The organism is Spirochaeta lutea (genome assembly GCF_000758165.1).
GTDB lineage: Bacteria > Spirochaetota > Spirochaetia > DSM-27196 > Salinispiraceae > Spirochaeta_D > Spirochaeta_D lutea.
The window spans coordinates 81,235-138,905 of the sequence record NZ_JNUP01000066.1; the positions used below are offsets into that span (position 1 = coordinate 81,235).

The 57,671-nt window shown below is 56.4% G+C and carries 45 protein-coding genes and 1 pseudogene (1 of these 46 running past the window's edge); 20 read left to right on the plus strand and 26 right to left on the minus strand.

Going from position 1 to position 57,671, the window contains the following annotated elements; translation table 11 throughout:
- From DC28_RS10990 to DC28_RS11000, 3 genes and pseudogenes are all read left to right on the plus strand, one after another.
- Positions 1–858, plus strand: a pseudogene (locus DC28_RS10990) (DNA exonuclease SbcCD subunit SbcD); the annotation flags it as partial.
- Positions 855–4,283, plus strand: a complete 3,429-nt coding sequence (locus tag DC28_RS10995) for an AAA family ATPase (protein ID WP_037548588.1) — start codon at positions 855–857, stop codon at positions 4,281–4,283. The pseudogene DC28_RS10990 and the gene DC28_RS10995, both read left to right, overlap by 4 nt.
- Before the next feature lie 29 nt (positions 4,284–4,312).
- On the plus strand, positions 4,313–6,388 hold the full coding sequence (locus DC28_RS11000) for a GGDEF domain-containing protein (protein ID WP_037548590.1): 2,076 nt from the start codon (positions 4,313–4,315) through the stop codon (positions 6,386–6,388).
- On the opposite strand, the gene DC28_RS11005 is transcribed toward DC28_RS11000, so the two are convergent.
- The gene (locus tag DC28_RS11005; RefSeq protein WP_052078790.1) at positions 6,369–6,992 is read right to left on the minus strand and encodes a YqgE/AlgH family protein; all 624 of its coding nucleotides are present in this window, start codon (positions 6,990–6,992) and stop codon (positions 6,369–6,371) included. The genes DC28_RS11000 and DC28_RS11005 overlap by 20 nt on opposite strands.
- Here DC28_RS11005 and DC28_RS16450 point away from each other — a divergent pair.
- Entirely contained in the window at positions 6,991–7,284 is a 294-nt protein-coding gene (locus DC28_RS16450; RefSeq protein ID WP_156104663.1) for a hypothetical protein, read from the plus strand. The two genes, DC28_RS11005 and DC28_RS16450, sit on opposite strands and share 2 nt — an antisense overlap.
- Here the strand turns inward: DC28_RS16450 and acnA are convergent.
- From acnA to cysM, 3 genes are all read right to left on the minus strand, one after another.
- A complete protein-coding gene (acnA, locus tag DC28_RS11010) occupies positions 7,242–9,968 on the minus strand; it encodes an aconitate hydratase AcnA (protein WP_037548593.1) in 2,727 nt (908 codons plus the stop codon). The two genes, DC28_RS16450 and acnA, sit on opposite strands and share 43 nt — an antisense overlap.
- Positions 9,969–10,120: 152 nt before the next feature.
- Positions 10,121–12,748 carry a peptidase U32 family protein gene (locus DC28_RS15700; RefSeq protein ID WP_052078791.1) on the minus strand — a complete coding sequence of 876 codons (2,628 nt, stop codon included), beginning with the start codon at positions 12,746–12,748 and terminating at the stop codon, positions 10,121–10,123.
- 556 nt (positions 12,749–13,304) lie between these two features.
- Complete coding sequence (cysM, locus tag DC28_RS11025) at positions 13,305–14,210, minus strand: cysteine synthase CysM (RefSeq protein WP_037548596.1); 906 nt, start codon at positions 14,208–14,210, stop codon at positions 13,305–13,307.
- A gap of 49 nt (positions 14,211–14,259) precedes the next feature.
- Between cysM and DC28_RS11030 the strand changes: the two genes are divergently transcribed.
- The 3 genes from DC28_RS11030 to DC28_RS11040 are packed head-to-tail and all read left to right on the plus strand — an operon-like array spanning position 14,260 to position 16,784.
- Positions 14,260–14,676 (plus strand): OsmC family protein, encoded by a 417-nt coding sequence (locus DC28_RS11030; RefSeq protein ID WP_037548598.1) that lies wholly within the window; start codon positions 14,260–14,262, stop codon positions 14,674–14,676.
- Between the two features lie 3 nt (positions 14,677–14,679).
- Positions 14,680–15,852: a trans-sulfuration enzyme family protein gene (locus tag DC28_RS11035; RefSeq protein WP_037548600.1), complete on the plus strand. Its 1,173-nt coding sequence runs from the start codon at positions 14,680–14,682 to the stop codon at positions 15,850–15,852.
- On the plus strand, positions 15,849–16,784 hold the full coding sequence (locus DC28_RS11040; RefSeq protein WP_052078792.1) for an SDR family NAD(P)-dependent oxidoreductase: 936 nt from the start codon (positions 15,849–15,851) through the stop codon (positions 16,782–16,784). The genes DC28_RS11035 and DC28_RS11040 overlap by 4 nt, the downstream gene beginning before the upstream one ends.
- A gap of 187 nt (positions 16,785–16,971) precedes the next feature.
- Here the strand turns inward: DC28_RS11040 and DC28_RS11045 are convergent, their stop codons facing one another.
- The 4 genes from DC28_RS11045 to DC28_RS11060 all read right to left on the minus strand — a co-directional run bounded on the left by DC28_RS11045 (position 16,972) and on the right by DC28_RS11060 (position 20,420).
- The gene (locus tag DC28_RS11045) at positions 16,972–17,682 is read right to left on the minus strand and encodes a hypothetical protein (RefSeq protein ID WP_037548602.1); all 711 of its coding nucleotides are present in this window, start codon (positions 17,680–17,682) and stop codon (positions 16,972–16,974) included.
- A 4-nt stretch (positions 17,683–17,686) separates the two neighbouring features.
- Entirely contained in the window at positions 17,687–18,403 is a 717-nt protein-coding gene (locus DC28_RS15705) for a GIN domain-containing protein (protein WP_162180229.1), read from the minus strand.
- Between the two features lie 84 nt (positions 18,404–18,487).
- Complete coding sequence (locus tag DC28_RS11055; protein WP_037548604.1) at positions 18,488–19,282, minus strand: type III pantothenate kinase; 795 nt, start codon at positions 19,280–19,282, stop codon at positions 18,488–18,490.
- Between the two features lie 19 nt (positions 19,283–19,301).
- Entirely contained in the window at positions 19,302–20,420 is a 1,119-nt protein-coding gene (locus tag DC28_RS11060) for a metallophosphoesterase (RefSeq protein ID WP_052078794.1), read from the minus strand.
- 133 nt (positions 20,421–20,553) lie between these two features.
- Here DC28_RS11060 and DC28_RS11065 point away from each other — a divergent pair, with 133 nt between their 5' ends.
- From DC28_RS11065 to DC28_RS11075, 3 genes are read left to right on the plus strand one after another with little or no spacing between them, the layout of a single operon-like run.
- Complete coding sequence (locus DC28_RS11065; RefSeq protein ID WP_037548606.1) at positions 20,554–22,383, plus strand: hypothetical protein; 1,830 nt, start codon at positions 20,554–20,556, stop codon at positions 22,381–22,383.
- A gap of 1 nt (position 22,384) precedes the next feature.
- The gene (locus tag DC28_RS11070; protein WP_037548608.1) at positions 22,385–23,665 is read left to right on the plus strand and encodes an FAD-dependent oxidoreductase; all 1,281 of its coding nucleotides are present in this window, start codon (positions 22,385–22,387) and stop codon (positions 23,663–23,665) included.
- Entirely contained in the window at positions 23,655–24,263 is a 609-nt protein-coding gene (locus DC28_RS11075; RefSeq protein WP_037548610.1) for a 2'-5' RNA ligase family protein, read from the plus strand. The genes DC28_RS11070 and DC28_RS11075 overlap by 11 nt, the downstream gene beginning before the upstream one ends.
- A gap of 189 nt (positions 24,264–24,452) precedes the next feature.
- Here DC28_RS11075 and DC28_RS11080 read toward each other — a convergent pair whose 3' ends face one another.
- The 6 genes from DC28_RS11080 to DC28_RS11105 all read right to left on the minus strand — a co-directional run bounded on the left by DC28_RS11080 (position 24,453) and on the right by DC28_RS11105 (position 33,535).
- Positions 24,453–26,114: a MinD/ParA family ATP-binding protein gene (locus DC28_RS11080; RefSeq protein WP_162180230.1), complete on the minus strand. Its 1,662-nt coding sequence runs from the start codon at positions 26,112–26,114 to the stop codon at positions 24,453–24,455.
- A 28-nt stretch (positions 26,115–26,142) separates the two neighbouring features.
- Positions 26,143–27,960, minus strand: a complete 1,818-nt coding sequence (locus DC28_RS11085; protein WP_037548615.1) for an ABC transporter ATP-binding protein — start codon at positions 27,958–27,960, stop codon at positions 26,143–26,145.
- Between the two features lie 3 nt (positions 27,961–27,963).
- The gene (locus DC28_RS11090; RefSeq protein WP_037548617.1) at positions 27,964–29,748 is read right to left on the minus strand and encodes an ABC transporter ATP-binding protein; all 1,785 of its coding nucleotides are present in this window, start codon (positions 29,746–29,748) and stop codon (positions 27,964–27,966) included.
- A 572-nt stretch (positions 29,749–30,320) separates the two neighbouring features.
- Positions 30,321–31,010: an HAD family hydrolase gene (locus DC28_RS11095; protein WP_037548777.1), complete on the minus strand. Its 690-nt coding sequence runs from the start codon at positions 31,008–31,010 to the stop codon at positions 30,321–30,323.
- Between the two features lie 8 nt (positions 31,011–31,018).
- The gene (locus DC28_RS11100; protein ID WP_052078796.1) at positions 31,019–32,602 is read right to left on the minus strand and encodes a putative bifunctional diguanylate cyclase/phosphodiesterase; all 1,584 of its coding nucleotides are present in this window, start codon (positions 32,600–32,602) and stop codon (positions 31,019–31,021) included.
- A 255-nt stretch (positions 32,603–32,857) separates the two neighbouring features.
- On the minus strand, positions 32,858–33,535 hold the full coding sequence (locus tag DC28_RS11105) for a TrmH family RNA methyltransferase (protein WP_037548619.1): 678 nt from the start codon (positions 33,533–33,535) through the stop codon (positions 32,858–32,860).
- A gap of 46 nt (positions 33,536–33,581) precedes the next feature.
- Here DC28_RS11105 and rlmD point away from each other — a divergent pair, with 46 nt between their 5' ends.
- Positions 33,582–35,075 (plus strand): 23S rRNA (uracil(1939)-C(5))-methyltransferase RlmD, encoded by a 1,494-nt coding sequence (gene rlmD / locus DC28_RS11110; RefSeq protein ID WP_052078797.1) that lies wholly within the window; start codon positions 33,582–33,584, stop codon positions 35,073–35,075.
- Here rlmD and DC28_RS11115 read toward each other — a convergent pair.
- The 4 genes from DC28_RS11115 to DC28_RS11130 form a co-directional block, all read right to left on the minus strand.
- A complete protein-coding gene (locus DC28_RS11115; protein WP_037548621.1) occupies positions 35,044–35,373 on the minus strand; it encodes a FeoC-like transcriptional regulator in 330 nt (109 codons plus the stop codon). The two genes, rlmD and DC28_RS11115, sit on opposite strands and share 32 nt — an antisense overlap.
- A complete protein-coding gene (feoB, locus tag DC28_RS11120; protein ID WP_052078798.1) occupies positions 35,370–37,922 on the minus strand; it encodes a ferrous iron transport protein B in 2,553 nt (850 codons plus the stop codon). The genes DC28_RS11115 and feoB overlap by 4 nt, the downstream gene beginning before the upstream one ends.
- Before the next feature lie 6 nt (positions 37,923–37,928).
- On the minus strand, positions 37,929–38,219 hold the full coding sequence (locus DC28_RS11125) for a FeoA family protein (protein WP_052078799.1): 291 nt from the start codon (positions 38,217–38,219) through the stop codon (positions 37,929–37,931).
- Between the two features lie 93 nt (positions 38,220–38,312).
- Positions 38,313–39,302 carry a YhdH/YhfP family quinone oxidoreductase gene (locus DC28_RS11130; protein ID WP_037548623.1) on the minus strand — a complete coding sequence of 330 codons (990 nt, stop codon included), beginning with the start codon at positions 39,300–39,302 and terminating at the stop codon, positions 38,313–38,315.
- A gap of 30 nt (positions 39,303–39,332) precedes the next feature.
- Here DC28_RS11130 and DC28_RS11135 point away from each other — a divergent pair, with 30 nt between their 5' ends.
- The 3 genes from DC28_RS11135 to DC28_RS11145 all read left to right on the plus strand — a co-directional run bounded on the left by DC28_RS11135 (position 39,333) and on the right by DC28_RS11145 (position 40,924).
- Positions 39,333–40,136, plus strand: coding sequence for an AzlC family ABC transporter permease (locus tag DC28_RS11135; protein WP_037548625.1), 804 nt, complete (start codon positions 39,333–39,335; stop codon positions 40,134–40,136).
- Entirely contained in the window at positions 40,133–40,441 is a 309-nt protein-coding gene (locus tag DC28_RS11140) for an AzlD domain-containing protein (RefSeq protein ID WP_037548626.1), read from the plus strand. The genes DC28_RS11135 and DC28_RS11140 overlap by 4 nt, the downstream gene beginning before the upstream one ends.
- A gap of 147 nt (positions 40,442–40,588) precedes the next feature.
- Positions 40,589–40,924, plus strand: a complete 336-nt coding sequence (locus DC28_RS11145; RefSeq protein WP_037548628.1) for a PilZ domain-containing protein — start codon at positions 40,589–40,591, stop codon at positions 40,922–40,924.
- On the opposite strand, the gene DC28_RS11150 is transcribed toward DC28_RS11145, so the two are convergent.
- Positions 40,921–42,234 carry a peptidogalycan biosysnthesis protein gene (locus DC28_RS11150; RefSeq protein WP_037548630.1) on the minus strand — a complete coding sequence of 438 codons (1,314 nt, stop codon included), beginning with the start codon at positions 42,232–42,234 and terminating at the stop codon, positions 40,921–40,923. The two genes, DC28_RS11145 and DC28_RS11150, sit on opposite strands and share 4 nt — an antisense overlap.
- A 326-nt stretch (positions 42,235–42,560) precedes the next feature.
- Here DC28_RS11150 and DC28_RS11155 point away from each other — a divergent pair, with 326 nt between their 5' ends.
- From DC28_RS11155 to DC28_RS11165, 3 genes are read left to right on the plus strand one after another with little or no spacing between them, the layout of a single operon-like run.
- Positions 42,561–43,865 (plus strand): glycoside hydrolase family 18 protein, encoded by a 1,305-nt coding sequence (locus tag DC28_RS11155; protein WP_162180231.1) that lies wholly within the window; start codon positions 42,561–42,563, stop codon positions 43,863–43,865.
- A gap of 53 nt (positions 43,866–43,918) precedes the next feature.
- Positions 43,919–44,809, plus strand: a complete 891-nt coding sequence (locus DC28_RS11160; protein WP_037548786.1) for an ABC transporter ATP-binding protein — start codon at positions 43,919–43,921, stop codon at positions 44,807–44,809.
- A gap of 25 nt (positions 44,810–44,834) precedes the next feature.
- The gene (locus tag DC28_RS11165) at positions 44,835–45,884 is read left to right on the plus strand and encodes an ABC transporter permease (RefSeq protein WP_037548633.1); all 1,050 of its coding nucleotides are present in this window, start codon (positions 44,835–44,837) and stop codon (positions 45,882–45,884) included.
- A gap of 198 nt (positions 45,885–46,082) precedes the next feature.
- On the opposite strand, the gene DC28_RS11170 is transcribed toward DC28_RS11165, so the two are convergent.
- The 4 genes from DC28_RS11170 to accB form a co-directional block, all read right to left on the minus strand.
- Positions 46,083–47,048 carry an acetyl-CoA carboxylase carboxyltransferase subunit alpha gene (locus DC28_RS11170; RefSeq protein WP_037548635.1) on the minus strand — a complete coding sequence of 322 codons (966 nt, stop codon included), beginning with the start codon at positions 47,046–47,048 and terminating at the stop codon, positions 46,083–46,085.
- Positions 47,045–47,854: an acetyl-CoA carboxylase, carboxyltransferase subunit beta gene (gene accD / locus DC28_RS11175; RefSeq protein ID WP_052078815.1), complete on the minus strand. Its 810-nt coding sequence runs from the start codon at positions 47,852–47,854 to the stop codon at positions 47,045–47,047. The genes DC28_RS11170 and accD overlap by 4 nt, the downstream gene beginning before the upstream one ends.
- Before the next feature lie 75 nt (positions 47,855–47,929).
- A complete protein-coding gene (gene accC, locus DC28_RS11180) occupies positions 47,930–49,252 on the minus strand; it encodes an acetyl-CoA carboxylase biotin carboxylase subunit (protein WP_037548637.1) in 1,323 nt (440 codons plus the stop codon).
- A complete protein-coding gene (gene accB / locus DC28_RS11185; protein WP_037548639.1) occupies positions 49,249–49,752 on the minus strand; it encodes an acetyl-CoA carboxylase biotin carboxyl carrier protein in 504 nt (167 codons plus the stop codon). The genes accC and accB overlap by 4 nt, the downstream gene beginning before the upstream one ends.
- Positions 49,753–49,924: 172 nt before the next feature.
- Here accB and fabZ point away from each other — a divergent pair, with 172 nt between their 5' ends.
- Positions 49,925–50,347 carry a 3-hydroxyacyl-ACP dehydratase FabZ gene (gene fabZ / locus DC28_RS11190; RefSeq protein ID WP_037548641.1) on the plus strand — a complete coding sequence of 141 codons (423 nt, stop codon included), beginning with the start codon at positions 49,925–49,927 and terminating at the stop codon, positions 50,345–50,347.
- A 110-nt stretch (positions 50,348–50,457) separates the two neighbouring features.
- Positions 50,458–51,549 carry a DNA/RNA nuclease SfsA gene (locus DC28_RS15710; protein ID WP_052078800.1) on the plus strand — a complete coding sequence of 364 codons (1,092 nt, stop codon included), beginning with the start codon at positions 50,458–50,460 and terminating at the stop codon, positions 51,547–51,549.
- A 44-nt stretch (positions 51,550–51,593) separates the two neighbouring features.
- Here the strand turns inward: DC28_RS15710 and DC28_RS11200 are convergent, their stop codons facing one another.
- Genes DC28_RS11200 through DC28_RS11210 form a run of 3 tightly spaced genes read right to left on the minus strand, consistent with a single transcriptional unit; the run spans position 51,594 to position 57,200 of the window.
- Complete coding sequence (locus tag DC28_RS11200; protein WP_037548643.1) at positions 51,594–53,897, minus strand: NAD-dependent DNA ligase LigA; 2,304 nt, start codon at positions 53,895–53,897, stop codon at positions 51,594–51,596.
- 15 nt (positions 53,898–53,912) lie between these two features.
- Positions 53,913–56,660 (minus strand): SPOR domain-containing protein, encoded by a 2,748-nt coding sequence (locus tag DC28_RS11205; RefSeq protein ID WP_037548646.1) that lies wholly within the window; start codon positions 56,658–56,660, stop codon positions 53,913–53,915.
- 42 nt (positions 56,661–56,702) lie between these two features.
- Positions 56,703–57,200, minus strand: coding sequence for a hypothetical protein (locus DC28_RS11210; protein ID WP_156104664.1), 498 nt, complete (start codon positions 57,198–57,200; stop codon positions 56,703–56,705).
- Between the two features lie 104 nt (positions 57,201–57,304).
- Here DC28_RS11210 and DC28_RS11215 point away from each other — a divergent pair, with 104 nt between their 5' ends.
- A protein-coding gene (locus DC28_RS11215; protein WP_037548650.1) for a GNVR domain-containing protein crosses the window boundary here: on the plus strand, positions 57,305–57,671 show its beginning. The gene runs 986 nt beyond the window's last position; 367 of the gene's 1,353 nt are visible here — the first part of the coding sequence; the start codon lies at positions 57,305–57,307; its stop codon lies beyond the right edge, outside the window.

Genomic DNA, 57,671 nt, shown 5'->3' on the forward strand with positions numbered 1-57,671 from the left:
GAGAACCGGCCACAACCCGACGGCACCCCTGCCGCCCCGGAGAACCGGCCCCGGGGCACGACGAACCTCCAGCGGGGCACGACGAACCTCCAGGGGCTCCTGGCCCGGCGCTGGCAGGAAATCGCTGAGCGTCAGTTTCAAGAGCAGCGGCCGGAGATCCGTCTGTTCGTGGGGCATTTTTTCTTTGCAGCGCCGGGGACAGCGAGGGCGGGGCTGACCGAGGTCTTGCGCGGGGAGGAGGGCGAGGGAGAACGCTCGGTGCTGCATCCAGGAGGTATTGAATTGATTTCTACGGCGGCCATTCCCCAGGTGGACTACGCTGCCTTTGGCCACCTCCACCGGCCCCAGATTCTCCATGGCGAACAGCGCTTTCCGGCGGTGTATGCCGGCAGCCCCATCGCCTACTCCCAGGCGGAGGCGGACCAAGAGAAAACCGTAATGATACTGGAGTCCCAGGACCTCGGCATCATGGCCCTGCACACCCTAGCTATTTCATCGGGCCGCCGGATTCTTCGCCACCGCGCGTCCAGTCCGGATGAAGCCCTGTCCTGGCTGAAGGAACACCCCGATGATTTCATCGACCTGGAGATAGAGACACCCAGGTTTCTGGAAGGTGGGGTGTACCAGGAGATCAAACAATCTCATCCCCGGTTGCTGAGTATTGTCCCGGTATTAACCGCCTCCCGGGACGATGACCGGTTACCGGAATCCATGGATCCCCGGGAGCAGGGTCTGGAGGACCTCTTTGCCCGGTTCTTCCAAGAACGAAAGGGGGTTGCCCCCAGCGAGGAGATCCTCACCCTGTTCAGGGAACTCGCCAGCCTTGATCCCGATGAGGCCCAGGAGGAACAGCAATGATACCCCAACACCTCACCATTCAGGGCCTGTACAGCTATAAGCAGGCCCAGCACATTGATTTCAGCACCCTCACAAAGTCGGAGGTGTTCGGCATCTTCGGTCCCGTGGGCAGTGGTAAATCCACCATACTAGAGGCGGTGCTCTTCGCCCTCTACGGTAAGACCGAACGACTTTCGGGGAACGAAAAAATCGGTCCGAATATGATAAACCTATCCAGCCAGAAACTCTGGATTGATTTCCGATTCAAACACGGAACCCAGGAGTATCGATTCACCGTAGAGAACCGGCGCCGAAAATCGAAACCTGAAGAAACAGAGAGCATGACCCGCCATGCATACCGCCTGGTAGCCGGCAGTCCATCCCGCTCAGCTCAAACCTCCCGGGACCCTGAGAACAGCCAGAATCACCCCATCGAGGACCCCACCCCGGCTCAACACTCCCCGAATACCCCCCGGGCCGACCTATCAACCGACCTATCCACTGAGCACTCTGCCGGAGCTTCACCTAATCCGTCAGATTTCTGGGAACCCATGGATACCGGAGAAAAATCAGCGCCGGAGGTGGCTGAAGAGATTCTGGGCCTGAGTTACGACGCCTTTCGCCGGACAGTCATCATCCCCCAGGGAAAATTCCAGGAATTCCTGCAGCTCGGTCAGAGCGAACGCAGCAAGATGCTCCTGGAACTATTCAACCTTGACCGCTTCAATCTAAACCGCCGCGCCCAGGTCCTGCGCCAGCGCCTAGAAGCCCAGACAAAAACCCTGGAAAAGCAGCTGGAAGAAGTCGGCCCGGCAACCCCTCAAGAATTGGAGGCCATCACCCGAAGCCTGGCAGAAAAAACCCGTGAGGTTGCGGCACTGGAAGAACAACTGACCAACCTTCAAACCGAGCTGAACAAGGCCCGGCGCTTTCAGGAATTACACCGGGAGCTGGAGGAAAAACGCCGGATACAACGATCCCTGGATAATCAAGCCCCGGAGATGCAGACCATGGAACAGACCATAGCCCGGGCAGAGGTCTGGATCACCAAAATCCAGCCCCTTTGGGAACGCCGTGAATCCCTGGATGCCGAATTACAGGCTCAACACGATCAAATACGCAGCCTCCACACCACCCTTGAGACCCTGACGAAGGATATTCAGGAATTAGAAGGCCAGCTGTCTCCCCTAGCAGAGTTGCAAGGCCGCGGCGCAGAGATCCGCCGTGAACAAGAACATCTGCTCCGGGCCCTGGAAGCCCTGGACCTCCATCAACGCTCCACGGAACTGCATTCAAAAATCCACACTCTTCAAACCGAGATCGCGCCCCGGGCGGAATCCCTCTCTGAGTTGAATGTAAAACTCGCTGACCTGGGAACCAAGGTTGACCAGAATCTTCCCCGCCCAAGCCTGATCCAAACCATCCAAACTTGGCATACCCGAACCGCTGAGGCTACCCGGGCGCTCCAGGACCAACGCTCCCGCCGAGACCGCCTGGACCAGGAGGAATCGGAGCGCCATCGGGAGGATGAGATTCTGCGAAGTGATTTCAGCGCCCGGCTAACCGGGATCGCATCCCAGCTGGATCCGTCCACATCCCCCCAATCCCCGGTCCATCCGCCCTCCTGGGATACCCTGCTCCAGGGCTACCGGGATCTAGAAACCGCTCTTCGTACCCGGATCCAGGAAGAAACCGAAACCGCCATTAGAAACCAAGAACTTCAGCGCATCAAGGGCAGTCTGAAGGAGGGCGACCCATGTCCGGTTTGCGGCGTTCCCTACCATAGGGGCGGTCATGCCGATACCCCCGGTCCAGCCGGCACCCCGGAACGGGATATCCCAAACCTCACCTCCGGGTCTCCGGGGCAGGCTGCCTCACCGACTCCGCCTAGTCCGCAGCTCCAAGAACTGAAAGAAATCCTCACCACCTTTGGAGAAGACTGTTTCCAGGCAGCCCAGGCAAACAAGACCAGGGAAGACCATAGCCGCCAACAGCACCGTGAACTGGATTCTGCTATGACAGCCCTGGAGGGCCATTTGGAGGAGCTGCTCCGAACCCCGCCACCGGAACTCCCAGAACTCCCCCCGGATTGGCAGGGGCTCGCTGATCCCACCACATTTCCCGAATCCATGGCCCGGCTCGCGGTCCTCCAGGATCAACAGCAGGAGGCCCTGGGTCAACGTACTGCCTTGGATCGGGAGAAACAGCACCTCACCGCCGAGCTGCACCGCATGGAAATCACCCTGGAACAACATCGTAGTGCCCTGAATGAAACCGGGGAAACCTGCCGCCGGCTGATCAGCCAGCTGCCCCCGAGGATAACGGATCAGTTGCCCCAGGACCTGATCACCCCTCCCGGACCCGATGCATCCAAGACCCTGACCCACAGCAAAACCAGCGATGCAGCCCTGGAGGAGCTCCGGGAACATCTCCGGGCCGAGGCAGATAAAACCGCGGAACAGCTCCATACCCTGGAAACCCGGCTTCCCGAACTCTCCCGGAATCTGCAGGCAAAAAAGCAGGATCGCGCGGTACTCTCCGAGCGACAACAGCACCTCCAGACCCATGCCGGGAGCCTCGAATCCGAATCGGCCGATCTATCCTACCAAATCTCCCGGCTCAGCCAGGAACACCATCTCTCCGGCCATACCCTGGACGACCTCCGGGAAAATCCTCCGGATACCCAAACCCTCAAAGCCGCCCTGGAGCGCTACCATCAGGAATCCCGGCAGACAGACCACCGAATTGCGGAGCTTCTTGCGACCCTGAAGGGTCTGCCGGGGGAGCCCAGACCCCTGGAAGAGCTGGAAGCGCTTGCCGGTACCGCGGCGGCACGGCGGGATGAGCTGCTCTCCGACCTGGGCAGCCTGGAAACCACCCGGAAACTGACCGAGGATAGGTTGTCCCGGCGTACTGAACTCCAAAGTCAGCTGAACCACGCCCTATCCCGGCGCGACGCCGCCAAGGTGTTGGCGAACCTCCTCAAGGGGGATGCCTTCCTTGACTTTGTCGCTCAGACCTACCTCCAGGATCTGGTCTCCCGGGCAAACCGCCGCTTCATGGAATTGACCCGTCAGAGCCTGGAACTGGAGCTCGGACCGAAGAACGAGTTTCTTATCCGGGATCTGCTCCACGGCGGCCGGCTCCGGTCGGTGAAGACCCTTTCGGGGGGCCAGACCTTCCAGGCAGCCTTCTCCCTGGCCATTGCCCTGGCCGACTACCTTGATCACCAGGGAGGCGGATTCTTCTTCATGGACGAGGGATTCGGCAGTCTCGACCGGGACAGTCTGGATATCGTCTTTCAATCCCTCCGCCATCTCCGCCGGGAAAACCGCCTGGTGGGAATTATTAGCCATGTGGAGGATCTTAAGCAGGAAATTCAAACCTACCTCTCCATCGAAAATGATCCCAAGGAAGGGAGCATTGTCTCACCCAGTTGGGAATAACCGGGGACTTTCCGCTATACTATGGGTTGATGACCCAAGGCCGTCCAATATCCCCCAGTATTCTACCCCGGTCACTACCCCGTCCCCTGCTCCACAGGATCAGGAGGCTCGGGGCGTTCCCCGGCTTATTTCTGATTCTCGTTGCGTGGCTGGTTCCCGCTCCCGCCCAGGGCCAGAGTCTCTTGGTACTAGGCGATCTGTACAATTCCCACCCCCTTCAGATCCGCCCTGCTCTGGACCAGGCTCTACATAACCTGCCGCCGTCGGACCCCTTAACCATCCGGCTGCTGCAGGCCCGGGATCTTCGGTTCAGTGATCCCCAACGGGCCGTCCAGATCCTCCACGCGCTCCTGGAAGACACCCAGCATCTCCAAACCATGCATCCCGCGTCGGCTTTGCGGATATATGCGAGGGTGTTTCTTTCTCAAATCTTTTTTTTCCAGGGTGATTCGACAGCCTCCCTGGAGCAGATTGATCAGGCTTCCCGGGCTGCTTCCGGGGGAAACGATTCCCTGCGCCGAGGACTTGTGGCAATCGAAAAGATTTCCCTCTACACCACCCTGGGGATGCTGGAACAGGCCCTGCAGACCGGTTTGGAAGGATTGCAGCAGTTTACCGAGGTGCAATCCGTGTACCTGGAGATTCTCCTGGCCGTTGCCGGCGTGCAGCTCGCCTTGAACCGGACCCCCGAAGCCCTGGTTAGCCTACGATCCGTCCAGGAATTCGCAAGCTTGGGTAACCAACCCGTACTCACGGCCCTTTCCCAAGCCGCCCTAGGACTTTCTCACCACTTTGATAGAGACTTTTCCCGGGCAATACAGGCCGTTACCGCCGCCCGGGACAATTTTCTCGACCTTGATCTTCCCGGGGCTGCGGCCATTCAGGACAATAACCTGGCCCAGATCTACGAAGCCCAGGGAACCTATGCCCGGAGCATCACGACCCAGGAGCGGGCGATCGAACAACTACCCCGGGACCTTCCCCCCTCCCTCCACCAATACATGAGGATAAACCTTGCTAATCTCTTTATCCGGGCAGGTCAGTATTCCCGAGGCTATGACATGTTCGAGGTTGAAATACCGAAAATGCTAACTCAAAAAGACTTCAGGTGGGGATTCCGGGCCGCTGAGGTCTATATCACCGCCCGGTCTAACCAGGGGGATTTTCAGCAGGCCGTAAATATGGCTAACTCGGTATTGGCGATTAGTGCGGTCTCCCTTCCCGGCCTTACCTCCGACCCCCTCCAGGGACCGGCTCGCAGGAACCTGGCCCTTATCTACCATGCCCGCTCCCGGGCCTTCGAGGCCCAGGGAAGATATTTTGAAGCTCTGGACGATTTCCGGCGCTACCATTCCCTGTCCCAATCCAGCCGGGCTGCTACTACCAGTACCCAGCTGGGGATCATCCGGGAACAAATCGCAGCGACCCGGAACCTAACGGAACTTGAGCTCCTACAAAAGGACCTGGAAATCCAGCGCCTTCAGATCGACCGTCAGCAGAGCATCCGCAATCTGCTCCTGGTCAGTCTGCTCTTCCTCGGAATCTTGGCTCTGCTCATTACCCTGGTCTATCTCCGTTCCGTCCGGCAAAGCCTGGAATTCCGGCGGATGTCCCGGCACGATTTCCTTACCGGCCTGTACAACCGCCGGGCCTTTGTAGAGCAGGCAGTTTCCATGCTGGAACAGCTCAAGGCCGGCCCTGAAGAAACCTATGCGATTATTTTGGCCGATGTTGATCATTTCAAGCGGTTCAACGATACCTACGGCCACGAATGTGGTGATGAGGCCCTCAAATGGATTTCCGGTACCCTGAAGGAGGCATTACGGGAAAGCGATGTCCTGGCGCGCTGGGGGGGCGAGGAGTTCATCATGATGCTGCCGAATACAGGACTCTCTGCTGCGGAAGAGATTGCCCAACGGCTTCGAAAGCAGGTCAACCGGCAGATCTTCACCTTTCAAAGTCACCCCCTGGAGATAACCATGACCTTCGGGGTGAGTCAGCGTCTGCCAGGCCAGGGACTGGATCAAGTGATCGCCCATGCAGACCAGGCCCTCTACGCAGGCAAACAAAACGGCCGAAACCAGGTCAATTCATGGACGGCTTGAAGCCCATCTCCGCCAGCACCCAGTAGGCACCGCCCTTCTCCTTTAGGGCCTTCTTCCAGACCTGGGAGGCATCGGGTTCAAAAACCAGATCCGCCGAGGCAGGAATCACCGTCCAGGCAGCCTCAACCAGCTCATGCTCGAGTTGTCCGGCTCCCCATCCCGCATACCCCACGCAGAACCGTACATCCTTGGGTAGTCCCAGGGCATCTTCTGCCCGGAACACCCGGTCCATAATGGAGAAATCCGGCTCAAAAATAACCCCCGAAGCGGGATGAATAGCATGTTCACTCACCGCTCCGTCCGGCAGCCCGGAGTGAATAACAAAAACCCGGTTCTGCTCCACCGGTCCGCCCACGTACAAGCCGAGATTCCCCGAGGGCAGTCCGGCATACTCGGGCAACACATCCCGCACCACTGCATCCCCCGGCCGGTTCAGCACCAGCCCGAAGGCACCCTGCTCATCGTGGTGGATAACCAGAATGACGGTCTGTAAAAAATTTGGATCATGGAGTTCCGGCTCGGCTATCAACAGTTTTCCCGTAAGATCTATGCCGCTCTGAGATCCCGAGTTTTCATCTGCTCCTGGTTGAAGGGGTTCAGCCATGGTTTCAGTGTACACAAAAAAACCGGTCCCTGCCAGCCATGAACCTGGACAGACACCGGTGTTAGTAGACGATGATCCCCGGCGGTACGAAACCTTCCCGGTCAGCAGGGGGCTGCCGGACCGTCGAGCCCGGAACCCGGCAGCCCTTCACCAGGAAGGCGGACGCTTTCGGCTGTCCCTCCCCGGTGGCGCCGGGAAACTCAGCCCTGCGTCAGGAAGGCGGACGCGCCCAACAGTCCTTCCGGGCTGTTATGCCCTGGACTCAGCTACCATTCGCCGCAGAACGGTATGAAGGATTCCCCCGTTACGGTAGTAATCCACCTCAACCGAGCTATCGATGCGGCAAATCACCCCAAACTCCAGAGTGGAACCATCGGGACGCCGGACCGAAACCCGAATCTCCTGCTTGGGTTGAACCCCATCATCAACGGTTATGGTGTACTCCTCATCACCCTTCAATCCCAGAGATTCGGCACTCTCTCCCGGCTTAAACTGGAGGGGCAGAACCCCCATTCCTACCAGATTGCTCCGGTGAATCCGCTCGAAACTCTCAGCGATTACCGCCTGGACCCCAAGAAGCTGAACCCCCTTGGCTGCCCAGTCCCGGCTCGAGCCCATCCCGTAATCCTTACCGGCTAATACGATGGTCGGTACCTGCTGGGTTTTATACCGCTGGCTTGCTTCATAGATGCTGATCTGATCCCCCGAGGGCTGGTGGCGGGTCCAGCTTCCCTCGGTTCCCGGCGCCATCTGATTGCGCAGCCGGATGTTCGCAAAGGTTCCCCGGGTCATGATCCGGTCGTTACCCCTACGACTCCCGTAGGAATTAAAATCAGGCCGTGAAACCCCTTTTTCAGCCAGGTAGGTCCCAGCAGGGCTGTCATAGGCAATGGAACCTGCCGGGCTGATGTGGTCGGTGGTGATAGAATCGCCTACCTTTACCAGCACCCGGGCGTTCCCGATGGGGGAAATTGCCTGGGTCTCCAGTCCCATACCGACAAAGAAGGGCGGCTCCTGGATGTAGGTGGATTCCTCATTCCAGGGATAGACCTTGGTGGCTTGGAGGGGAATATCATTCCACCGGGGATTTGACTTCTCAATGCCCCCGTAACTCTTTTTAAACGCCTCCCGGTCCAGGGCCTTGCTGACATACCGGGCGAGTTCCTCTTCGCTGGGCCAGATATCCCGCATATAGACCGGCTTACCGTCCGTATCGGTTCCAATGGCGTCCTCATGCAGGTTTATGTGCATGGTTCCCGCAATAGCGTAGGCAACGCAGAGGGGCGGACTTGCCAGGAAGTTAATCTTGGTATGGGGATTCACACGTCCCTCAAAGTTCCGGTTCCCTGACAACACCGCACCGACTACCAGATCCTCCTTCTCCACTGCCTGAGCAATATGCTCCGGCAGGGGACCAGAGTTCCCGATACAGGTCATGCAGCCGTACCCGACCAAATTGAACCCCAACTGGTTCAGGTAGGGCATGAGCCCCGCCTTCTCAAGGTACTCCGTTACAACCACAGAGCCCGGAGCAAAGCTGGTCTTTACGTAGGGCTTAACCCGCAAGCCGCGTTCAGCCGCCTTTTTGGCGACCAGTCCCGCGCCGATGAGCACCGAGGGATTAGAGGTGTTCGTACAGCTGGTGATGGAGGCGATAACCACATCCCCCTGATGCAGCTCGTATTCCTTCCCCGAGGGATCCTTGATCAGGGCAGACTTCTGGAGATCCCCATCCTGGAGGGCGTATCCCCGCTCCTTAATGGGCGCCTTGTAGATCGTTTTCAGGGTTTTAGGCACATCCTGTAAGCTTATCCGGTCCTGGGGCCGTTTGGGTCCGGCAATACTTGCCTCTACGGTAGCCAGATCAAGATCCAACACAGCCTGGTATTCCGGCTCGGGATTCGACTCGTCCCCAAAGATCCCCTGGGCCCGGGTGTAGGTTTCCACCAACTCGAGCAAATCTTCATCCCGCCCGGTGGCGTACATATACTCCAAGGTCTTTTTGTCCGGAGGGAAGAACCCGGCGGTCGCACCGTATTCAGGAGCCATATTCGCCAGGGTAGCACGGTCGGGCACCGTCAGGGCCCCCATCCCCGGACCGAAGAACTCAACGATCTTTCCGACCACACCGTGTTCGCGGAGCATCTGGGTAACCCTCAGCACCAGGTCCGTGGCGGTAATCCCCGCCCGCAGACTGCCCCGCAGCCGAACACCCACTACCGGGGGAGCCAGCATGTAGATCGGCTGACCGAGCATCGCCGCCTCAGCCTCAATTCCTCCCACACCCCAGCCCAGGATCCCAAGACCGTTGATCATGGTGGTGTGGCTGTCGGTACCCACCAGGGTATCGAAGTACGCCACATCTCCCTCGGGAGTGGTAACAGTCTGAACCACCTTACCCAGATACTCCAGATTCACCTGGTGGCAGATACCGCTGGCAGGGGGGACAACGTGAAAATTCTCCAACGCAGCCTGACCCCACCGGAGAAACTCATACCGTTCCTTATTCCGATGGAACTCCAGGTCCATATTCTGTTTAAACGCCTCGGAGGTACCGAAAAAGTCGGTATTAACCGAATGATCGATCACCAGGTTCACCGGCAGCTTGGGATTAATCTTTTCGGGATCACCCCCCATCCGCTCCATAGCACTCCGCATGGCTGCAAGATCCACTACACAGGGAACACCCGTAAAATCTTGAAGTAGTACCCGTGCGGGGGTATAGGGGATTTCAATGTCCGCAGGGTCTGCAGGATTATAGGTTAAGAAGGATTCAACGTGGTCCTTGGTGACCTCTTGTTCGTTTACATTTCGCAGTACCGATTCCAGGAGAACCCGGATGCTATAGGGTAACCGGGTTATGTCCTTACCCAGCTTCTTCCCCAGCTCGGCAATACTAAAATACTGGTATTCCTTCCCACCGGCTTTCAGACTCGACCGGACACCGAAAAAATCCTCATAGGCAGATCTCTGCATACACGCTCCTTAATTGTATCTCCAGCTGAGGGATACCGCCCAGGGCGCACCCCTCCAAGGGTATTCGTTTCCTCATACTACCGGGTTTACCGGCAATTCTGCAAGGTAAGCCGGGGCTACCCGGCCCCCCCCCCTGCCCCGCCGGTCATCGGTCACTCTCCAAGACCCCGGCGCGCACTTCCTCGGGTAATCCGGAGTCCGTAGCGGTGCAGCAGCTGTTCGAGGCTCTGATAGGCTTTCGGACTGGCCGGATCTTTGAGCCACCGGAGTACCAGATCCGTCATCCCCAGCCCTTCCTCCGAGGCCGGATCGATTCCCAGCAGCCCGAGATTCCGCAGATCCGCAATCCCGGCAAAACCCCTGGCCTGCGTATCCCCATGGATCCCCCCATCCTCCAAAAGACCATCATTCAGGAGAATCCGGCTGTTATAGACCTCCGGCAGGTGCAGGGGCCGTTTTACCCACACCACCTGAACATCACCCTCCTGCTGATCCAGAACCGAGGTTTTCCGGCACCGGGCCACACACTCCGGAGAGAAGTTCTTCACGCCGCAGCCCCCCGCCTTGGTCATAAAACAATTTCTGAGCACCATCCCCCTCTGGGGCCCGAACAACGGAAGTCCCAGTCCCACGGTCCCGTTCCCGGCCTGAAGAACCTCCCTACTTTGCTGTACCGAGAGTTCCGGGCTCAACCACACCCCCCTGGCACCCCGATCGACCAACAGCTCCAGGGTTTGGGCATTGGTACAATTCCAACCCCACCCGGCAACCCACGGCCGGTTGGATAAAAACCCGGATTCAAATCCCCCTGCCCCCCCGACCACCACCGGCCTTCCGGGAGGTAGGTTCCGAAGCATATCATCCCCGGCCCCGTCCAAAAGCACAGAATCAAGGTAGCCCCAAACCTCTGGATGATCCCTCAGCCAGGCAAGCCCCCCCTCGTCCGCCGGATCCAATACCGCCGTCAGACCCGCCCGATCAGCGGCGAGAGCAACCGCCGGATCATCACAGAGGACCCAGGCCGTAACGCTTCCCGCATCCTGGGATTGATTCAACACCGATTCTACCCCTGATTTCCGACCCCCAATACCATCGCCCGCTCCCGGTGCCGTCCGGATAGCACCCACGGAAGACCAATATCCTTTTTGCAGTTCTTGGGAATCAGAACCTGAGGGTTCTTGGATGGAAAGCTGCTGGGCCAAAGCCTCGAAAAACGCTGAGACAGCCCGGCGGCGCAGGGCTTTGATAGCCTTGGGGGCCAGGAATAATCCCTCCTGCCAAACCCCAAACCGGGTATGCTGTAAGGTTAACCCCTGATCCAGGATTCCGACCTTTTCCAGGACCATGTGGGTACTCAACCCCTGACCCCGGGCCCTATCCACTCCGGCCTCGGAAACCTGGATACTACAGCTGGGAGGAGCATCCCGAAAGGCTGGTACATCCGGGACTCCCGGCCTCCCGAGGGTAGAAAGTTCCAGGGTAAGCCCCCGTTCCTCCCCCAGGGAGAGTACAATCGCCACCGGAATGGGCGGCCACCTCAGGTCCGGAATACCCGTATCCTCAACCTTGGTCCCTCTGGGTCGGTCCAGAACAAGGAAATCTCCGGGTTCGACCCGTTGGTCCGGGATGGTCCTGAACCACCGATACCCAACCCTGCTCTGTCCCGGATCGGCCCATACCTCACACCGCATCCGCAGCACCCCTTCGGGACCGAGGATCATCGCCTCCCGTCCTCGGAGCTCCCGGTCATCTAAAGCCCGAACATCCTCCAGGATAATCTGCTTCTTCCCCGGAATAAACTGTCTGATCGTCCCCAATATCACCAGGGAACGGTCTATTTGTCTGTAGGTAAACTGCTCGGGTCCGGGTCTTCCAGCCAGGTATGCGGAAGAAAATCCACGGTTAAAGACCCGGGTGGCCTGGGATTCCTCCTCGGGAATGATCCGTGCCTCATCTACCATGGTCCGCCATTCAGCCACCAGGGCCGATACGTAGTCCGGCCCCTTCATACGTCCCTCAATCTTCAGACTGCCGACCCCCGCATCCAGCAGTTCCGTTAAAAACCGCCGGGCGTCCAGATCCCGGAGATTCAGCAGGGGATTATATCCCTCGTGTTCCGGGAGCGTACCGCTCTCCCGGGGTAGGTTTGCCCGATTCCCCATGCTCCACCGGCGTCGGCAGGGCTGAACACACTGGCCGCGGTTTCCCGATAATCCGGCTATCTGGCTGCTGAGCATACACTGCCCGGACATACTCACACAGAAGGCTCCATGAACAAAAACCTCGGTCTGTACACCCCAATCCCGGGCACGGGCAGTAAGCTCGGAAATTTCCGGCATAGAAAGCTCGCGGCTCAGATTCACCCGGGTAAAACCAAGATCAGCCAGAAATCGAATCTGTGCGGCGGTATGGGTTGTGCATTGGGTAGAGGCATGCATCTCAAGCTCGGGGAATCGGGAGCGAATGAGGCGGGCCGCACCGAGGTCCTGGAGTATAATTCCGTCGATGTGGGGTAAGGCCTGTTCTTCCAAAACCCTCAAGGCGGGAGCGAGTTCGTGTTGGGTAAAGAGAATGTTGAAGGTCAGAAAAAGCCGTGCCCCCCGGCTCCGGGCATGGGCTGCTAACAGGGGCAGATCCCCCGCCTGAATATTGGACGCACGGCTCCGGGCATTGAACCGGGGTAGGCCCAGGTACACGGCATCCACCCCGGCATCCAAGGCAGCCATCACACTGGCGACATCCCCCCCCGGAGCGAGAACTTCGGGTTTTTGAAATTTCATAGGGATATGCTACATCATTCTCGGCCTGGTTGGGAAGCGAGGAACGATAGCGCGACCTCGGGCATCGGGCATCGGATTGTCAAGAAAACCTGAATCTCTCCCAGAGGCATGGAAATCACCCCCCCCCAAAAAAAACAGCCTCGGAGGGACAGGAGTTACCTGCGGCTTGAGAGCCCTCCGGGGCTGGGGGGTAAGGGGTCGGGGGCACGGGAAAAGGAGAAAAACCCGCGGCCACCCAAGCAGCACAATCTACACATCATACACGAAAAGGAGGAATTGCCTCTCCTTTTGAACTAAAAACCCCCGGGGCAAGTACTGGTAACAGTTTTTTTGCGGTTATTTTTTTTGGTGGAGACTCCTTGACCACTCTATGGCATTTAGCTCAGTGCTCAAAAAAATGTAATCGCCACCAGACACGGCGGAACCCGATTTGGTCCGGTGCCAGGGATACTGCCCGTGAGGGGATACCATAGAGCACGTTACATAAACCAAAGGCCTTGCCGCACCCAAGGCCGTTTTGGAATGATTCCCTATCCCGGGGAGAGGGAGGGCTGGGTTATTCCTCCCGAAACACCCCGGTACTCAGGTACCGGTCTCCCCGGTCGCAGATCACCGTTGCTACCAGGGCATCCTGAATCCCCCTGTCGTCCAGATCGCGGAGTACCTGCAGGGCGGCCCACACATTGCCGCCGCTGGATACCCCGGCGAAGATCCCCTCCTGAACGGCAAGCTGCCGGGTCATCTCCTCGGCATCAAGGCGGCTTACCTCCACGGTCCGATCCAGTCCCCGGGGATCATAGATTTTCGGCAAGTACTCCTGGGGCCAGGCCCGGATGCCCGGAATACCCCCCTGGCTGTCGGGCCGAACCCCGATAATCTGGATGTCTGGATTCTGTTCTTTGAGAAATCTTCCGGTCCCCATAATAGTGCCCGTGGTGCCTGTGGATGCGAGGAAGTGGGTGATTTCCCCATCAGTATCCCGCCAGATTTCCGGCCCGGTTCCCTCAAAGTGAGCCAGGGGATTATCCGGATTGGCGAACTGATCCAGGATTACCCCCCTGCCCTGGGCCTGCATCTCCCGGGCCAGATCGATGCATCCCTCCATCCCCCTGCTCCGGGGGGTCAGAATCACCTGAGCGCCGTAGGCTGTCATGGCCAGGCGCCGCTCCTGGCTCATATTGTCCGGCATAATCAGAACCATGCTGTACCCCTTGATGGCTGCAGCCATGGCCAGCGCAATTCCGGTGTTCCCGCTGGTTGCTTCGATGAGGGTGTCGCCGGGTTTGATCTGTCCCCGTTCCTCTGCCCGGGTGATCATGGACAGGGCGGGTCGATCCTTCACGGAACCTGCCGGATTATTTCCCTCAAGCTTCACCACAAACCTATTGAGCCCTTTATAGAGCCGCTGGATGCGAACCAGGGGTGTGTTTCCAATGCATTCGTCTATAGTCTTAATGTTCATAGTTGTAGTATAATCATGACTATCTTACTTGACAATAAGGAGCTTATGCATGAGGGTAACCCTGAACCGTGTGAACACGAAAGTCCATTTCCGTGCCGAAAACGAGGATGGCAATACAATGGATATCGATGGAAGTCCTGCCATCGGAGGAGAGAACCGGGGATTCAGGCCCATGCAGGCGCTGCTGGCCTCCCTGGCTGGATGCAGTGTGATGGACCTGGTATCTATAATAGAAAAACAGCGCATGACCCTGAAGGATATCCAGATCCAGGTGGATGGCCAGCGCGCCGACTCTACGCCTTCGGTGTTCACCGCTATTCATCTGCACTACATCCTAAGGGGACAACTGATTCCCGAAAAGGTTGAACGGGCTGTGGAACTGGCCGTAAAGAAATACTGTTCCGTGGGTGCAATGCTGGAACACTCTGTAACCATCACCTACGACTATGAGATTAAGGAGGATTAGAGTATGAAAGGATTCGAAACCAGGGCCATTCGAACCCAACAGGATCGAAGCCAGAACCGGGAGCACTCCGCGCCCATCTACATGACCTCCAGTTATGTCTTTGACGATGCCGAACAGGCCAGGTCCCTCTTTGCAGAGGAGACCAGCGGTCCAATCTACTCCCGTTACAGCAACCCCAACACCGATGAATTTATTGAGAAACTCTGCGCCTTGGAAGGTACAGAAGACGGGTTTGCCACCGCATCGGGCATGGCGGCAATGTTTACCAGTCTTGCAGCCTTCCTGAGCGCCGGGGACCACCTGGTAGCCAGCAAGTCGATCTTCGGCAGCACCCACCAGGTTATCACCAAGATTCTACCCCGATGGGGAATCGAATACACCTACGTGGACTGCTCAGATAAACAGGCATGGAAACGGGCCATCCAGCCCAATACGAAAATGCTCTACTGCGAGAGTCCCTCGAACCCGGGGCTAGAAATCCTGGACCTCGAATTTCTCGGCACCCTCGCCCGGAACCATTCTCTGCTCTTCAATGTTGATAATTGTTTTGCCACCCCCTACCTGCAGAATCCCGCAGAATACGGGGCCCACCTGGTAACCCACTCTGCTACAAAGTTCATCGACGGTCAGGGCCGCTCCCTGGGGGGCGCAGTCTTGGGCAGCAAGGAACACATCGCTACGGTCCGGGGATTTGCACGGCAAACCGGCCCGGCAATGAGCCCCTTCAACGCATGGCTGCTCAGCAAGAGCCTGGAAACCCTGGCGGTGCGTATGGACCGGCATTGTCAAAATGCCCTGGAAACCGCCCGATACCTTGAAAACCGCCCAGAGGTATCCTGGGTCAGTTACCCGGGGCTGCCCAGCCATCCCGGATTTGAATTAGCAAAAAAACAGATGCGCCTTGGCGGGGGGTTGGTGGCCTTCGAACTAGCCGGAGGGCTCGAATCGGGACGCCGGTTTCTGGACTCCCTCGGGATGATCAGCCTCAGTGCGAACTTGGGAGATACCAGGACCATCGCGACCCATCCCGCCAGCACCACCCATAGTAAGCTGAAACCCGAGGAACGGGCCGAGGTGGGCATCAGCGATGGTCTGGTACGGATAAGCCTCGGTCTCGAGAGCTTGGAGGACATTCTGGAAGACTTGGACCAGGCCCTTACTCGGAGTTCCTCATGAGATTGCGCAATCCAAGACGGTTGATAGCCGGTCCCTGGGTTAATCCGGGACACGAGCGCCCTGGCCGGACCACACCTCGTCCTGGCAAGCCAGCTCAGGGGAACCCAGACCAGGCCAAGCCAGACCAGGCCAAGCCGCCCCTGGGCTGTATCACCGGGGCCACCAGCGGCATCGGCCTGGGGTTTGCCCGGGAACTCGCCCGCCGGGGTTACCGTCTACTACTCTGCGGACGGCGCAGAGAGATTCTGGAAACCCGCGCAAGGGAACTAGAGGGTGAGTTCGGTACCTCGGTGGCCCTTTCTCTAGGCGATCTGACCGACCCAGCCTACCGCCGGGAGTTGATCCGGACCATGGAGGCTGATCTTCCCTCGGTTCTCGTCCTGAACGCCGGGTTTGGAACCGGCAGTAATTTTACCCAGGTGCCCCTGGAGGTGCACAATACCATGCTGGACCTACATAGCCGGGTACCCATGGAGATTTGCCGCGCCCTGGTCCCCGGCATGGTAGCCCGGGGATCGGGCAGTATCATTGCCGTAAGCAGCCTGGCGTCCATAAGTCCGATGCCGGGAAACGGGGTATACAGCGGATCAAAGGCATTTGTAAACCAGTTTATGCGAAGTCTCGGGATGGAACTCTGGGATCAGCCGGTGGTCGTTCAGAGCCTACTACCCGGTTTTACCTACACGGATTTTCATTCACGGATGGAAACCTGGACCATGGAGCGTAAAAACCGGGGATTGATTCGTTGGCAAACCCCCGACCAGGTTGCAAAAACGAGCCTGAACGCCCCGAAACACCGTCTGCAGGTCATCCCCGGATGGTCCAATCGGCTCCTATTTAATCTATCACGGTTTATTCCCCAGGGGATCTACCACCCTTTGGCGGCTAGAGCAACCCCGGATACATCTCAGGCAGCACATAAAAGACCGTAAATCACCGCTTTTGATGCGTAAACGTATGGATCCTTGGAGCCCGGCGGATATTGTGGGAACAGATGCACACGCCTGGGTATCCATCCCGGGGACCCGCAGCTGCCCCACCCCGGGGTGAGCCCAGGATGGAGCCGCTATACCCGGCTGCCGCCCCTGGCTTCACCTACCAGTCCTCTACCCAACGGGGTTACTCATCGCGCTGGGCATCATGCACATCCTCGGGAAGAGGATCATCAGCATTCTCAATCGTTATGTGGACAGCCTCCTCCACATCCTCGGCGATATCAGGGTTCTCGTGGGTTTCCTTGGCCTTCCCCCCAGACGTTGATTGCCCGGACTTCGGCTCCTCATTGCCCCGGTTTTCATCATCGTCTCTTGAATCTTCCCCGGGTCTCCGGGGATTATTCAGGCCTGCAAAGAAGTTACCCACCTGCTCCAACCCGTCGCGGATCACCTTCTCGGCATTCCGGCCGAGATCATCAAAACTGGAACCAGTGGTACGCTCAAAACCATCCCGGAGATCTTCGGCAGCCTCTTCAACCCCCTCATTCACCGTCTTCCTTCCAGCAGCTACATCAGCCACATTCCTGAATCCCTTGAAAACCTCGGAAATCAGGTCATCCTTGCCCTGGGCAATCCGCAGCTGTTCACGGTATAAACTTGCCAACCCGGGATATTCCTTAAACACGTAGCTGAGAATCGACCGCAGGTAAATTACCCGTTCCCGATTCTGCCTGGGTTGAACCGACAAGTCCTCAACAATAGCAGTAACTACCAGGCCGATAGCTGCTGACCGTTCTGCCCGTTCCACATCAAGCTCCCGGATATATTGATACGCTCCGAGATAGTTTTTCTGGTGAATTAAATCCTTCACAAAATCCTGTTGCTCGTTATTCACGGTATTATTCCCTCCTGGGATTCACTGATCCCAATCCGCTGATCGTTACCAACTGTTGCGCCACATCTCCCAGGTATTCGATGCTTCCCAAACCCGAAAGACTTCCGGAAAGGGAACCGCCCTGCATATTCAGCACAACGCTTCCCGCCCCATCCAGATTAACCTTGGCGTCAACAGCGGGCAGCTTACTCAAATCAATGGAACCGGCACCCTCGGACAACACTGAAATCCGCTGGTATCCCGGCCCTGAGCCGGTAATACTGGCTGCACCATCTACCACAATAGTCAACTCCTCGCCGGTGAGTCCCGTTAGGGTGGTGGAATTAGCTCCGTCCAGGGAAAGGTAGCTGAGATTTGGCAGGGTGATTTCAATGCGAGCAAATCCGTCGTTGCCTCCGAACAACCCGGTATCCCCGGATATACGCAATCCCCTGCCGTTCTCCTCTACCCTAATAGATTCTGGATTATTGTTTCCGGTGATCCTAACCTGGGGGGGCTCACCCAAGGTTACTCTGAGGTCTCCTATAAAATCCATCTCTATCCGGTCGATTACCGGGGAGATCGAGATGTCCCGAATAACCGGTCCGGCGGAAGATACGTACTCCCGGGAGGACTGACTCTTGGATGATCCCCATGGAAAAATCAGCAACGCCCCGGCCACAAGGGCCAGGGTCAACAAAACCCCGACAATCGCCATAGTATGGTACTTTGTAAATTTCATACTCACCTCTTCCCGCTCATGATGCACCGAGTATAGCTCGGCCCCGGGGGATCTTCCATACAGGAGATATCCCCTCCAAAACATTCACCGTCGTTCATACAGTATCCGCAGTCCGTCCAGGGTTAACCAGGGATCGGTTTCAGAAAAACACGTGACCATGGGGGCAATAATCCTGGAAAGCCCCCCCGTGGCTATCACTGTGACTGATCCGGGATCCGGCAATTCACGGCACATCCGTTCCACCACTGCTTCTACCAGTCCCGCCCAACCGTACATAATCCCGGATTGGATCGACTGAACCGTATTTGTTCCAATAGCCTTGGGCGGAGTCCTAAGCTGCACATGGGGTAACTGGGCTGTACTGCTCCCCAGGGCTGCAACCCCTGAACGAAGACCCGGAGCTATACTCACCCCTCTGAGAACCGGCCGTAGAAATCCCCCTGTATCCCTGCGTGCCTCCACCGCTGTGAAGGTTAACGCAGTCCCGAAATCAACCACCACGCAGGAATGGTTATACTTCTCCCATCCAGCGACGGCATTCGCAAATAAATCCGGTCCGATTTCCCGGGGATTATCAATGGCAATCTCCATGGCTTCGTTGGAAACAGGTTGTACCAGATAGGACTGGGTACCGGTAAGTTCCTCGATAGCAGCCCGGAAGGGTTCGGTCAGCTCAGGAACCACCGAACTTATCACCGACCCGGTAATACCCCGGGGATCAATACCCTGATGTTCCATTAGTACCCACAACATGGCCAGGTATTCATCTCCGGTCTTCGAGCTGTCCGAACTGAGCCGCCAATGGGCGTTCCAGGCATTGTTCCGGTACACCCCCAGGGCGATATTCGAGTTTCCGATGTCAATACAGAGAATATTCATGGTAGATATGGTACTTCCTTTAGTCCCGGGAGAGCAAGTCTGAAAAATCCTCAAAGTTGCCGAGGTTTCCCGCCATCTCCGGTCCCCCGAGAAGTTGGATCCGGGAAAAGATATAGTCCAAGGAATCCCTCTTTATTTCGATATAGTAATAATTACTAGATCCCAGGGGGTGCGCCGGTATCGTTTCATAGGTCAGGTACCGTTTACTCCGTCCACGGTCGAACCAGTGCTTCAAGACTATCTCACCCGATTCAATTTCCAAGCAGGTAATGCCCCGCTTCCCGATGGTGGTACCCGAGTTAAACATGCATGGCACCACGAGATTCGCATTGTAGAGGCTACGGCGGGTAGCAAGCTCATCCTCGCTTTCAATAATTTGAGTGAGATCCTTCTTCAAATCCTCTATCGCGCCCCGTATATTCTTTTTTTTGGATTCGGAAACGCTGGGGTACTTCCGGCACAATCGTTCTATTTCAAAACGGATGGTATCAACCTTAGACATGGATTCAAATAGGGGTCGGTGGGTGTGGCCGATAACGGACATTACCCGGCTGATAGAGGAAAACTGGTACACCCTCTTTTCCGTGGTAAACCGTTTACTGCTGGAATGACTCACCGAGTAATTCTTTATCCCCAGAGGGGTTGCCAGGTGCCGGAGAATAAAGGTAAGAATTTCGTTTTCTTTCTGGAACCGCCGGATGGTCTGGTGGCCGTGAAAGATAAAAATGGTATTCCCCTTCCAGGAAAAGCGCAATGCATCATATACGGGGAAGGGATAATCTCTGATTCCCGGAAGAATACTGTCATGATTTCCGATGAGTTTTAGTAATCTTCCCTCACCATGAAAACTCCGAAGAAGGTCGTAAAACTCCGGCCACGCCTGTTGGATATCCGTTAGTGAAAAGCGCTGAAGTTCTTCGATATCGCCGTTGAGGATGAGGGTGTAACCCTGTTCGAAGTAGTCCTCCAGGCTACGGATCACTAGGGCTGAGTTCGGCTTGAAATCATCAGACTTTCCGCCGTTCCCCAGGTGTAGATCCGAAAAGATAACGTACTTAGTCTTGGGGCTGAGAGCCTTCTCGGAAGTCTCATGATACAATCGCTGCAGGTTTAAGAAACTTTCTTTGTGTACCTTCATACTTACATTCTAATAATACAATGGTTAGAATTCAGTAAGGATACCGTAAGTTTCATCCCCCGGCCCCGATTACCGCCTTTGAAAGATGTATTAAGTGTATGATATAGTAAGGTATACAAAAGGGAGGAACGGTATGGCAGGCCAGCCTGCATTTATCCACTACGATTCCAAAGAACGAGAAATTTTCCTCTCCCAGGTGGGTAATTTTACCCCTGCCGAACGGGAGATTTTTCATAAACTATGCCGAATGTGGGAACCGGAAATAAGCTATAACCGGTTCTCTGCGGCAATTTTCAGTAATTCTGCCAATGCTAAATCCGATTTGGCCAAGCTTCTGGATAAACTGAAGGCCGAGCGTCATGGGCTTATTACCACAGTCATGCAAAACGGAGAGCGGATACCTCAGGGTATCGTTGTCTGCGAACAGGGAGAGCTTATCTTCTACGTCAAGCTGGTAGAAGAGCTGATGACGGATGTCCAGGAAACCCCGACCTCGCCACTGCCCTCCCAGGAACGGTTGGCGGAGCTGGGATTTCCCCCCCCGGGAGAATACCTGGTGGATACGACCTTCGAGGAGCTGGCTCTGCGGTACAGCGCCAAGGCCGTACAAGGACCCGGCATACTCCGGATTACACTGCCCGGGGGCGGGGCCTACCTGGTGAGTGAGGGCCAGGTCAAACGGTTTGTAACCCTCGCCATAGCCCAGGCACAGGGCTTTTTTCAGAGTCCAAGTCTACTAGCCGCCATGGCAGCCCTAAAAAACGCCAGCCTCATGGATATGAAGCGCCAGTTAAACGGCAGGGTACCGGATTTCTGGCTGGATACAGCCGAGCGGATGTTGAAGCACCGGAAACAGCTCGAAACTCACCGCAAAGTCACCATTCCCCAGGGATTCTTCTCCCTGATGGCCTTCATTGCCGGTTTTATTACCCAACAGGTTGAGCAGGCTAAAAATGCCAAGAAGGCAGATCAGGAACGGCGGACAGATCTTCGCACCCTGGCAGAGCACGTTAAGGAACATCCCGGCTTCGCCATGCCGGATAAGGATTTCGCGGAAAAGATTATGTCCTTTAAGGAAAAATATGGGGACGATTACTCTGCCTTCCGGGATGAATTTGAGCAGACCTACGTAATTCCCGAATCCGGGAAAAACCTGCCGCCCGTTCTGCACGTAGAAGGGCACTACATCCACAGTGTCAACCTCCACACCTTCTTCCTGTCCCGGATAAACCGCCTGAGTCCCGAGCTCATGAAAATCTATATTTCCCTGATGACAGCATACATAAAACGAGGCGGTAAACTTGATGAGCCCCTGTTTACCAGTCCGGAATCCTTCGAGAACGATATCGCAGAGAAGGTGCGGATTGAGGACTCCCTACTCTACCAACTACTGCAAAAACCCCAAACCGTAGCAGAGGCAATCATCATCGCCTCAAAACAATCCTCCCGGGTTCGCTCTGTGGAGGATATGAAGCTCATCCTGGCAAGCTTCTTTTATCCCGACAAAATTAAGTTCAAGGAACTCGCCCTCATATTCGCTCTGGATGTCCGAGAAATCTATCAACACGCCTTTCTCCGTCTCTCCATCCTCAGGCAAATAGTCACCAGACTTACGGGAAAACACGAAAGCTTCCAACGCCAGTTCTCAGAACATGTCCAAAAGCTGTACGGCAATATCGCCCGCCAGGGTGGATCGGTGGAGTCGGCAGAGAAACGATTGGGAGATGCCGGCGGCGCTCCGGACGACCCGGAAATGATACCTTCTCGGCCGGAGCGTACAGCGGAATCCCAGGGTTCCTCAGGACGACACCAACGGACCTCTCGTGGTTCATCAAAACCCCAAAAAGCGGCAAGCAAATCAGCAACCGGAGCCAAGGCTGAAATAAAAAAGATACCGAAGCATTATTCACGAACCGAACAGGATTCAGCCTGGAAACAATTTTCTAAGGTGGTAAAAAAATAGTATGGCCGATGTATCCTTTGCCATTGTTGGGAGTGGTATCCACGGGGTGTTCTCGGCTCTCTCCCTCATTGCTTCCGGGGAGTATGTTCGGGAAGACTTGGCCATCATTGATCCACACCCGAACCTGCTTCACCAATGGACCCAGGCGGCAGCCGCTACAGGAATGCACTTTCTCCGTTCCAGCAGCTCCCATTCCATCGCCCCTAATTTTCACAGCCTCAGATCCTTTGCCCGGGACTACTGGCATACCCAGATATGCATCACCGAGGACGAATACGCCCACATTCCGGGAGCCGAGGCAGAAGCCCGCGCCGCCTTCCTGATGCCATACAACAGGCCCTCGGTATCCTTATTCAATGCACACGCGAAGGCGCTCATAGACCGTCACAGCCTTGAACGAAGCCATATCCGAGGTACCCTCGTCCGCCTTCATCCGGCCTCCCCTGCCTCTCCCCCTCCCTGGACCCTTTTGGTCCATGATGCACAGGGGCAACCCAGGCACATCACCGCCGACCAGGTTATTCTGGCCACGGGTATCAGCAGCCATCCAGTCCTTCCTCCCTGGCATGACCGCCTCACGGCGCAATCCTTCCACGTGTTAGCACCTCCGCGCCAGGGGATCCCTTCCCGTAAAAACCGCCATGTCACTGTTTTGGGTGGCGGGCTCAGCGCCGGCCAAGCCGCCATTGATGCCCTTGAGGAAGGCGCCTCCTCGGTTTGCCTCATGAGTCCCCATCCCCTGGAGGTACAGCGCTTCGACTTTAACCCCTGCTATGTGGGTCCCAAATGCGCCGACAGCTTTTCCCAAGCCACGGAAAATAGCACCCGGGTAACAGAGGCCCGGCGCAGCCGCTACCCCGGTACCATGACCAGGGAAATAGCCAAGCGTCTTGAGGTTTTAGCTGAAGAAAAGGGCATAACCCTAGAAACCGAGTCCATTCATAACGCCGAAGGATCAACCCTGTATGGAGCACGTAAAAACTACCCGGTGGATCTGCTGCTTTACGCCACAGGATACCAAAGCGGCAGCGGAGGCGACATTATTAACACCCTCGCCGTGGACTTACAGGCTCCGATATCTCCCGGCGGGTACCCCCAGCTCAGCCCGAACCTTGAATGGCAACCACGGCTCTTTGTTATCGGGGCTGCCGCGTTAGGCCGTGTAGGACCCGGTGCGCCGAATCTCATCGGTGCCCACCTTGCAGCCCGGCGGATCTTACCAGCCCTGGGAATTCCCTTCGCCTGGAGAACAGGGGGAAGGAGAGCTTTTGATGAAAACTAGCCGCCTATTTTTTGCCTGGGAGATTCAAATGCCACCGGGTAGGAACATACACCTGATTTCCAGCGCCCTCTCGGACCTCACGGAAGGGCAAGACCCGCTATTTCGCCCCGTAATGCCCCGAAACTACCATGTCACCGCTATTTTTCTGGGGAATCAACCCGATGAACTCATCCCCTACCTGAGCAAATGCCTTATGGAGTTCAAACCCCAATATACCGAACCGCTCCTTGTCCCGGTACGCGGCATCGGCGGTATGCCCAGCCTCCAAAAGCCGAACAGCTTTCACATCAGTCTAGAGGACCCGGGCAAGCGCCTCGAATCCCAGAAGGCAGCCTTGGAACACCGTCTGTTAACCATGAAACCCGACCCGGCACTTCAGTGGTCCCCGGAAAACCGGCCATTCCGTCCCCACCTCACCCTGGGGTATAAACGGAAGCACACCGATTACGCCGAGCTCGCTGAGGTTCTCACCCTTTTCGGAGTGTCCTGGCAGGCTCTGGTGCCTGAACTCCGGAAGGGTCTGAGCCTAGCCCCGGTCCCCCGTCTTTTTAAGAGCACTCTCCTGCCCGAGGGGCCCCGATACCAAACCCTTGCATAATCCCGGATTGGGCACCCCCTGTTCCGAGCCGAATTTCGGTGGAACATGCTGCAAAGGACACCAGATATAGGGGAGCAACCTATAAGCCCACCCATGGGTGGTGTCGCCGGGGTGCAATGGTACAAGCTTTGCGCACTAAATAGTACTTACGCACCACCAAAAACCGGCTTAGCCTGCAACCAGTTAGGCCTATGGCCGTCCGGCCGAGCCTATTTCCTCCAGCAGCAGCTTGGTCGCCCGGGTAATCTCTCTGGCAGCCGGACTATCCTGGAGCCCCACGACCACTCCCAATCCGCTGTGAAAGAGATCAGTCACAACACGGTGCACCAGTTTTGCGTAGGCCTGGCGGTTATATCCCCCGCCATCAGATGCCCGGTCATCCGTTGGGTAGGTAAAGAGGAACTGCTCCAACCCCTGACTCTCGGCAATTCGCACAAGCTGTTTTTCTGCTATAGGAAAAAGCTGTTTAACCACTTCCACAATTCTGGACCGGAATGAGGTATTCCCATCCAGGACTCCTCTGATTTGGGAATACCTGTCCCGTACTGCGCCCTCAGGTCCGGGTCGCCGGGGGACTGCCCCGCGGACGATCCTGAGCAATGCGGGATGATCCAGTAGTTTCAGGAGGCTATAATAAAAGAGCAAAAGCCCTCCGGTGTTGCGTACCAGGGGATTCTCCCCGAGGATGGAGGACTGCTTTAGCTCCTTTAACAGGACTATCAGCCGGTACTCGAAGGACTGGCGGATTCCCCGGAGCTGGGTGGGCGCCGAACAATCGTAGTACCGATACAACACCTCCCGTGCCTGATATGCCCCGGTTCTGCCAGGCTGGGAACCAACCAGATTCAGATATTCGGTCAGAGCATCAGCGACCCGGGGCTCTTCCCAGATGCTGCTGTAGCCAAGGACATCTTCCAGATAGGATCGAAGTTCCTCCTTACCCGGTCGAGAACCCAGGGCAATGAGTCCGTACCGTAAAAGCCTTCTAAAGGCAAGGGGCAGGGCATCCAAGGCATTAATGGAACAATCCTTGCCGGCCTCGGGGGTTAGCTGTTCAGTCAACAGGGTGAGAGCACCCTCACATCGGTAGAGTAATTGCAGGGTAAAATCAGGTTCGGTGAGCAAGAGGTTAAGAGCCTGATCCGGAGGGATCCATGCATCCTGGGTTATGCCACCGGGTATTTCTGCGGGGAGCTGAAGCTCCGGCGGAACGAACCTATTGTAGTTTCCAACAACGTCCCGGGCATTAAACGCTGGATCCCCATGAGGCTCGAAGCGGTTATGCCAGAACCGGAAACGGACATGAGGATTCACCTCCAATGCAGCCTTCATATATCCACCGGCGCTCACATGACTGGTGGGTTCCGGGTTCAGAACGATAATCAGCTCCTGGATGTAGGGCAACAGGTACAGGTTTTCCTGATTATGAATTCCCGCAGGAAGGTCAAGAATCAACACATCATAGTCATCAAGCAACCGGGGCCACAGCACCTGGAAAACCAAATTTCTCAGCTGCTTCACCTCCATCTCTTTCAACTTGGCCCGGGGAAAGAGGATATGAAGATTCCGGGAAAATACCACCCGGTAATCCTCCAGATTATTGGAAGAATACCCCTGAGGAAGGGCGTCAATCCTGCTCTTCGGGATATCCAGAACAATACCAGTATTCGAAAGGGGGTCCATATCTAAAAGCCCTACCCGCAGTCCGGATGAGGCTGCAGATAGGGCAATATTTACACTGACGGTGGACTTACCGACCCCACCCTTCCCGGATCCGACAGCCACCAGAGATCCTGGTGATTTTGACGTTCCGCCGGATGGGGAGGGTGTTTTACGCTGGAGCACTTTCATGGTGCCACCATAGCCTTTTTCGCCCATTTTAGGAAAGAAGAACCCGCTCTTTCTCTTCAATAAATTGATTGCGGTACAACCGGTGGTATATACCCTCGGCGGCCATCAGCTCCCGGTGGGTTCCGTCCTCCATAATCCGCCCCTTGTCGATCACAAGAATTCTGTCAGCATCCACAATGGTTGAAAGCCGGTGGGCAATAACAAAACTCGTCCTATGACTGAGAACCTTCTGAATAGCCTGCTGAATCAGCAGTTCGGTCTCAGTATCGATGGAGCTGGTAGCTTCATCGAGAATAAGCAATGCAGGATCAGCCAGGACCGCTCGGGCGAAGCTGATGAGCTGTTTCTGTCCCGTGGACAATAAACCGCCTTCCTCGCCGACCGGAGTATCATACCCCTTGGGAAGCTGGACAATAAACTCATGAGCCATGGCGGTTTTAGCCGCTTCTTCAATCTCCTGGTCCGTCGCATCCAGCCGCCCGTACCGTATGTTATCCCGAATACTCCCGCTAAAAAGCTGGGGACTCTGCAGTACATAACCCAGGTTCCCGTGAAGGCAGGCCTGTCCATATTCATGGTAGTCCCGGCCGTCGATCAGAATCCGACCGGAGCTGGGTTCAAAGAACCGGCATACAAGATTCACTATGGTGCTTTTCCCCGAACCGGTTGCCCCGACGAGGGCGATGGTCTGTCCGGACTCAACCCGAAGATTGAAGTGTTCTAACACCTGTTCGCCCTTCTCATAGGTAAAACTGACATCCTTGAACTCGATCTCTCCCCGAAGCTTGGGCCAGGCCTGGTATTTTGGGGTGATTGTATCGCCGTAGCGCTGGATGATTTCCTGGCTGTCGGTTATCTTCGCCTCGGTCTCCAGCAGGTTAAATACCCGCTCTCCTGCAGCCCGGGCGGACTGCAGCTCGCTGAACACCCTCGCCAACTCCCGTAAGGGATCGAAAAACTGGGCTGTGTAGGAGAGAAAGGCCGCCAATGTCCCGAAGGTGATTATCTCCATATTCACCCGGATACCACCGTTCCACAGGGCTAAGGCGGTACCGATAGCCCCGAACACCACCACCACCGGCTGATACAGGCTTGAAAACAGAGCGCTTTTTACACTCATGAAGTCCATACGCCGGGTATAGTGGGCAAATTCATCACAGGCATCCTGCTCGCGGCTCAGACTCTTTGTGGTTGCCGCCCCCATGAGTCCCTCGTTATAGCTGGCGGTGAGCCTGCTGTTGGTACGCCGGACCAGACGCTGGGAGCGTAGGATTTTTGTCTGAAAAAACCGGCTGATCCATACCAAGAGGGGAACAACCGACAGGGTCACCAGGGCAAGCTGCCAGTTCAGAACCAGCATAATCACCACAATCCCGGTGATGGTAGTGAAACCCCAAACAATATCTACGAAGCCCCAGCTAATGGTCTGACCGATCTTCTGGATATCACTGGTTAGCCGGCTCATGAGCCAGCCGCCAGGGGTCTTATTAAAGTAATTCAGTTCCAGATCCTGGAGATGCCGGAAACTCCGGTTTCGAAGATCGTGCATAATTGCCATCTCCAAGTATCCAGCGAGCATGATCAGCGCCAGGACGTTTATTCCCTGCCACAATACCACAGCCAAAAAGCCGATAATAAATCCTTCTAGGCCTTGGATGGTTCCCGGTACGATAAACCGGTCCACCGCTTGTTGTGTCCAGAGGGCGAAGGTAGCATCGATACCTCCGACCATGATCATCACCAACCCCAGGGCCGCCGTTTGCAGGCGGTATGGCCTGAGGAAGGGAAGCAGCCTTCGAACGAAGGGCTGCTTGGTTTGTTTTCTCTTTTTTCGTCTGCCTTCCATAGTTTACACCTCTATTCCTTGGTTCTGGAGAGCATGAAGTCTTGAGAACAAGCCGTCATGCTCCAGAAGCTGTGCAGGACTGCCCTGCTCCACAAGCCGTCCGTTCTCCATGACCAAGACCAGATCGGCCTTCATCAGGGTCGACAACCGATGACTGATAAGCATCACCGTCCGGTCGGAGGCGCGTTTACGGATCGCCTCCTGTACAGCCCGGTCGGTTTCGGTATCCAGAGCTGATAGGCTATCGTCGAATATGAGAATCGGCGCCTGGGCCACCAGAGCCCTGGCAATAGCCACCCGCTGTTTTTGTCCACCCGAAAGGGTTACCCCGCGCTCACCCACCGGGGTATCATATCCCGCCTCGAAATCCACGATGGACTGGTGGATGGAAGCATCTCGGGCAGCCTCAAAGATCTCAACCTCGCTGATATTCCGAGCTCCAACCCCGATATTCCTCTTAATGGTTTTGGCATAGAGAAAGGGCTCTTGGAGCACCAGACTCACCTGGCGTCGTAACCATGCCTTGTCAAAATCCTGGAGTGGCACCCCATCTATACTGATACTTCCCTGGGTAGGGGCGTAAAACCCCGCGATCAAACCCACCAGGCTCGTTTTTCCTGAGCCGGTATGTCCCAGGATTCCCACCGTCTGACCGGACTCTATGGTGAAATTCAGATCCTGTAATACGGGGCTTCCCGGTTCATACTCAAGGCTTACCCCCTTGAACTCAATGGCTCCCGTCAGTTTCTGGCGAATTCCCTGGGGATTCATGGACTCAGGCTCCTGGTCTAGAATTTCCTGAATACGCTCCATGGCAACAAAGGCCTTCCCCATGTCCACCAAAACACGCCCCATCTGCCGCACCGGCCATAAAATCATCCAGACCGACGAAACAAATAAGATGAGGGTTCCAATGGTGACCGTCCCCTGGACGGCCCAGAGGGTTCCCACACAGATAACAGCCAAGACCTGGGTCAAACTCATAATGTCCGTACTGGCCCAGAAGGCTGCGAACCACTGGATAAGCCGCATCGTTACCCGGCGGTAGTCCTCATTTAATGCCCTGAAGCGGCCGTATTCGTACCCCTCCCGACCAAAGGCCCGTACAACCCGGATGCCGGTAAGATGTTCCTGAACCATGCTGGTCAGAGCAGCCTCAGCCTCATCGCTGCGACGAAAAGAACTCTGAATCTTTCCGAAGAACAGGATACTGGCCACCGTCGCCAGGGGAATAATGGGCATGGCTACCCAGGCTAACTCCACATGCACCTGGAAGGTCACCACCAAACTGACGGTAACGAGAAATATGGCATTTCCCACCTGTACCAGCTGCAGGGCCAAAAACTTCCGCACCGTATCCACATCGCTGGTACACCTCTGCAGCAGATCACCCTTTTCACTCCGGGCATGGTATGCGAAGGGCAGATACTGTAGGTGATGGTAGAGGCGATTCCTGAGGTCCCGGGCGGAACCCTCGCTGGCCTTAGCAGCCAGGTACCCCGATAGGAATACGAATATACCCTGAACCAGCGCGGAGGAAACCAGCAAAATTCCGGGTATCCACAACCGCTGTGAGAGGACCTCCCGTCCGCCTAGGGCGGTAAAAAGCCAGATAATCTCCCGCCGCCCGGAGAATGCTTCCGTGCCAATCACCGAGTCGATGGTTGCCCGGAGAATGAGGGGGCTGTAGTAGGCGAAAATCGCCCCGAATCCCATGAATAAGATGGCTACACCGTACATGAGCCGGTATCCCTTCATCATGTTCCAAATTTTTTGTAGGTTGTTCATAACAATTCTCTTTTGTCTTCCATTGCTGATTCCATTCAGCAAGCTTCACGAATACCATTTGAAGGATGCTCTACCCGGGCTTCCCCGGATACCCGGGGACACAGGTTCTGCAGGTACGGCATTATTCCTGGTTACCGGGTGCAGGGCCCATGCACAGCCGGGTTGAATGTATTGAATCCAATACATAGCCCGGAACGGTAGCCAAACCGAACCTGAGTCTGGATAGTGAGACGGCGAAACTGTGTAATAGGTGGATGCGATTACCCAGTCTCCAAGATCTGGAGCCGGGCTGATGAACCTCTAGGGTTTCATCAAGAGAAGGTGTCCCCTTGGAACGTCCGCATCATGCCCGTATACGCAGCGTGCCGCGTTCACATCACCAACACTCATACCGATGTAACTAATTGCTAACTGCGCACTCTTCAACATGAATGACGCTCCTTTCTTAATATATAGGGTGCTAAATGGTATACCGCAGAGATTCACTTTATCAATAGGTTTTAACAACTTTTTTGTGGATACCTGCGGTTTTTTTTAAGAAAAGACCATAAAAATGATCCCGCTCGTGGGTGTTAGGCCTCGGAAATGTAGGGAATTAGGGCATCCGGGCGGGGAAGTACCGCAAGACACCGGTCCCGAACCCAGGATTCCACGGGTCCAAGATCGGGTACGTGAATCACCCCGAGACCAGCAGCCTGGGCAGCGAGAAGCCCGCTTTGGGAATCCTCCAAGCCCAGGGCGTCTCCGGGAGACACCCCCAGCCTGCGGCACAGGGTCAGGTATATTTCAGGATCTGGTTTATTATGCCGCACCTGATCCCCTGTGACGATCCGGGCGAAAAATCCGGATAACCCGGAGGATTCAAGCTTTGCGGCAGCATAGGGATTTTGGGTTGAGGTTGCCACCCCCAGGGTGATTCCACGGCTCTGAGCCCAGTCCAAGAGGGTTTGGACACCCGGTTTAACGGGTACCCCCCGGGAAGCGTAATAGGTTTTGGTATAATCAAACCGAAGGTCCAAAACCCGGTCATAGGGGTAATCCGGACCCAGGATCGATAGGAATAGTTCTTTAGTCTGCTGATCGCTGCGGCCAATGGCCTTGACCATGAGCTCCCGGGGTATGGGATGCCCCAGATCCTCGGCAGCCTTAGACCATTGCTCCAGGGCGAGGGCCTCGCTGTCGATGAGTAGCCCGTCCATGTCGAAACACATAGCTTGGGGCGCATTCAACGGTTTGGAAGGGAACCGATACTGGGGAGCCATTGTCCGGGTCAAACCTGGGGATCCGGTATCGGCGAGGCGGTTTCAGAATCCTCCGGAGGGCGGGATCCGGCCTGGTCGCTCTGCTGTTCCAGGTAAACAAGGAAATCCTCCGCAGGCATCGGTCGGGCAAAAAAGTAGCCTTGAAAGATCCGTACACCCTCGTTATAGAGGAACTCAGCCTGTTCCTTGGTTTCCACCCCCTCGGCGATGGCGTCAAATCCCAGTTCCTTGGCCATAGCAATAATGGTCCGGACGATAGCCTGACTTTTTGCATCATCGGTAACCTTTTTAATAAAGGATTGATCGATTTTCAGGTGCCCGACGGGCATCCGGTGTACGTAGGAGAGGCTGGAATAGCCGGTGCCGAAGTCATCCACAGCAAATCGGATTCCCTTGTTATGGAGTTTCTGCATGAGACTGATAATCCGCATGGGTTCTTCAATCAATGTGCTCTCGGTTATCTCTAACCAGAGTTTGTCCGGCGGAAAACTATGGTTATCCAGGATGCGCCGGATATTCTCCACGACATCCTCTGTTCTGAACTGCCGGGGAGAGAGATTTATAGAAACACCCCCCAGGGGGAGTTCCTGGGCAAACCACTGATCCAGGTGACGGGCCACGGTATACAGCACCCAATTTCCGATGGGAATGATCAGGCCGGTTTCTTCCGCCAGGGGGATGAACATTCCGGGACTAACTAATCCCAACCGGGGATGATGCCACCGGATCAGCGCTTCGGCAAATACCCTTTGCACGACGAACTCGGTACCCTCCTTGAGCACTGAGACAATAGGCTGATAGTACATATCAAATTGCTTATCCATCTCCTTAATGGCCTGGTGCTCCAGGGCCTTGATAATGGAATTCTGCAGATCCATGCGCTCTACAACCTGGTCCCTCATGCCCTCGTGGTAAATTCCGATCCCGGTGTCCTGATCCAAGGCATGTTGGAGGGCGATATCCGCATTCTGTAAGAGGTAGCTTTTGCTGTAGCCGTGATCGGGAAAAAGACTTATTCCCACGGTACAGCCGATATGTACATTGTATCCCGTAAAAATATGCGGTTGGTGAATCTCCCGGCGTAATGCCCGGGCAATTTTTTCGATGGTCTTGGTATTGTAGCTGCCCTCTACGAGAATGAGGAACTCACTCTCCCGGGTATGAAATACGTAGCGATCCCGAAACATGGTCCGCATTCGCTCACCGAGCTGGTACAGAATCCACTCACTCATCTGGGGTTTTAGAGTCCGCTGGACGGTATCGTAGTTTTTATCTAGGCGCACCAACAGGAAGGCACCGGAACGCTGGGGTTTTTCCGGGCTCTGATTACCGAAGAAATGGGCAATCTCCTTGTCCATCCGCAGATGGTTCGGCAGGCCCGTTTTGGGATTGATTTCCATGCGGCTGCGTAGTTCATTACTGCGCCGGGTCTGTTCATCAATAACCTGCAAAAGCTCCTGGGTCCGGGTAAGAAGCCCCCGCTTGTCTGCCCGAAGTTGTTTGATCTCTTCCAGCAGATCCATAACTACCTGGCGAATATCCTCTTGTCCGTCCAGCTTATGCATTAGCTGGGAGATGCTCAGCAAACCCATTAATAGTCCTATCCAACGTTCTTACTTTTGCTCTGATCACAAAATCCTGTCCTATCAGACCAGCCTAGGTTCCGGGCAAGGTCCATCGACACCCACCAGATGCAAAATCCGCCAATATTTTACTTGCATTTTCCAAGCTTTGGCGCACTATGTTGCTATTAGAGTCTCTTACCACAGCAAAGAAATCACTCTTCCCATTAGTGTACCCAGGATTATGGAATTTGTATACCGCGAAGAAAGTCCCGCGGCTTGTTTTTACTGTTCTTTAAAAGATGCTTCAATAACCTCCCATTTTTTTATACTTCGTCGAAGCCAGGCATGGAGAATCTCCGCCCGTTGGTGCTCGTCCAGCTTCCACGGAAGGGAGGACTGCCGTAGTCTGGTCGTAACATCGTATAAACAAAGAGCTGCACTCACCGAAATATTAAAGCTTTCAACAAATCCATACATGGGTATCCGGAGTGATTGGTCTGCGAGTTCAAATGCTGTTTCACTCAGCCCGGTAAGCTCGGTACCGAAAACCAGGGCAACCGGCCCGTCTTCCAGGGGCAGCTGGGAAAGCTCCAAGGCATCCCGGGAGGGAGCGGTAGCAATAATCCGGTATCCCTGTTTCTTTAGGCTCAGAAGGGCATCACGGGTATTGCCGTTGCCATCCGGCTCCGGGTTTCCATGATACCGCTGGAGGTTAAGCCATTGGCTTGTGCCCAGTTCCACATCAGGGTTAACCCGGTACCGGTTTCGATTCTCAATGATATGGACGTCCTGGACACCGAAGGCGTCACAGCTTCTCAGAACAGCCGAGGCGTTGTGGGGTTGGAATATATCCTCTAATACGACGGTAATGTATCGGCTACGATGTTCTAAAACGTCGAGCATGGTCTGCCAGCGTTGGGGTGTGACGAAGCCTGAAAGGTATTCTAACAGTGGATTCATGGTTGGGAGTGTACCAGATGAGGGCCAGGTATGGTAGCATAGCCCCATGAGAAAAAAGATTCGCAGCTATGAAAATTGCAGGGTAATCGACATCAGCCCCGGGGGAAATTCCCTATGCACCGTTCCTTCCCAGGATGCGGAGGGTAATCCCCGAGAAAAATTCGTGGAATTGGATTCACGCCAGGCGGTACCCGGGGATGTGGTTCACATTAATCTGGGAAGGAGAAAAAAAAAGGGGTTCGCCCAGGGGCAGGTGACCGACCTGGTTCAAAGCGCGGACTACCGTATCCCCGCCCCATGCCCCCACTTCGGAACCTGCGGGGGATGCCGATGGCAGCATGTACCCTATCCGATTCAGCTCGAATGGAAACACACCATGGTAGTCCAGGCCCTAACCCGCCATCTTCCTTCTTCGGGGATTCAGATTCCCGAGGTAAACCCTACTCTGCCCAGCCCGTCGGTGTGGGAGTACCGCAATAAAATGGAATACAGCTTCTCATCCCGGCGTTGGTTGGATAACCAGGAGCTTGAAGGCCCCGGGGAAGACCATACCAAAACGGACCCCCGAGCCCTGGGCTTCTTTGTTCCCGGTTATCCCGGAAGGGTCACCGACATCCGGGAATGCCATCTTCAAACGACCGAAGCCAGTGCCATCCGGAACTGGGTACGGGATTGGGCTTACCAGCATCACCTGTCCTTCTACGATCATAAAACCCATCAGGGCTACCTGAGAACCCTGGTGATTCGCAATAACAGTCAGGGCCAGTTTCTCGTAATCTTGATTACCGGGGACCACCGTCCGAACCTGGAGCAGGACTTCGTGGATCGACTCACCGCGGAGTTTCCCCGTATTCGGTCGATATACGGTATTACCAATAGTAAACTCAATGATTCCTACGCGGATTTAGAGATGCGCAACCTCTGGGGGGAGGAGTGGATTCGTGAAACCCTGGGAGATCTTGATTTCCACATTGGACCGGGCAGCTTCTTTCAAACAAATATCCCCCAGACCCCCCGGCTCTATGACCTCGCATTGCGGTATGCGGCTCCAGACCCAGCCGGTGATCTGGTATACGATTTATATACAGGCACCGGAACCATCGCGGCCTACCTCGCCGGTTCTGCCCGGGAGGTGATCGGCCTCGAGTATGTCGAGGAAGCTGTTACCGCTGCCCGGCGGAGTTGCACTGAAAACGGTATTACCAACGCAGGGTTCTATGCAGGGGATATGAAGGATCTGCTTACCCGGGAGTTTTTTGATACCCACGGGTGGCCGGATATTGTAGTGACCGATCCTCCCCGGGCAGGAATGCATCCCCAGGTTGTTCAACGCCTTCGGGATGCGAAACCGAAACGGATCGTATACGTGAGCTGCAATCCCGAAAGCCTCGGCCGGGATGCAGCACTGTTGACCCAGCCATTGCCCCAGGGCGGCCGGTACTCTATCGACGAAATTCAGCCAGTGGACATGGCCCCCCACACTCCTCACATAGAAACGGTAGTCCGATTCAGCTACACGAGTAGTCCCGAGACCGAATAACCCGGTATACAACCCCAGCCTCTCGGGAGAATGGTGTCTGCCGGGAGGTAGGGGTGGAGCTACAGCACCCCGCATGGCATCCCTGGGAGTTGTCGGGCAGACCGGTAACCCCCTCCACCCGGCCCATACGTATGAGTTGATCCAACCCGGCCTGGGCCAAGGCCCTGGATAGGCCGCAGTCCACCATGATCTGACGAAAGCAGGCCTCTCCGTGCCGGGTGAGATAGGCCCGGATGACCGCCAGGGGCCGGGATTGAGGGTCCGGACCCTGGGGTAAAGGCGGAACCCGGGTACTCACGAACCGATCCCCTGGGGACGGAATCCGGAGGAGGAGCGTCCGGCAAGCCAAAACAGCACCACCATGCCCGCCATGAGACCCAGGCTCGTTAGAATCCACCCTACATCTCCCCCCTCAAAAACCTGATAAAACAGCACCGCCACCGCCCAGGCCAGTACCAGAAGGTAGCCCCCGAGCCCCAATCCACGCAGCCGACCCATCTCCCGGATCGCAGCACCCATGGCTGCCAAGCAGGGCGTATAGATCAGCACAAAGAGCAGATAGGCGTAGCCGCTTGCCGGGGTAAACATGCGGGCAAGGCGGCCGGTGGTAATCTTGGTCTGTTCATCCTCCCGGGGCTGGCTCAGGGCGGAGAAGCCCAGGGGATCCAGCAAAGCCTCCAGGATGCCGGCAAGATTTATGGGTATACTCACGACAGCCTCCAGAAGGCGGTCACCCAGGGAATGCCCGGTATCAAAGGGCGCCTGGGGACTTGCCCCGCTCCGTCCGTCTGTGGCGGAATCCTGGGCATAGAGACTGTTCAGGGTGCCGACGATGGCTTCCTTCGCAAACACCCCGGTGAATAGTCCGACCGTGGCAGGCCAATTCTCGGACTCGATACCCATGGGTGCAAAGACGGGGGTAATGGCCCTGCTGGTTACACTGAGCAGTGAATCCTCACTGTCCTGGTTGCCGAAGCTCATCCCCCCGGGCCCCACCGCCAGGGAGTTCAGCAGGGACAGCACCGCTACTGCCAGGGCGATCACCGATCCCGCCCGGATGACGAATGATTTAACCCGGTCCAGGCTATTCCCCACCACGTATCCCAACCGGGGAGCATGGTAGGGCGGAAGCTCCATGACAAAGTGGGAACTAGCCCCCCGAAACAGGGTATGTTTGAGAAGGATTCCCGTAAGGACCGCGAGGATTATGCCAACCAGGTAGATAGAAAAGACCACCGATCCCGAGGAGCGGGGGAATAATGCAGCAACGAAGAGGGCGTACACGGGAAGCCGGGCGCCGCAGGACATAAAGGGGGTCATGAAAATGGTTGTGTACCGGTCCTTGGTGGATTCTAGGGTACGGGTACCCATTATTCCCGGAACCGTACACCCGAATCCCACGATCATCGGGATGAAGGCCTTTCCGGGCAGCCCCAGGAACTGCATAAATCGATCCATCACGAAGGCCGCCCGGGCCATGTACCCCGAGTCTTCCAAGATTGACAGCATGAAAAACATAAAAAAGATAATGGGAATAAAGGTTCCAACGGTCTGCAATCCGCTTCCGATACCGTTGGCGAGGATTTCCGTGAGCCACTGGGGACTTCCTATGCTCCAAAGCAGCTGTCCCAGGCCCTCTACCAGGAGTGCCCCCAGGGCCAGATCAAAAAAATCAATGAAGGCGCTGCCCAGGGTGATGGTGACCCAAAATACCAGGTACATAACCCCCATGAAGATGGGGATGCCCCAAAGGCGGTGCATAACAATCCGGTCTATCCGGTCGGTGAGGCTTTCCCGGGTCGAGGTGCGGTTAATGGTTTCTCGGGTTAACCCCTCGATTATGCGGTACTTCTCGTCGGCGGAGAGGATATCCGCTTCCTCTCCCATGGTTGCTTCCAAGGATCTCCGGGCCTCAACCATGGCATCCACCTCCCGGGGGGTGTAGCCGTGGTTCAGGAGCCGTCTCTGGATCCATTCGGCGTTTTCAAGAAATTGCAGGGCCGTCCACCGCGGCAGATCCGGGGACGGTACTCCGGGAAATGCCCCAGCCAGACGCCTGGGTCTCGGACCAGGGCGTCGGGGATGACCCGGGGCAGCCTGGGCCGGGGAATCTCCGGTGTGAACTCCGCTCCCCGCTGTGAGTGGGGTAAACCCCTGGATCCAGTCCTCTAAGGCCGGGCTGTACACCGGCGAAGCCTTCGGGTCGGGCACGGTTAGGGGCTCGGTAACAACCCGGCTCAGCCGGCGGATATGGGTCTTATTCGTACCCTGAACTGGAATGACCGGTACGCCGAGGCGGGCTGACAAACCCCGGGCATCGATGGTGATGCCACGCTCCTGGCTAATATCGATCATATTGAGGACGACAATCAGGGGTACGCCCAGCTCAATGAGCTGGAGGGTTAGGTAGAGATTCCGCTCCAGGTTGCTCGCGTCCAGGATGTTAATGATACCGTCGGGCTGTTCCTCCACCAGGTAGTTTCGGGCTACCCGCTCATCCTCGGTATGGGCGGTGAGACTGTAGATTCCCGGCAGATCTACCAGGGTGATTTGCATCTCGGTGTGCCCGGTTAGTTTGTCCGACTGCGGCCTCCGGGTATGGCCCATATCCAGGACCTCCCCCTGGCCGATAAAGGGCTCGGCTAAGAAAAATCCGGGTTCTGCCATGCGCAGCACACCCTCTTTTTTTTCCACCGTTACACCGGGCCAGTTCCCGATCCGGTGCTTACCCCCTGTCAGGGCGTTGAAAATAGTGGTTTTTCCGCAGTTGGGGTTCCCTACCAGGGCAAGGGTGGTAGTGCCACTCCTGTCTGATGGTCCGGTATGGTTCGATTCACGTCTTCTCATGGAATTCTACTCTTCGGATAGGTGGGAATGGTAGGCTTCTGGCTTCTCAGGGTGATTGGTCGCTGCTGCCTTCTCAAGGATCAAAATGGCCGCCTCCGCCTTCCGGAGGGAAAGACGGAACCCCCGGGATTCAATTTCCACGGGATCACCCAAGGGGGCCAGTTTACGGACCCGTAGGATGGTTCCGCGGGTCAGCCCCATGGATAGCAGTTTCTGGCGGTATGCGGGTTCTCCCGGATGGTACCCCCGGATAATCGCCTGATCGCCGGGGTGCAGTTCTGACAATGTACAGACCATGGTTACGCCTCGCTTACCGCCAGAGAGTAGCATGGTTGGGGCTGAACATGCAATAAATTGCTGCCCTTCGCGCCGGCCCGAAGAATATGTACCCTAGGATAGGTTCACCACAAATCGGCCCCGGTGGGAGGATGCCTCCAGGGCATTCAGACAAGAACCAACCTCTTCCAAGGGAATCTGGGTACATTGATCCAAGAGTTGGGGCAGGCTCCACTGGGTTGCCAGGTGTTCCCAGATACTACGCTTCTGCTCCAGGGGGGTGTCCGCACTGGCAATACCCCGGAGAGTGATGCCCCGGAGAATGAAGGGATACACAGTCATCTGAAGGTCACCGGAAAGGACGTTTCCGCAGGATGTAGCAGCTCCCCCGAACTTCAATGAGCGCAGCACCCGGGTAAGAGCCGAGTCCCCGAGGGTATCAACCGCTCCTGCCCACTCCTGGGGTAACAGGGGCTTGTTCCCTGAAGCATCAAATTCATCCCAAAAAAGCACCCCCTCGGCTCCCAGACTCCGCAGCCAATCAGCCCGGGATTCGTGATGGGTCAGGGCCCACGCGGAGTACCCGAGTTTCGAAAGAATCTGGACGGCTATGCTCCCTACCCCGCCGGAGGCTCCGGTCACCAGCACCGGTCCGGAATCCGGGAATACAAAGGAGTGCTGCAAGGCATGAATACATAATCCGGCGGTGAGCCCGGCTGTGCCCAGGGCCATGGCCGTCCGGGCATCCAGGCCCCCAGGCATGGGAAGAACCCATCCAGCCGGAACCCGGATGTACTGCCCGAAGCCACCGGGAGTATTCATACCCAGGTCGAATCCGCACACGATCACCTCATCCCCGGGACCAAACCCCGCCCCGGATCCCTCCACGACCTCCCCGGCAGCATCGATGCCCGGAACATGGGGATACTGCCGGGTCACCCCCCGGTTTCCCCGGGAACTGAGCATATCCTTGAAATTCAGAGAGCTTGCGTGAACCCGGATGAGCACCTCCCCGGCAGGAAGGTCTGTGGTGTCCTTGGTTACTATCTCTCCTGTGAAGGATCCGTCTGATTTCTGAGAAACCTCATAGGCTCGGTATTGCATCCCCGCCTCCTTGGCTGTAATGTAGTCTCCATGAATCAAAAGGCATTTCTCACCGGCGTCAGGCTGGGGATTCCCGTGTTCATCGGATACTTCCCCACTGCCCTCGCCTTCGGTCTGTTGGCGCGGCAGGCCGGAATGACAACAGCTGAAGCCTTTGCCTTCAGTGTAACAAACTTCGCGGGTGCAAGCCAATTCATCGCGGTGAACCTCTATCAATCAGGGGCAGCCCTGGGAGAAATCGGAATCGCAGCCCTGATGATCAACCTGCGCTACCTTCTCATGAGCGCAAGTCTGGCCCCCAAACTCAATCTGCATCGCTCCTGGATCAAACCCTTTATCGCCTACGGTATCACCGATGAGGTTTTCAGTTTGGCATCGACGTACGTCGGCACCCCGGCTGCAGATACCGGGGCAGGTCCGGCTGCCGTGGTACCCAAGGAACAAGACCAGGGAACCCCGAGGGGAACTAATCCCTCCCCCCGATCCCTAGGCAGTTCCTTTATGACCGGGCTTATCATCACCTCCTGGTCGGGCTGGGTGACTGGCACCCTGGCAGGCTCCTACTTCGGCATGTTTCTGCCCCAGGCGCTACAGGAGAGCTTTGTCATTACCCTCTATGCCCTGTTTACCGCTATCCTGGTAGACGAAAGCAAACGGAGCCTCAGAATAGTCCCGGTTGCCGCCCTGGCCGCCGGTCTCAACACTGTCCTGGTATTAGGCCTGTCCCTCAGCCAAGGGTGGGCATTCGTCATATCGATGATCATCGCTGCCGGAGCCGCAACCCTCTGGACCCCTCCGGCCCATCCACAGGAGATGCAGGAGGAAATGCCATGAGATGGGAAATACTACTGTTAATGCTGGTCACGGCCGGAGGAACCTACCTCCCCCGCGCCCTCCCCCAGATCTTTCATAGTTCCCGAACCCTTCACCCCAGACTGGTCACCTTTCTGGAGTACCTTCCCACTGCGGCCCTGGGAGCCCTGATTCTGCCCGGCACCCTCCTCGACTTCTCTCATAATCCCTGGGCGGGTATCGCAGGGCTTGGGGCAGCCGGACTGGTAGCCTGGATCCGACCTGGGCTCATACTCCCCACGGTCTGTGCGATTGCCGTGACCTACGGAGGGCTGGTTCTCTGGTAATCCGGGAAACCCGAGAAGAGTGGTTTTGCCCGGGTGTTAGGGTGATTCGAATGCCTCCCCCAGATTCATCACCCCAGCCACCCCTCCGGGGATGACCTCCAGTCCGACCCTGTAGATTTTCCCGGAAAACTACCCTATAGTTACCATATGAACACAGAAACAGAACGCCGGCGTGCGCCGCGATACCGGCTCCACCAGCTTGTACACCTCGATATGGGTAGGGAGGATTTCATTCCCGCGGATGGTTTGAATATCAGCACCACCGGTCTGGCCTGCCTCACCGATCTCGCCCAGGATGTCGGTTCCAGAATGTTCACCATGTTTCAGCTTGACCCGTCTTCGGAAGAAAGCCTGGTAAAATGCGAGGGCATCGTCTCCCGCTGCGATGCTAAACCCAACGGCGAGTTTGAAATAGGAGTAGAATTTACCGACATTCTGGAATCAGATAAAAGGAAGATCGAAGAGTACTTAACTCAGGCCTAATCGGCTCCCTTCTCCCGGGGGCCCTCCCTATCACTGGATTGGTCCGGGTTCCCGGGGTAACCGAAGCCCGCCTCCCCAGCTTCCCGCCGTATCGGCATTTGGGCATTCAATCCCTGGATGGCGATGCGGGTTTCCCGGTTCAATTCCGGAATGACCCGGCTCCAAAGGTTCGACATATCCGGATCGGAAAACCGGTGGGCAGAATACACCATCCGGGATTCAAACCCCCGGCGTACCTTATGCATGGATCCCACCCCGGGATCAAAAAACTCCATACCTCTTTCAATGGCCCAGGCCTGGGGCTGGTAATAACAGAGGTTGAAATGAAGGAACCCCCGGTCCGTCTCCGTTCCCCAGTACCGCCCGAACAATCCCCTACCGGAATCCCCCAGAAAAGCCATGGCCTCGGGGTCCGCTTTCCATTCCCGGCCGGGGGCTGCTCCCCCGGAGGATGCGCCCCGGTGGGAATCACCATAGGCAGCCAGCAGGGAAATATACTCCGGCTTATATCCCCCCAGGATAGAAAAGAAGCGGGGTGTCAGGAACCGTGCTGCCATAGGACCGAACTGGGTATTCGTCCTATCGTAGAATCGGTACATGGACTGCCAAGCCTCGGGCGGAGCCTCATCCCCCGGTATAGCACGGAATGAGAATCCGGACTCCCGGTTAACCCGGCACTCCCGGCGGATGTTCCGGCGCTGATTCTTTCGGAAGACTTGCTCCACATAGCTGTCAAAGTCAGGATAATTCCGGTTTTGCCAGATAAATTGGTGGTGCCCCCAGAGGTGGTACCCCCGATCCCTAAGGAATGCTGCGAACCGGTCATCTAAAAACAAGAATGCGATCTGGGCGAGTCTCTCTTCAGCCACGATCTCTTCAGCCTGGTCGACCAGGGTATGCCAAACCGTCACCTCGTCCTCGCTGCCCTGCTCTATCAAATCCCCCCGTGTTAAAACCCCTAGCCCCTTAACCGGAGTAGCCGGCACGGTTGCCACCAGCTTCGGAACATAGGGACTGCCGAGGCGCCGGGCAATGTCATACCAGCCGAAATCAAAGAACAGCTCCCCCCAACTGGTGTCTCTCCGGTAAAAAGGCAGGGCCGCGACCAACACAGGCCCCGATTCACCGGAGGTCCACAACGTAATGATGCGGGGATCCCAGCCAGTCTGCGGACCGATGGATCCGGATTCTTCCAGGCTGGCAAGCCAGGACCAGGTAAAAAAGGGGTGAGCTATATCCAGGGTAAGGGGATTCCAATCCCCCGGGGCAATATCAAGAATAGTCGAGAACACCTTACACGAAATATCCATACCAGAAACCTACTGCCCTTTCCGCCGCCGGGCAAGAGACGCGGAGAAGCTACGCTCCCAGGAGAGCGCGTTCCAACCCACCTAGCTGCGGGGGGTTGCCAGGATGGAAAAAACTGGGTATATTCCGCGGGAATTAAAAACGTGACTGCCGCATCATACGTTGTACGCTTTTTCATCCCCAGTTTTGCAGACTCACGAAGCGATAGAACAGATTTGGAACCCAAAGCCCCGTCGGCCCGACCGGCCGAACCGCATAAACAGTGCTTCCGGTACCGGTTCCACAAAATCTGTCTACAAAACGAACAACCTCTATGAAAGAGAAGGGTATGAAAACACTCCTTACGCTCATGTTCTGTGTTCTGGCTGGAACCGCCGGGGCCGCCGATCTATCCCCGGGAAGCAACCTCGCGGTTTCCCCCGGTCTGGAAGGACCCGGGGATTCTCACTTTACCGTAACCGCCTACGCCCCCGGATATGCCCTGGGCCGCATTTCCGAGGAACATCTGCGGCTGGTGGACCGGATTATTTACTTCGGTATCGGAATCCGGCCGGATGGCAGGGTGGCCATGCCTCCCCAATCCGATATGCTTCTACTCCGGGACTGGCATGAAAAGTTCGGCATTTCCATCTATTTAGGGGTAGTGGACCACGAGGGAGCCGGATCAACTCCAAACCAGGGCTTCGGACGGATTCTACGCTCCCCAACCTATGCAGAACGGTTTCGTGGATCCCTCGATGAGGCCCTTACCGCCGGCCCCTTCGACGGCGTCGATATAGACTGGGAATGGCCCGCATCGGGCTGGGAAACCGAGGAATACGGCCGTTTTTTATCATCCCTTGCAAAGGACCTCAGACAAAAGCAACACGGCCTGTCTATTGCTGTAAGTCCATGGCAGAACATCCCCTGGCAGGCAAGCATCGGGCTCTCTGCTGTTCATTTGATGCTCTATGATAATCCCGGCAGCCACAGCACCCTGGAAGATATGCAGCGGGATATCTCCTCCTTTGTGGCACGAACCGGCATTCACCCCCGGAAGGTAAGCGCAGGCCTTCCCTTCTATGCCCGGGGTCTTCCTACCCATGGGCGGCAATGGAGTCAGGCAGTAAGCTACCGAACCCTCATATCCCGGTACGGCGCCATGCCCACCGAAGACACCCTCCAAGGGTATGCTCTGAACTCCAGAAATACCATCATAGCCAAGACCGAGTACGCCCTGGCCCGCGGTCTCGGAGGCATCATGATCTGGCACCTTGGAATGGACAGTGCCGGTCCGGCGTCCCTTACCCGGGCGATACGCCATACTGCAACCCTGGCAGCACTCTCCCCGAGGGTGGCCACAGCCTCGGGGGGAGGGGTTCCCCCGGAGGGACAGGACCTTACCTCCTCGGGGACCGGTCTACCCCAGACCCCCAAACCGGATCATACCGACGATCCGCGCCCCCTGGCAGTACTCTCGGGCAGGCTCTACCAATCAACCCAAACCCGGAGACGCCAACAGCGATCCCCCCTGGGGCTACCAGATCCCGTCCACGGCCTTGTTCCCCGGGCACGCCAGTTTCTCCGCCTGCGGATGGAGGATCATTGGTGGTGGGAGCATCCCGATTGGCCGCTCTTCGTTCCGGGCTTGTAAGCCCACGAAGGTATTTCTTGCCTCTATGAATTTCTGTGCATATTTTGCATACCATGAGCGATATAATGACCATACGCGGCCTCACCAAGGATTACGGAACCATCCGGGCCGTTGATTCCATAGATTTTTCCATCCCTGAGGGGATCTGTTTCGGTTTGCTCGGTCCCAACGGGGCGGGTAAAACAACAACCATCGAGATGATGGAAGGCATACTGACCCCAACCGCCGGTCAGATAACTTTTCGGGGAAAGGAACTTGATACGCGGTTTCGGGAACGCATCGGTATTCAGTTTCAGTCCACCGCACTCCCGGAATTTATTACCGTCCGGGAGACCCTGGAACTCTTCTCGGCGTTCTATCCCAATCCCAGACCCATGGATGAGGTAATACGCCTCTGCTCCCTGGAAGACATCCTGGAACAGGATAACCGTAAACTCTCCGGGGGACAGCGGCAGAGAATGCTCCTGGGACTGGCCATCATTCCCAAACCGGAAATGATCTTCCTTGATGAGCCCACCACCGGATTAGACCCCCAGGCCCGGCGAAATTTCTGGGATCTCATCCAGGGTATTAAAAAAGAGAAAACCACCATCTTACTCACAACCCACTACATGGATGAGGCGCAAATCCTCTGCGACCAGATTGCCATCATGGATCACGGGAAGGTATTAGAACTGGACACCCCCCAGCGGTTGCTCGCAAAGCACTTTGATGGTGCTCTAGTCCGCATACCCCGGGAGGGAAATAGCACCATACCCGATCGCCTCAGCGCCCTGGCTCACACCGAAATTCTGGATGACCACGTCGCGATAACAACATCGAATCTTGATACCACGGTAAAACACCTCCTAGAAGCGGGTATTAATCTGGAGGGTCTATCCATCCACAAACCGAACCTGGAAGACCTATTCATCAAACTGACCGGCTCCTCTCTCAGGGCCTAACACAGAGAACAGTAAGGAGATCGTCATGAAACATTTTTCAGCAATGGTTAAGGCCCGCACCATGGAATTTCTACGGGACAGGGGAACATTTTTCTGGAACCTCCTCTTCCCCATCGTCTTGGTCGCAGGGTTCGCCTTCGCGTTTTCGGGAGGCGAAGACACCCTTTTCACCGTCGGTACCCTGAGACAGGATACCTCCGCGCAGACCGACGTCGGCGTCCCCCAGGCTATGGAGGATTTCTTAGACATCCCCCAGATTGAGGTCATCAAGTATGACGGCCAAAAAACCGCCGATGAACTGGTAGAGCTCGTCCGGCAGCATCAACTCGATATGGCGGTGGATTTCCAAACCCGGGAGTACTTCATAAACGACCAATCGGCCAACGGTCCAATTCTCAGGCGGTTGTTAGCGGGTATTCAGGGTGATTCCAATGCCTCAGCAATCCAGTTCAACGAACAGGCAGTGAGCGGCGAGCCTATCCGGTACGTCGACTGGCTGGTTCCCGGGGTCATCGGCATGAACATGATGTTCAGCTGCCTTTTCGGGGTCGGCTTCGTAATAGTCCGGTACCGGAAAAACGGGGTGCTTAAACGCTTGAAAGCAACACCCGTATCCGCCTTTAGTTTTGTCAGCGCTCAGATGGCCAGCCGGCTGCTCATTGTAGTGGTCACCTCCATCGTGGTTTACACCGGCACCAATCTCTTCCTCGGATTCACCATGCGGGGCAGCTACCTGAACCTGCTTCTCATCACCATGCTCGGTGTGGTAGCCATGATTAGCCTCGGCCTGATTTTCGCGGCTCGGATAAAAAGCGAGGAACTCGCCAGCGGGTTGATGAACCTGATCACCTTTCCCATGATCATCTTCTCCGGGGTGTTTTTCAGTCTGGAGGGAACGCCGCAAATTCTCCAGAATGCTGCGGTAATCTTTCCCCTCACCCACTTCATCCAGGGAGCCAGAAGCATCATGCTGGAAGGGGCAGGTCTGCCTCAGCTAATCCCCAATATCCTGTATCTCCTGGGATTCACCGGCGTCAGCCTGGCTATTAGCTCTGCCCTCTTTAAGTGGGAATAAGCCCTGGGGCGAATCAGCGTTGCCATTCTACTACGGGAGTGCGGTTCAACCGGTTGCACACTCCCCAAAATTTCACACATCCTGGAAACGCGGTAACAAAAAACAGCCTTGCAAGGTCCCCCAACTCCGGGGCCCCTAGCAAGGCTGTTGTATATGCGGCTCACACGCCGATGCTTAGCGGCTTCAAATCACCCTAGCTTACCAAGAGAAGAAGCGCTTAAAAAATCCATCACCCTTCTCCTCGGGATCGTGAAACTCGCCGTAGGATAACAACCGTCTGCTGCGCTCCTTTAGGATGGTCTCGATCTTTTTTCCCGATAGGTTTCGGTAGGTTGAAAGAATGGTCTCCTTCATCCGGGCGGCAACAAAATTGAGATCGCTATGGGCTCCGCTGGGGGGTTCGGTTATGACCCCGTCAACTATTCCAAGACTCAAGAGGTCCTTGGCGGTAATCTTCAGCAACCCGGCAGCCATCTCGGCCTTCTTTGCGTCCCGAAGCAGGATGGAGGCACAGCCCTCAGGAGAAATGACGGAGTACACCGAGTTCTCGAGCATAAAGACCTTGTCCGCCACAGCAATACCGATGGCTCCGCCGGATCCGCCCTCACCGATGATGGTGGTGATGACCGGGGTTTTAAGGACGGAAAACTCCTTAAGGTTTCGGGCAATAGCCTCGCTGATACCCCGCTCCTCGCTGGTTAGACCTGGGTAGGCGCCCATGGTATCCACGAAGGTTATGATCGGCCGGCCGAATTTCTCTGCCTGGTGAGCAAGACGCAGGGCCTTCCGGTACCCCTCAGGCTGGGCCATACCGTAGTTGCGGCGCATGTTTTCCTTCATGTTCTTCCCGCGCTGATGCCCGATGAAGGTGAAGGCTACCCCGCCGATCCGGGCGATTCCCCCGACCATGGCAGGATCATCACCGAAGTAGCGATCTCCAAAGAGTTCCATGTACTCATCGCTCATCCGCTCAATGTATTCCAGGGTAGTGGGCCGCTGGGGATGCCGGGCAAGTTCTACCCGCTGCCAGGGACTGAGATCCGAAAGCTCCCCCTTCTCTAGTTTCGCAGACATCCTCGCCAGATCTTCGCTTATATCGAGTTGATGGCGGTTTGCCAGGCTCTTAAGTTCTCGGATTTTTTTCCGGATTTCCCGTTCTGTCATTTACTTACCCCCTGAATCTCCAGGTGTGCGTCCATAAGGAATGCCAGGGTGGACTTGAGGTCCTTCCGGGGCACCACCCGGTCAACGAAGCCCTTTTCCTGGAGAAACTCGGCTCGTTGGAATCCCGGCGGAAGCTTCTGCTTGATGGTACCTTCGATGACCCTGGGCCCGGCAAATCCGATCAGGGCATTGGGCTCGGCCAGGGTAACATCGCCAAGCATTGCGAAGGAGGCTGTAACCCCTCCGGTGGTGGGGTCGGTAAGGACTACGATGAAGGGCATGCGGGTCTGTTCCAGGAGCGCGATGGCATGGCTGGTCTTAGACATCTGCATGAGGCTCAAAATCCCCTCCTGCATCCGGGCACCCCCCGAGGCGGTGAACAGGATACAGGGCAGACCCCGCTGGGCTGCCAGCAGTATGCCCCGGGTAATCTTCTCGCCCACTACTGAGCCCATGGATCCACCCATGAACTGAAAACTCATGACCATCACCACAGCCTCACGCCCGAGAATTTTGCATACCACGGTTTTTACCGCCTCATCCAAACCGGATTTCTCCTTCGCAGAGGTCACCCGTTCCTCGTACTCCGGAAAATCCAAGGGATTCAGGGAACTGAGCCCCGCTGAAAACTCCTGGTATTCGCCGTTATCAGCCAATAACCTCAAACGCTCCGGGGCGGAGATCCTGAAATGGTGATTACAGTTGTAGCAGACATAGGCGTTTTCTTTAAGCTTGTCATTTTCCAGGTGGGCGGAGCAGGCAGGGCATTTATGTTCCTTCTGAACAAATACCCGGTCGTCCACCATGCCGTATTTTAGATTTTGCTTGCTTTTGGGCAGCAGTTTCTGAAAGAATTTTTCCAGAGAGGTTGTTGCCATACCCTACTCCTCCTCGGCCAGGATGTGTTTTAGCACATCGGTGCCGTACTCGCCGCTGCGGAAGATCTTTGATGAGATGATCCGCTTTTGCAGTTCGGTGTTTGTGGGGACACCGTGGAGAACCAATTCGTCCAAGACCCGATACATTCGGTCAAGCCCCGCATTCCGGTCCTTCCCGCGCACAATCACCTTCGCAATCATGGAGTCATAAAAGGGACTCACCATGTATCCATTGTACAAGAAGCTGTCGATTCTCGTACCGAAGCCTCCCGGGGGCAGATAGTCGGTAATCTTGCCAGGTGCCTTGGCGTTTATCCGGCATTCCACCGCATACCCCTCAAGTTTAATATCATCCTGGGTTATGCTCAGGCGCTGACCGGAGGCGGCAAGTATTTGCTCGGCAATGATGTCGACCCCGGTAACCATCTCGGTAACCGGATGTTCCACCTGTACCCGGGCGTTGATCTCCATAAAATAGTAGTTGTTTTCGTAAACAAGGAACTCGATGGTTCCGGCTCCGACGTAGTCCAGGCCGGAAAATAGCCGCACGGCATCCGAGCCCATGCGCTCCCGCATTTCTGGGGTCACTACCGTGGACGGACTTTCTTCTACAAGCTTCTGGTGATTTTCCTGGACCGAGCAGTCCCGCTCCCCGAGGTGCACCACTGTTCCATGGCTGTCGGCCAGGATCTGTACCTCTACATGCCGGGGATTTTCCAGATATTTTTCCAGGTAAACCGTTCCATCGTTAAAGGCTTGCTCAGCCTCGGAGGAAGCGATTTTCAAGGTTCCGACGAAATCCTCGGGGTCACGGACAATCCGCATCCCTTTACCACCACCCCCGGAAGCAGCCTTAATGATAACGGGATATCCCATCTCTTCCGCAGCCTGGTAGGCCTTCTCGATATCCTCAATGGAGCCTTCACTCCCGGGTATACAGGGCACCCCGTACTTTCGGGCGGTCCGTTTTGCCTCTACCTTATCGCCCATAGCCGCGATGGTCTGCCATTTGGGTCCGATAAAAATAAAGCCATTCTCCTCGACCTTTCTGGCGAACTTCGGATTCTCAGAAAGAAACCCAACTCCGGGATGAATGGCATCACAATGGGTCAAACTCGCAGCAGCGATGATATTATCGATATTGAGGTAACTCGCCCGAGACTGGGCCGGACCGATGCACACGGCCTGATCCGCCATTTTTACAGGCAGGGAATGCTGGTCCGCCTCGGAATATACCATCACTGACCGGATCCCCAATTCCTTACATGCCCGGACAATCCGTACCGCAATTTCACCGCGGTTGGCAATCAGGATGGATTTAATCATACGCGCCGTACCTCAAATAAGGGAGCGCCGTATTCCACCATTGCTCCGTTCTCCACGAGGATCTTCACAACCTCAAGATCGAAATCAGCCTCTAGCTGGTTCATAACCTTCATGGCTTCGATAATACAGATGGTATCCCCCGCATTCAGCCGGGTTCCCTCATCCGCAAAGGCTGGTGAGTCCGGAGCCGGTGAACGGTAGAAGGTTCCAACGATTGGTGCGGTGATAACCTCGGTACCAGCCGATGAACCCTCAGTGGTTCCGGCATCCCGGGGAGCCGGTGCATTCTCCGCCTGAGATTGCACTGCGGGCTGTCCCATGGCTGGTCCGGGATGGGGTGCTGCATAGGCTCCGGGGTGGGCAAACATCGCCCCGGGAAGGGACTGTATATCAGTTCCTTTTCGCAGAGAAATTGTTTCCTCGTTGTTCTTGATCTTAATCTCCGACAGGGAGCTTTCGTCAAATTTTTCAATCAATGCAAAGATGTCCTTCAAATCCATAAAGGCGACCTCCTTGTAGTTTTAGGGCCGTAAAAGCGCTTTGAACGCTACCATTGTATGGTAAGGCTGTCAACAATTCCGGGTTTAATTCTTGAACGGGATTCAAATATATTTTTAATTTACCGACCTTCCGACTTGCACCACTCCAGACCACCATGCCATACTTATTGTTATGAAGGATATAAAGGAATTACTTCCCCATAGGGAACCGTTTTTGTTCATTGATCGATTGGAGAAGGCAGATCAGGAAGAGATCATTGCCTACCGCACCTACACCAGCCGAGAGCCGTTCTTCCAGGGACACTTCCCGGAATATCCGGTAGTACCCGGAGTGATTCTGGTAGAGACCATGGCACAGGCAGGAGGCGCCGGTGTCCGGGAGATGGGAATTCTAGGGGAAAACCTCTTCTTCCTGGCTTCTGTAGATAAGGTTAAGTTCCGACGGCAGGTACGCCCCGATGAAGAGGTTCGCCTGGTTATTAAGAACCTCAAAATCAGCGGCCGCATGCTGAAGCAATCCGGAACGGCCATGGTAGGGGACGAGGTGGCTGCCGAAGCAGAGTGGTTATGCCTGGTCGGACCTGCACCGAAATAAGGCTGTACCCCCGTACCTGGCCGGTTCTTCGCCTGCCAGGTACTCATTCCCTTCCGCTCTACCTGTACCGTTTAGAGGGCTGATGCGTACCTCTACCGGACCCATATACCATGCACATATTTACTCCCCACCGAACAGGATTATTTATCTCCCGGCCTCACCGCTTTGCCGTCGTTGCCCGGGATCCAGACACCGGTGAGGAATTTACCGCCCATTGCCCCAATCCCGGGGCCCTCAGGGAGTTTCTCCTACCCGGAACCCCCCTTCTATTTGAGAAAGCAGCAAACCCAAACCGGAAACTTGCATACAGTCTGGTGGGGTTGAGGTATAAGCAATCCATCGTACCCCTGGTTTCCGTCCGGGCGAACCTGGCGGCCAGGGAGCTGATTCTCCCCACCCTACTACCCCGGGCAGAGTTCATCCCGGAGTATACCCCTCCGGAGATAGAGGACAAGTCCAGCCGTTTCGATTTTCTTGCCCGAACCGAGGAGGGAGATACGATTCTCATTGAGGTGAAGGCGTGCAGCTTGGTGGAGCATGGAGTTGCTATGTTTCCCGATGCCCCGAGCCAGCGGGCCTCCCGCCATCTATCGGAGCTCGCCCATTTGACAACCCAGGGCTATCGGGCGATGACCCTCTTTGTTATTAGTCATGGACGGCCCGAGGTCTTTGTACCCCACCTCCACAGCGATCGGCTGTTCACCAGTACCCTCTATGAGGTACACCAGCCCCGGGGGCCGGTGCACATTCATGCGGCATCCCTGGAGTGTACAAGCCAGGGGGAAGCCCGGGTTGACGGGCTCTCGGTACCCATTATGTTCCCGGAAAAAAGCCTGGTAGAGCAGCCCCGGGGCGTGCTTGTGGGGTTTCTAACCGACGGATCTGAGCAGTCAGCGGGATACGGGGTAGCAGTGTTGTCCGCTGCCCTTGACCTCCCGGCCAAGACCGCCCGGTGGCGGCGGGTCATGAAACAGCCCTGGATGCAGGTATACGGCGGCCCGGGTACGGAAGAGACGGTAACCACGGCCTTACTGGGCTGCCGGGGAGCTCTGGCGGGGGCCGATTATAGGGAGCTGCCCGGGGTTGGCCGAGCCCTGGTCATCCCCTGGCAGGGGCCGGGCATTACGGACAGGGAGTTGCTGGACAGCCTGTTTTACATACGCCACCGGGTCTTTGTCCGAGAACACTGTCATCCGGACTGAGATACAAGGGATTGGGCTTAAATCTCAGCCAGTTTGCCTCCCTGTTATTCCCTGGGGTACTCCAACAGATCCAGGAATTCCTTCTCGGTCACTACCTGAACGCCGAGGTTTTGAGCCTTCTTCAGCTTGCTGCCGGCTTTTTCACCTGCCAGGAGGTGGGTAGTCTTTCCGCTAACATCAGAAACCACCGTACCCCCTCGTTTTTTCACCTCAGTCATGGCAAGGTCTCGGGGTTTGAACTGCTCGAAACTACCGGTTACACACCAGCTTTGACCGTCAAAGATCTGGGGAAGGCGGCTATCCCGGGAATCCAGGCCATCCTCCGGGGATTGGCTGAATTGCAGCCCCGCCTCCCGAAGCCGGGCTACCAGGTTTCGTAGTCTCGGTTCGGAGAGGGCCTGGGTCAGTCGCTCAACGGTCCGTTCACCCAATCCCTTGATCTCTAACAAAGCATTGGAATCACCCCTATCAATGAGAGAAAAAAGATCATCGATGCTCCGGTACCCCTGGGTTATCAACAGTTCGGTGACCTTGGGGCCGACATCGGGAAGGCCGAGGGACGGTAATACTAGGCGGTAGGGCTGACCGAGGCTGCGCTCCACCCCTTGGCGGATGAGCTGTATCTTTTTTTCGCCGAAGCCCGGCAGATCCAGGAGGGTTTCATAGGGGATTTGATAGATATCGGGAATATCGTGAATGAGGCCTCGGCGCCAAAGCAGTTCGGCGGTTTCGGCACCGAGGTTTTCGATATCCATTTGATCCCTGCCTAGAAAGAACACCAGCCGTCCGAGCTGGCGGTCCGGACAATCAAAGTTGGGGCAGAAATGGTGGGCGCCGTTTTTTACCAGGGGCGTGCTGCAGGTGGGACAGGCCTGGGGAATCTGCCAGACGGGGTGCTGGGACTCGCCCTTTTCCTCCACTGCTTCGATGGCGGGGATGACATCGCCCCGGCGGCTCACCCGGACCAGATCGCCCGGGGCCAGCTCCAGGGCGTTGATGTAGTCCTGGTTATGCAGGGTTACGTTCTGGATGGTGGACCCCCCGATTTCCACCGCTTCGATCCGGGCCACGGGGGTGACCCGGCCGGTTCGGCCGATTTGTACGTCGATGGAGATAACCCGGGAGATTCCTTGGGGGCTTTCGAACTTATAGGCCATGGCCCACCGGGGGTGGTGGCCGGTGTAACCGAGGGTCTCCCGAAGCTGAAGGTCATCCACCTTCAAAACCAATCCGTCGATCTCATAATCCAGGGAACTTCGTTCCCGGGTTTCGGTTTGCAGATAGTGCTCCAATTGACGGATGAGGGTATGTTGACCAGCCTTGTTTTCCCTTGGCGTGCCCGGGGTAGAGTCGTTCCCCCCCCCTTCGTACCCTCCTGGATGTCCTCCGGTTTGATCTCGGGGCGGGGCGGGTTGCTGGGAGGAACTTGTCTCGGCGGATGCGCCGGCCTCCTCGGGGTATTCCGCTTCTTGTGGGGAAAGACCTACCGGATGAGGTCCTGGATTCATGGCGGAAAGAAGGGCGGTGCGCCGATTCACCGGGAACCCCAGCCGCTCGAGCAGGATAAGATTCATCCAGTGGCTTCGGCCGTGGTGTTGGTCTTGAAGGCTGATCGAAGCGGCCTCGGATCGGCCCAGGAGCTCCCAGGCAGCGGAGAGACCATCATCCTCAAAGAAGGCCTCATAGACAAATATTCTTAGGGGTATGGAGGCGACCTCCCGACTTTTGATCCGCCGCAGACTTCCCGCAGCAAGATTCCGGGGATTCGCATAGGGGGTCTCCATGGTCCGGTTTATTACCTCAAAATCCGACTTGGAAAGATACACTTCTCCCCTGACAGGACCGGTAAGAGCCAGGGGAAGGCGCAGAGGCACCTGGGAGATGGTACGGACATTGGCAGTAATATCATTACCTACCCGGCCGTTTCCCCGCGTGACCGCTCTGTCAAGAATCCCATCCTTATAATAGAGAACCAGGCTGGCACCGTCGAGTTTCTCCTCAACAACGTAGCGGCCCGCCCCCTGGCCGGTCATTTTAGTGAGCCACCGCTCCAGTTCATCCAGACTGTAGGCCTTATCTAGAGAGAGGACGGGAATGCTATGCTCAACCTCCGGAAAGTCCGCCGAGAGGTCTGAACCAACCCGCTGGGTAGGAGAATCCGGCCGAACCGCCTGGGGATACCGGCGCTCCAGATCCTCCAGTCGGTTAGAAAGAGCATCATAGTCGGCATCGGATATCCGGGGTTTTGCATCTACGTAGTAATAGCGTTGGTACTCGCTGAGGTGTTCAATAAGCTCGTTGATTTCATCCAGGATTTCCTGGGGTACGGGTGTATGATCCTTGCTCATACACCCCAGTGTACCCTATAAACCCTGGCGAATAAAGGCGTCCCGATACCCCCGGGCCCTGAACCAATAGAGGACGGTTCCTTTTTCATCCTCGGTTAAGGGACCGACGTAGAGCCGGTAGAGCTGGCGTTCGCCGCTCTTAATCGGCTCCACAGCAATGGGATAGCCGGGGCTGATGGCCGATACGGCAGTCCGGGCGGATTCCGGATTAGAAAACGCACCCACCTGAAGGTAATACTGTTCCGGCTGCAGACGGGTCACGATAGGAAGCTGGGCTAGTATTGCCTCGGGACTTTCCTTTTCTGCCGGGAACTTACCGGGCTGGGTGCTCGGAGCCGAAGTGACCGACGGTCTGCTTGGTTCCGGGCTGCCATCAGGCTCGGTCTTGTCGTCAGGTTCAGGTCCGGCGGGAGTTCGGTCCTCTACGGGTTCAAGGAATACCAACAAATCATCCGCCGTCTGCAGTACCTGCTCACGATCGGTTCCTGTTTCCGGAGTCGACGGGGCTGTAGCCTGGGGCTCAGCCAACGCCGCTACCCTCGGATCCTGTTCCGGACCGGGTTGGGCGGGATCCAGGCGTTCCGGGGTTTCCGGGTCTGCAGGAAGAGCGACACGACCCTCTACATCCGAGGGCTCCTGAGCCTGGGCCATGAGAGGGGGCTCGGCCTGAAGATCTGCAGGTGACTGGTCCTTCGGAGGAACCGCAACCTGTTCTCCGGGTACTTCGGCCCCTGGTTTGGGGGGTGTACCCGGCTCGCTTAGTCCGGCAGCCACAGGGGTTTCCGGACCAGCCTGGCTGTACAGCCCGGTTTCAGGATCGCGGCGGCTGGGTTCCGCCAGGGTTGAATCAGCTTTGGGATCCTGGGCCGATGCGTACAACCCTGAATCGGGCTGACGGGGTTGAGGGGCGGCTAAATCTGCTGCCCCGGCCGATTCCGGACCGCTTTCTGCATAGAGTCCCGTCTCGGGAGTATCTTCCTCGGGGGGCTTAAACTCTGCAGGGACCAAGGTAATAATGTACCGCCCTGCCTCGGGAGCCTGTTCCCTGGGAAGGGGGGCATCCGGTGTTTCAGGAGCAGCCACCTGGGGAGCTGGGACGGCGTCAGTTAAGCCCTGGCGAATTCCTCCGGGAGCGGACAGTCTCGGTGAAGGTTCCTCGGGCAGGGGTCGTTCGGCAGGCTGGGCTTGGGGTAGTCCCGCCACCTCCGGGACTGCTTCTCCGGGGCTTGGGAGACGGGGAAAGAGATCGTCATAGGTTTCCGCTTCGGCGGCGAAAGAAGCCAGGGGCAATCCCGGGACCGTCAAATCCTGGGCCAAACCGGGTTGCAGGCGTCCGGGACTCACCTCAACCCGGGCAAAGTCTGTTTTCGGCTGGGGAACATCTGCCAGAGCCACGGGGCTTCCCTGGGGGGGAATCTGGCGAGCCAGAGACACCTCTCCCTCCTCGGCGCCCAGGGCTCCCAGAGATGATGGAGCTCCTCCGAAGCGCTGGAAATAATCTTCTAAGGCCTGGTCGGCCGGATTTCCGGCCATGGGTGAGGCATAAGGCTGGGTTTCTGGAGATTCTGAAGACTCAGGTCTCCGCGTTTCCCCTTGAGGAAGGGCCGTTTCCCGGCCCAGGGGGAGTCCTGCTACCAGAGAACCATCGGTGACCGGCGGTTCCTCGGGTGCTTCCACCCCCAGGGGAGAAGGTTCCTGAGGCCGGGCTAATATACTCGCGGTATTGACCGAGGGCGGGCCGAACTGATCCAAGGCTGAACGGATCCCCTGGGATGGGAGGGGCCGGACCTTGGCGGGAACCGGCCCGGGGGGCTTCCCCTGCTCGGAGGGTTCGGGTGTTCCGGATTCGGAAACACCCGGATCCGATGGGCCTGATTCCGGCGTCGGGGAAACGGGCGGCTCTACATCCGGAGCCTGGGCAAGGGCGGGTTGATCGATTATAGGTTCGGCGGACTGCTCAGGAGCCTGGAGGGGTCCCGGCCCTTCCTCGGGTGTTTCTCGGTCCTGAACGGACTCAACCTCCGCAAGCAGGAGAGACTTGTCCACGGCAAGATCGAAGGGATCCTGGAGGGGCGTATCTCTGGGTACGGCGGGCTGATCCCCCGGGAAAGCCGCCTCGGAGGATTCGGCTGAGGTTGATTCGGGGCTTGTTTCTGAGGATGGGGCCGGTTCACCCGAGGGTCGGCCTTGAGCGACCTGCGAATCGGGTCGGGCCGGATCGGTTTGGGAGGAGGGCTCTACGATCTGGGGTTGCGTCTCCCCGGGCTCTTGGCGGACCGGCTGCTCGGGAATTTCGACGGGTTCGGGGGAAACCACCACCTCGGGTACCGGCGAATCATCGAAGAGAAATGCATTGGGATCTCCCACCGAAGCAGCGGGATTCAGATCAGGATCGGTAGAAAAAGGAGCATCCTCGGCCACCCCAGGACTGGAATCCGACCGGCTGGCAACAGGTTCAGCCTGAACAACCGTGGGATACCGTCCTTCAACGCCGAGCTGTTGTGCTGCTTGGGAGGATAACAGCAGAAACAATCCTGGATCCCGGAGTCTGGAAGTCACCTCGACCCTGACAGTCTCACCGGTTAGGGGATTTGTAACATCAACCAGGGTTCCCAGGGGAAAGGCGTTGGACGCCGCATACAGCCCCTGGGCTCCAAAATCGGAACTACCGCTCTGGAGGGCATTTCCGGTCCAGAGTTGCTGGGGAAAAATCGCCCCAATACAATAGAGTAGCAGAATTAGTAAACCCAAAAATCGCTTCATAACGTTCCAGTCCTCCACTATCAGGTTCGGCACCTTTCCTATCTACCATAAGGATAAAATCATCCGACCTGAAATCTCCTCGACATCGGCAAGGGCGTTACCCGGAGTAATGTCTGTCAACAGTTCCTGCTCCAGCACCCTGCCCGTCGCAATCTCAATCATACTCAACTGGCCCTGGGCCCTTACACTCCGGACTGTAGGTAGATACTCAATTCGGACCTCGGCTACCAACAAGATCGAAACCCCATTCTGGCGGGCTAATTGGTACAGGGGTTGTTGATCCTGGGATTCAAGGGGATTCTGATGCAGTACCGCCGGGGTATTAAAGGTAATGTACCCCTGATCGAACCCGCTAGCCATCAATCCCGATTCGATATTCCGCATCAGTTCGGTGCTCAGGCCGGCAGGATTTTCCCCAGGTGTAATCTCCTCGGGAATCCTCCAGCCATCTGCCCTGCCGAACACCCCGACCATCATGGACTGCCCCCCGGCGGATAGGCTGACCAGCAGAAGCATACATATAGTGATAGTATATCTCATAGGAGCAGTATCGGCAGGGTTCTCATGGCTGTTGATGATTGATCGGACAGTATTCATGTGATAGTCTTTGGCGATTGAGAACCCCATACCACCCTGGAGAACCCATGGATCAAGACCACTCAACCCATATACAAGATAATCAGCTACCCGTTTCCGGGGATCAACTATACCAGCCGGTACGCAGCACCATTTCCCTGCTCGACCTGGTTGCCGTCCTGATGAAGCAGAAATTGCTCATTGCCGGTGTTACCCTAGGTGCGATAATCCTGCTGCTGGCAATCAATCTCCTGGCAAAATTCCTCCCGGCGGAAAATCCCCTTAACCTGGTACCCGACACATTTACCAGCGAGGTTCAGATCTATTTGACCGCAAAGAATAGCTCCGGTTCATTAAGCAACCTGCTATCCAGCTCCAGCGACAGCGGACTTGCAGGAATTGCCAGCCTTGCGGGGCTCACCGGGGGGGGCGTAT

Coding starts and splice junctions, on each gene's coding strand:
- DC28_RS10995 (WP_037548588.1), top strand. CDS start 855: ATGATACCCCAACACCTCACCATTCAGGGCCTGTACAGCTATAAGCAG.
- DC28_RS11000 (WP_037548590.1), top strand. CDS start 4,313: ATGACCCAAGGCCGTCCAATATCCCCCAGTATTCTACCCCGGTCACTA.
- DC28_RS16450 (WP_156104663.1), top strand. CDS start 6,991: ATGGTTTCAGTGTACACAAAAAAACCGGTCCCTGCCAGCCATGAACCT.
- DC28_RS11005 (WP_052078790.1), bottom strand. CDS start 6,992: ATGGCTGAACCCCTTCAACCAGGAGCAGATGAAAACTCGGGATCTCAG.
- acnA (WP_037548593.1), bottom strand. CDS start 9,968: ATGCAGAGATCTGCCTATGAGGATTTTTTCGGTGTCCGGTCGAGTCTG.
- DC28_RS15700 (WP_052078791.1), bottom strand. CDS start 12,748: ATGAAATTTCAAAAACCCGAAGTTCTCGCTCCGGGGGGGGATGTCGCC.
- cysM (WP_037548596.1), bottom strand. CDS start 14,210: ATGAACATTAAGACTATAGACGAATGCATTGGAAACACACCCCTGGTT.
- DC28_RS11030 (WP_037548598.1), top strand. CDS start 14,260: ATGAGGGTAACCCTGAACCGTGTGAACACGAAAGTCCATTTCCGTGCC.
- DC28_RS11035 (WP_037548600.1), top strand. CDS start 14,680: ATGAAAGGATTCGAAACCAGGGCCATTCGAACCCAACAGGATCGAAGC.
- DC28_RS11040 (WP_052078792.1), top strand. CDS start 15,849: ATGAGATTGCGCAATCCAAGACGGTTGATAGCCGGTCCCTGGGTTAAT.
- DC28_RS15705 (WP_162180229.1), bottom strand. CDS start 18,403: ATGAAATTTACAAAGTACCATACTATGGCGATTGTCGGGGTTTTGTTG.
- DC28_RS11055 (WP_037548604.1), bottom strand. CDS start 19,282: ATGAATATTCTCTGTATTGACATCGGAAACTCGAATATCGCCCTGGGG.
- DC28_RS11060 (WP_052078794.1), bottom strand. CDS start 20,420: ATGAAGGTACACAAAGAAAGTTTCTTAAACCTGCAGCGATTGTATCAT.
- DC28_RS11065 (WP_037548606.1), top strand. CDS start 20,554: ATGGCAGGCCAGCCTGCATTTATCCACTACGATTCCAAAGAACGAGAA.
- DC28_RS11070 (WP_037548608.1), top strand. CDS start 22,385: ATGGCCGATGTATCCTTTGCCATTGTTGGGAGTGGTATCCACGGGGTG.
- DC28_RS11075 (WP_037548610.1), top strand. CDS start 23,655: ATGAAAACTAGCCGCCTATTTTTTGCCTGGGAGATTCAAATGCCACCG.
- DC28_RS11080 (WP_162180230.1), bottom strand. CDS start 26,114: ATGAAAGTGCTCCAGCGTAAAACACCCTCCCCATCCGGCGGAACGTCA.
- DC28_RS11085 (WP_037548615.1), bottom strand. CDS start 27,960: ATGGAAGGCAGACGAAAAAAGAGAAAACAAACCAAGCAGCCCTTCGTT.
- DC28_RS11090 (WP_037548617.1), bottom strand. CDS start 29,748: ATGAACAACCTACAAAAAATTTGGAACATGATGAAGGGATACCGGCTC.
- DC28_RS11095 (WP_037548777.1), bottom strand. CDS start 31,010: ATGGCTCCCCAGTATCGGTTCCCTTCCAAACCGTTGAATGCGCCCCAA.
- DC28_RS11100 (WP_052078796.1), bottom strand. CDS start 32,602: ATGGGTTTGCTGAGCATCTCCCAGCTAATGCATAAGCTGGACGGACAA.
- DC28_RS11105 (WP_037548619.1), bottom strand. CDS start 33,535: ATGAATCCACTGTTAGAATACCTTTCAGGCTTCGTCACACCCCAACGC.
- rlmD (WP_052078797.1), top strand. CDS start 33,582: ATGAGAAAAAAGATTCGCAGCTATGAAAATTGCAGGGTAATCGACATC.
- feoB (WP_052078798.1), bottom strand. CDS start 37,922: ATGAGAAGACGTGAATCGAACCATACCGGACCATCAGACAGGAGTGGC.
- DC28_RS11125 (WP_052078799.1), bottom strand. CDS start 38,219: ATGGTCTGTACATTGTCAGAACTGCACCCCGGCGATCAGGCGATTATC.
- DC28_RS11130 (WP_037548623.1), bottom strand. CDS start 39,302: ATGCAATACCGAGCCTATGAGGTTTCTCAGAAATCAGACGGATCCTTC.
- DC28_RS11135 (WP_037548625.1), top strand. CDS start 39,333: ATGAATCAAAAGGCATTTCTCACCGGCGTCAGGCTGGGGATTCCCGTG.
- DC28_RS11140 (WP_037548626.1), top strand. CDS start 40,133: ATGAGATGGGAAATACTACTGTTAATGCTGGTCACGGCCGGAGGAACC.
- DC28_RS11145 (WP_037548628.1), top strand. CDS start 40,589: ATGAACACAGAAACAGAACGCCGGCGTGCGCCGCGATACCGGCTCCAC.
- DC28_RS11150 (WP_037548630.1), bottom strand. CDS start 42,234: ATGGATATTTCGTGTAAGGTGTTCTCGACTATTCTTGATATTGCCCCG.
- DC28_RS11155 (WP_162180231.1), top strand. CDS start 42,561: ATGAAAACACTCCTTACGCTCATGTTCTGTGTTCTGGCTGGAACCGCC.
- DC28_RS11160 (WP_037548786.1), top strand. CDS start 43,919: ATGAGCGATATAATGACCATACGCGGCCTCACCAAGGATTACGGAACC.
- DC28_RS11165 (WP_037548633.1), top strand. CDS start 44,835: ATGAAACATTTTTCAGCAATGGTTAAGGCCCGCACCATGGAATTTCTA.
- DC28_RS11170 (WP_037548635.1), bottom strand. CDS start 47,048: ATGACAGAACGGGAAATCCGGAAAAAAATCCGAGAACTTAAGAGCCTG.
- accD (WP_052078815.1), bottom strand. CDS start 47,854: ATGGTGGACGACCGGGTATTTGTTCAGAAGGAACATAAATGCCCTGCC.
- accC (WP_037548637.1), bottom strand. CDS start 49,252: ATGATTAAATCCATCCTGATTGCCAACCGCGGTGAAATTGCGGTACGG.
- accB (WP_037548639.1), bottom strand. CDS start 49,752: ATGGATTTGAAGGACATCTTTGCATTGATTGAAAAATTTGACGAAAGC.
- fabZ (WP_037548641.1), top strand. CDS start 49,925: ATGAAGGATATAAAGGAATTACTTCCCCATAGGGAACCGTTTTTGTTC.
- DC28_RS15710 (WP_052078800.1), top strand. CDS start 50,458: ATGCACATATTTACTCCCCACCGAACAGGATTATTTATCTCCCGGCCT.
- DC28_RS11200 (WP_037548643.1), bottom strand. CDS start 53,897: ATGAGCAAGGATCATACACCCGTACCCCAGGAAATCCTGGATGAAATC.
- DC28_RS11205 (WP_037548646.1), bottom strand. CDS start 56,660: ATGAAGCGATTTTTGGGTTTACTAATTCTGCTACTCTATTGTATTGGG.
- DC28_RS11210 (WP_156104664.1), bottom strand. CDS start 57,200: ATGAGATATACTATCACTATATGTATGCTTCTGCTGGTCAGCCTATCC.